Genomic DNA, 56879 nt, shown 5'->3' with positions numbered 1-56879 from the left:
CGACACCCCGCTGCCCTTCTGGAGCTGCAGGGTCGGGGCCACCCAGGTCGCGGCGACACTCTGCGCCTGGCTGCCGACCGCGTTGCCGAGGTGGAGCAGCAGGACCCGGGCACTCGCGACACCGGGCGACCGCGTGACCTGGAGCGAGCCCCGGTCGGCGAAGACGACACCCGTCGATGAGCCCTGCGCGAAGGCCAGGGGCGGCTTCGCCGGGTTGAACGCCACCGGGGTGGTCTCGTCCACGATCGACGAGCCGCTCGTGGCCGCAGCCGGCGCGTAGGCCGACTCGGTCAGGACCGAGTACGTGAACGTCGACGTCGCACCGATCAGCGCGGCATCCACCGTCAGCACCTTCACCGTGCTGTCGAAGGTGTTGACGTCCTGCCCGGGCGCACCGCCGTTGAGGGGCTGCGCGTCGACGGTCTTGCCGGTCGCGAGGTCGACCGTCGTGGCGAGGGTGGCGTCGATGGTGGCCGACTTCGCGTCGTAGACCAGGTAGTCCGGCTCACCGTCGCGGTCCGTGTCGATCAGCACCTCGACGTTGGTCACGGCGCCCGGGTTGGCGTCGGGTCCCGCGGTCTGGATGCCGAACGCCAGCGTGCCGGACGCCTTGTCGAAGCTCGCCCCGTAGGCCCGGACGTCCGCGGCTCGGAGCGACTGCGACGCCGAACCCTCCGCGAACGTCTCCTGGGGGTCCGTCCCGCCGAGCACGAACGGCGCGACCGCCGCGTGGTACCCCGTCGTCGCCGTCCCCTGGTCGACCACCCGGCCACGCAGCGGCAGGTCGGCGGTCTTCTGGGAGCCGGTGTACGTGATGCCCGCGCCGCGGACGGCACTCACGGGCTTCGGCGCGACGTACGTGCCGACCCGCAGCGGATCGGTCGTGGTGTCGGTCGGGGTGAAGGTGACGAGTCCGGTGGCCGCCGCGACGAACTCGCGCTGGTACCCCTTCTGGACCGACTCCTGGGTGGGGTCGATGACCCGGCGGAGGGCCGTCGGGTCGGCGATCGTGAACGTCAGGTCCACGACGGCACCCCGGCCCGGCTGGACCGTGACGCGCTTGGTGCTGAGCGAGAACGCCACACCCGGCTGGGACACCCGCGGCTGGTAGGCCACGTCGTAGGTGTGCGCGGTCGAGCTGGTGTTCTCGACGAGCAGGGACCGGGTCTCGGTGGTCTTCGCGGCGACCTCGACGACACCGAACGAGGCGGTGACGAGCTGGCCGTTCTCGACGCTGCGGACCGTGGTGTCCGCCGTGACGGCCTGCAGCGCGTCGACGCGGCCGGTGCCCTGACGGAGCAGGGTCGCGGTGCCGTCACCGTCCTCGACGTCGTGCGTCGCCGTGTTCATCAGCGCCGCCTTCACCTGCGGGGCGGACCAGGTCGGGTGCGACTGGAACGTCAGCGCCGCGATGCCCGCGACGTCCGGCGTGGCCATCGAGGTGCCGCTCATCGACATGCGGCCGTCACCGGTGCCGTTGGCCGCCGAGATCACGTTGACCCCGGGGCCGGCGATGTCCGGCTTGACGATGTCGGCGAACGACCCGTGCACGCCACGGCTGGTGAACGACGCGAGCGTGTTCACGGCGTCCGCCTCGAAGGCGACCTCGAAGCCCTTGAGCTCGTCCGCGAAGCGGACGTGCAGGGTCCCCGCCTTGGCGGTGGCCTGGAGGCTCGCCACGCTCTTCGCGGTCAGCTCGGCACCCGGGATGGTCGCGTTGCCACCGATGCCGGATTCGAACGTGTCGAGCGTGCCCGCCAGCAGGACGCCGACGCCGCCGGCGGCCTCGACGTTGTCGAAGCGGACAGCGGAACCGCACTCGAGCGCGGCGTCGGTCCACTTCAGCCAGACGACCTTGCCCGCGATCTCCGCGGCGTCCGCGGGGCTGAACGCTGCGCAGCCGTCGATGTTCGTGGTCGGGACGACGACGTCGCCCTCGACGGGCAGGGTGCCCGTGAAGTTGGACGAGTACTGCGAACGGTAGGTCTTCGCGACGTCGGCCGGCGCGGTGACCTGGACGCCGTCGTAGAGCGACTGGCCCGTGGCGCTCGCGGCGACGGTGAGCGCACCCTCGGCGTTGCCCGGCGAACCACCGATGTCGGTGAAGTCGTCGGCGTTGCCCGAGGCGATCACGGGGAGCACGCCGCGAGCGGTCAGTGCGTCGATCTTGGCGTTGTCGGGGTCGTCCGGCGCGCCGTAGTCGGAGCCGAGCGACAGGTTCAGGACGTTGATGTCCTTGCCCTCGGTGAGCGCCTGGCCCACCCAGTCGAGCGCGGCACCGGTGACGTCGGTCGAGCCGCCGTTGTCACCGAAGACCTTCAGGGCGTACAGGCCGGCCTCGGGCGCGGTGCCCGGACCGATCCACATGTCCTGCACCTGCTGCGTGGTGAGCTTGGTGTAGTCACCGTCGAACCGCTGCTTGTCGGCGGTCAGGCCGTAGCCGGCGATCGAGCCGGACACGTGCGTGCCGTGGTCGCCGCCCTTGCCGTCGATCGGGTTGTCGTCGGGAGCCGGCACCGGGTCGTAGGCGTCCGGGTCCGTCGGGTCGGCGTTGTAGGTCGCACCGGCGAAGTCGTACCCGCCGAGGAACTTCGACGCGTCGTACAGGCTCGGGTCCGGGGCGCCGCCGCTCGCGTTCGCCAGGGCCTGCTGGTACGCCTCGGTGGTGCCGGGGCCGCCGAAGTCGGCCTGCGTGTAGTCGAGCCCGGTGTCGAGGACGGCGACGTTGACGTCCTTGCCGGTGTGGCCGGTCTGCTGCCAGGCGTCGAGCGAACGCGTGTAGACGTCGCTCGCGGCGTTCTTCGGCGCGACGCCGTCGGCACCGGGCTGGACCAGGCCGGGGTCGACGCCCGAGGGAGCGGCGTCGGCGTCCTCGTTGACCGTCGGCTCGACGATCTTCTTCGGCGTGAGCGGGATGATGCTCTCGACGTCGGACCGCTCCGCGATCTGCCGGAACGCGTCGACGTCGGCGACGACCGCGACTCCGGGGACGGTGTACTCGGTCGAGTAGAGCTCGGTCGCCTCGGCGTCGGCTCGCTCGACGGCCGACCGCACCGCGGCGACGGTCGACTGGATCGCCTGGACGCGGTTCTTGGCTGCGGAGGACTGGGTCCGCGACTTCGTCAGGTCCCCGCCCTTCGCCTTGGCGTCCACTTCGAGGGCACCCTGGCCGGTCGTGCGCACGAACGCGGCGACGGTCTTCGTCGGCTTGGCGTCACGGAGCGGGGCGGAGAGCTTGAGGTCGGCCACCGAGATCCCGGCCGGAGCTGCGGAGGCCGCACCCCCGACTGCGAGACCGCCACACGCGAGGGCCGCGACGGCGATGCCGGCGGTCAGGACGCGGGTGAAGCGACGGGGTGTTGGGTTCGGGTCGGGAATCGGTGTTGCACGGTTCAAAGAGGGCACTCCAGGCTCAGTCCGTGGTTCGCATGAGATTCCTGTGAAGCTATGCGTTCGTTCTCAGGCAGGACAGTCCGCTCTTTGGGGGACCCCCCTCGTCCGGGGGACGGATCCTGTTAAGTTGCACACCTGTGTGCACGTTATTACGATGGGTCCGTGACCACCACCGAGCAGCCCTCCCGCGCGCCCCGCCGCGACGCCGCGGAGAACCGGGCAGCCCTCCTCGACGCGGCGAAGACCTGCCTGCAGCAGGACCCTGATGCCTCGATCGAGACGATCGCCGCGTCGGCCGGCCTGTCGCGCCGTGCGGTGTACGGACACTTCCCCTCGCGCGACGACCTGGTGCGCGAGGTCGTGACCGCCGGCGCCGCCCGGATCGCGGCCGCCATGCCCACCACCTCGGACCTGCAGGAGCTCCCGCCGGCCGCACGCCTCGCCGCCATCGCCGTGACGCTCTGGACCGAGGTGTCGCACGTCCGCTCGATGGCCCGGGTCGCCGTGCGCAGCCCCTTCGCGGAGCCCGTCGCCGAGGTGTTCGCCCCGCTGCGCTCACAGGTGCGCCAGGCGTGCGCGCTCGGGATCGCCGACGGCGCCATGCGGAACGACGTCGACCCCGAGACCCTCGGCCGTCTGGTCGAGGGCGCGTGCATCGCCGTCCTCGACGAGGCCACCCGTTCCGGCACGAGCGACGAGGACGGACGGCGCATGGTGGTGGTGTCGGCGCTGGGCACGGCCGGCATCGACTGGCGCACCGCGCTGCTCTCCGAACCCGCCGCTCCTGCTCCTGCTCCTGCTCCCGCTCCCGCTCTCGTCCGGAAGGACCACGCATGACGCTCGAACTCGACCACGTCGGCATCGGCGAGGAGCCCGGCGCGCCCCTGCCCGTCGTCTCCGCCGTCGCCGCCCCCGGACGCCCGGGGGTCCTCGCCGTCGAGACCGAGCAGGCACCCGTGCTCGCGTCACTCGTCGCCGGTGGCCGCATGCAGCCCGACACCGGGCGGCTGCTGCTCGACGGCCACGAGGACCCGGCAGCCGTCCGGCGCTCGTTCGCCCTCGTCGACACCCCCGGGGTCGCCGAGCCCTTCCCCGTCATGACCCTCAAGCAGATCGTGCGCGAGGAGCTCGCGTTCGCCGGGCAGCGCCCGAACCGCGAGCACGTCGACACCGTGCTCGACGAGCTCGGACTGCGGGACTACGTCGACACCGCCGTGCAGCGGGTGCCCACCGCCGTGCGTGTCCGGCTGCTCGTCGAACTCGCCCTGCTCCGCGACGGTGTGACCGGCATCGTGATCACCTCGCCCGAGCGGCACGGCGGCGCCGTCGAGGACTGGTTCCAGGTGGTCCGCGACGTCACACGACGGGGCGTGACCGTGGTCCTCGTGACCTCGAAGGCCGCCGCCGCGACCGTCGAGCACCTGCTCGACACGATCGACACGCACGACGACGTCGCGACGCTCGTGACGCCCCAGACCGAGGACCCCGAGGACGTGGCCCGAACCGACGGAACCGAGCCGGGCCTCCCGGCCGCTCCTTCCGTCACCGAAGCATCCGCAACCGTCCCGACGGAGGCACAGAAGTGACCACCACCTCGCTCGTCCGCGCAGAACTCGCGCGGCTCACCGCGACCCCGCTCGCACGCCTGGCGTTCATCGCGCTGATGATCGTGCCGCTGCTGTACGGCGGCGCCTACCTGTGGGCGAACCGCGACCCCTACGCGAAGCTCGACCAGATCCCCGCCGCGATCGTGAACCTCGACGCCGGCGCCACGCTGGACGGCGAGCACGTCGACTACGGCAAGGACGTCACGAAGGAGGCCATCGACGGCGCCGACTTCAAGTGGACGAAGACCAGCGCCGCCGATGCCCGCTCCGGCGTCCGGAACGGCACCTACGACTTCGTCGTCACCATCCCGCACGACTTCTCCGAGCACCTGGTGTCCGCGCAGTCCGACGACCCGACGCAGGCGAAGCTCGTCATGACGACGGCCGACACGAACTCGTACTTGGCCTCCACCATCGCCGAGCAGGCGGGCAAGACCATGCGCACCGCCGTCGCCGAGCGCGTCGGCAAGCAGGCGGCGAAGACCCTGCTCGTCGGGCTCGCCGACGTGCGGGACAGCCTCGGCGACGCCGTCGACGGGGCCGATGAACTCGCCTCCGGAACCGCCAAGGCGGACTCGGGTGCGCACGAGCTCGCCGACGGCACCGGCAAGCTGTCCTCCGGTGCGGCGGAGCTCGCGTCCGGCACGGCCGACCTGCCGTCGCAGACCCAGCAGCTGAACAGCGGGGCGCAGCAGGTGGCGTCGGGGGCGTCGACCCTGGCGTCCGGGCTGGCCAGCGCGCAGCAGCAGACGGCGGCGCTGCCGTCGCAGACGCAGCAGTTGAACGCGGGGGCGCAGCAGCTGCAGACCGGGCTGCACCAGCTCCGTGACCAGACGGCCTCGCTGCCGTCGGACTCGCAGAAGCTCGCCAGTGGAGCCTCGCAGGTCGCCACCGGGAACGCCACGCTGGCCAACGAGGCAACGCCGTTCATCGAGGGTGTCCAGCAGCTCTCGGCGCAGTCGCCGCAACTCGTCGCGTCGCTGAAGCCGGTCGTGCAGGCGTCCACGGTGCTCACCCCGGAGCAGAAGACCACGCTGCTCGCCGGACTCGACGACCTGCAGGCCGGCAGCGCCGACCTCGGCACCGGTGCCGGCGAACTGTCGGGCAACCTGCAGAAGCTCAAGACCGGCAGCGCGCAGGTGTCCGCCGGGGCATCGCAGCTCGCCGAGCAGGCTCCGGCGCTGACGAGTGGCATCCAGCAGCTCTCCGACGGCTCCGACACGCTCGCCGCCGGCACCGGCAAGCTCGCGGCGAAGGCTCCGGAGCTGTCGTCCGGCATCGCCACCGCGGCGACGGGCGCATCCACGCTCTCGTCCGGAGCGTCGAAGGTGGCCGACGGGACGTCGACGCTGGCCGCTGCGGCTCCGACCCTGTCGTCCGGTGCGTCGCAGCTCGCGTCCGGGGCGAAGACCGCGGACCAGGGCGCTTCGTCGCTCGCATCGGGGCTCGACGAGCTCAAGACGGGCTCGTCGAAGCTCGCGTCGTCGCTCGACGAGGGCCGCACGAAGATCCCGGCGTCGAACGCCTCGGAGCGTGAGTCGCAGGCCTCGGTCATCTCCGACCCGGTCAAGGTCGGGGACAACAACGTCGCCGCCGCGTCGAACTACGGCGCCGGCCTCGCGCCGTTCTTCATCTCGCTCGCAGCCTGGATCGGCATGTACGCGCTGTTCCTCATCCTCAAGCCGATCTCGAAGCGTGCGATCACGGCGGTGCGGAAGCCCCTCGCGGTGGTGTTCGGCGGCTGGCTGACCCCGGCGCTCCTCGGCCTGGTGCAGATGGTGGCGCTGTTCTTCATCGTGCGCTTCGCCCTCGACCTGAACGTGGTGCACGTCGGCGGCACGATCGGCATCATGGTGCTGGCCTCGGCGACCTTCGCGGCGATCATCATGGCGCTCAACGTGCTGCTCGGGTCCGTGGGGCAGTTCCTCGGCCTGGTGCTGATGCTCGTGCAGCTCGTCACCGCTGGTGGCACGTTCCCGTGGCAGACGCTGCCGGGACCGTTGGCGGCGCTGCACTTCGCGCTGCCGATGACGTACTCGGTCGACGCGATCCGGCAGACGATGTACGGCGGGAACCTCGGCGCCGCGTGGTCCGACGCGGGCGTGCTGCTCTGCTGGCTGCTCGGGGCGCTCCTGGTGTCCTTCGTGGTCACGGCGCGGCAGACCCGTTCCCGCACGCTGCGCGACCTGCGCCCGAGCCTGATCGGGTAGCGGAGCGCGCGGGGGCGCCGGGGCGCCGGGGCGCCGGGCGCGGGCGCGGCACGCTTCGTGAGCGGAAGAGGTCGGGTGACATCAGGTCACCCGACCTCTTCTGCTCACGAAGTGCGTTCGCCGAGCGGCTGGTGCACCATCCCGCCGCCGAGGGTGCTCAGGTCGTCCGTCGGCAGGGCTGCACGGGCGTCGGCGTCGAGCACGGCGGACGCGTCGTCGAGGGGGTGGAAACCGATGCGCTCCCCGGCGGACAGGTCAGCCGGCGACCCGGTGTTCCGCGACAGGGCCCAGACCACGTGGTGCCCGGGGTCGCGGAGCGCCACCGTCGCGAGCACCAGGCGTGTCAGGTCGTCGGGCGAGGTCCACATGAGCAGCCCCCGGGTCGTCGGCGGCAGCGCCCCGAACGCACCGATCCGCGCGGACACGATCGACATCTCGTACCGGTCGGCGAACAGGCTGCCGAGCAGTTCCATCGCCGCCTTCGTCACGCCGTAGTACGTGTCCGGACGGGGCAGTCGGTCGCCGGGCACACTCCCCGGCTGGTCGAGGGGTTCGGGCACCAGCCCCACTGCGTGGATCGAGCTCGCCTGCACCACCCGGAGCACCCCGGCGGCGGCCGCCCGTTCGAGCACGTTCTTCGTGCCGGTCAGGTTCGCCGCGATCAGGTCCTCCCAGGCGGCCTCGGTCGGGATGCCCGCCAGGTGCACCACGGTGTCGACCCCGGCGAGCGCATCGTCCACCGCCGCCGGGTCGTTCACCGAACCGGGCACGAACCGTTCCCCGGCGACGATCGGATCGTGGGGCCGCTGTTCGTCGAGCAGCACGAGGTCGTGTCCCGCGGACCGCAGTCGAGGACGCAGGGCGCTCCCGATCCGACCCGCGGCTCCGGTGATGAGCAGCGTCGCCATACAGCGGACGCTACCCCCGGCGCGCGAGCAGCGACCCCAGCTGCCCGCGCGGCGAACGCGACTTCTGTGCACAACGCGCCCCGGGCCTCCCGTGTGGAGGACCGGCCACGCGTCGATCGTGAGCAGAAGAGGTCGAGTCGCCGCTCCGCACCCGACCATTTCTGCTCACGAAGCGAACCGGCGCGCGCCCGCTACGATCGACGCACGAGCCAACGGAGGTCGAAGCGCATCATGGGAGACGGCAAGCCCGCGACCATCTACGACGTCGCTGCACGCGCCGGTGTCTCGAAGTCCCTCGTCTCCCTCGTGCTGCAGCGCTCCCCCCGGGTCAGCGACCAGCGCCGGGCCGCCGTGCTCAAAGCCATCCAGGAGCTCGACTACCGCCCCTCCACCGCGGCCGTCTCGCTCGCCGGCACGCGCAGCCGCACGATCGGCGTGGTGCTCGACGACTTCCGCAACCAGTGGTTCGTGGACCTGCTCACCGGCCTGCGCGAGAGCCTGCAGGACCAGGGACACCGGCTCGTGGTCGCCGACCGGTTCCTCAACACGGGGCTCGATGCCTCTCCGGTCGAGGGTTTCCTCTCGATGCGCGTCGAGGGCATCGTGATCGCCGGCGAGCCCACCACCGACCTCGCGATCCCCGCCTCGATGCCGCTCGTGATCGCCGGCGGCCGCGTCGCGATCCCCCGTGCCGACACCGTGGCGAACGACGACCACGCCGGAGGCGGCGTCGCGGCGCGGCACCTGCTCGACCTCGGCCACACCCGCCTCGGGTTCGTCGGTGCGAGCTCGGCAGCCTCGGCCGAACGCCAGACCGGGTTCGCGCAGGCCGCGGCGGCACGCGCGTCCGTCGTCACGACGGTGCTGCCGGGCGAACCCACCGAAGAGGCCGGTTCCCGCGCCCTCGGCATGCTCCTCGACGAGCACCCGGACGTCACCGCCGTCTTCGCGGCGAACGACGTGATGGCCCTCGGTGCCCTGTCCGAGCTCGCCGAACGCGGGTTGCGCGTCCCCGAGGACGTCTCCGTCATCGGTTACGACGACACCCCGGTGGCCGCGATGCGGTACGTCGGCCTGACGAGCATCGACGACCGCAGTGTCGAGATCGGCCGCGGCGCCGGCGAGCGCCTGCTGGCCCGCATCGCCGATCCGCGGATCGCCGCCACGGAACTCCTCGTCGAACCCCGCCTGGTCGCGCGCCGCACCACCGCCGCGCGCTGACTCGGCACCCCGGACCCCGGCCTGGAGGCCCGACCCGCCTCCGCCCCGCCCGCTCGGTGCGCGGGAACGGCCGGGTCCACGGCCCCCACCCGGCCGTTCCGGCTCAGGGAGCGTCCGGCAACCGGGCGTGCTGTACGACCCAGCTGTGCATGACGATCGCCGCGGCGGCCGAGGCGTTGATGCTCCGCGTCGACCCGAACTGCGTGATCTCCAGGTGTGCGTCGGCACCGGCGACCGCCTGCTCGGTCAGCCCGGGGCCCTCCTGCCCGAACAGGAACACGCAGCGCTCCGGGATCGTCGCGGTCTCGATGCGCTCGGCGCCGAGAGTGTTGTCGATGGCGACGACGGGACGCTGCTCCTCGGCCATCGCGGCGAGGAACGCCTCGACGTCGGGGTGGTAGCGGACGTGCTGGTACCGGTCGGTGACCATCGCCCCACGCTTGTTCCACCGACGTCGCCCGATGATGTGCACGGTGCCGGCCAGGAACGCGTTGGCGCTCCGTACGATCGAGCCGATGTTCAGGTCGTGCTGCCAGTTCTCGATCGCCACGTCGAACGCGTGCCGGCGGGTGTCGAGCTCGGCGACGATCGCGTCCATCGACCAGTAGCGGTAGCGGTCGAGCACGTTCCGGGAGTCCCCCGCGGTCAGCAGCTCCGGGTCGAGCCTCGGGTCGTCGGGCCAGGGTTCCGGGTGCGGTCCCACCCCGTTGGTCGTCAGCTCGTGCGACGGTTCGGGCGCAGTGGTCACCCGACCAGCGTACGGCCGGGCGCGGCGAACCAGGTTCCGGTCACAGCACCGCGGACCTGCGCGGTTCCGTGTCCGGAACCAGGTTCCGGTCACAGCACCGCCGGTTCAGGCGCCGGGGGCTCAGGCGGTACGGGTCCCGCGGTCGATGCGCGTCTCGATGCCGGCGATCAGGATGTCGAGGCCGAGTGCGAACCGGTCGTCGTAGGAGTGCTCGCCGAGGATCTCGCCCACCAGCCGGTGCCGCTCGGGGCGTCCGGCCTCGGAGTCCCCGCGTCCGACCTGCACCCCGGCGTGCCCGACCACGAAGTCGTAGACGATGAAGAAGGTGTACATCGCCTCGGCCGGCGGGAGTCCGGCGTCCTGCAGGGCACCGACGACCTTCGCCACGACGGCGTCGGACTCGGTCGAGGCGAGCGGGGCGCGCTGGCTGTGCGACTCGAGCACGAGCGGGTGGGTGCGCATCAGGTCGCGGAACGTCGTGGCGAAGGTGCGGACGACGGCGTGCCACTCGTCCGGCCAGACGAAGGTGGCGGTGAACTCGTCGACGGTGCGGCGGACGAGTTCGGCGTGCAGGTCGTCCAGGCCGCCGATGGTCCGGTGCACGGTCATCGGGGCGACCCCGAGCCGCACGCCCAGGGCCCGGAAGGACAGGCGGTCCAGGCCGTCCTCGTTCGCGATGGTCGTGGCGGCGTCGACCACCTGCTCGCGGGACAGCACGTTCGGGCGGCCTCGGCGTCGGCGCGGGGTCACCTCGAGCTCCGTCTCCGACACCGGGGTGGGTCGGGGCGCGGCGGACGGGGTTCCGGGTTCGACGAGCACGAGGGGGCCTCCTTGATTCGGTACGTGTCCCGAAAAGCGTAGGGCAAAAGCCGAGCGCAGTTCGGTGTCTCGACCATCTCGGGTCTGCCAGCAGCGCGCAAGAGCCGCTCCGGGCCTCCCGGCCCTTTCTGAGCGGACCGCCAGTGGGGCCGCGACGACCGCCTCGCCGCGGCCCCACGGTTCAGCGCTGGCTCGATCCGCGGGTGCGACGCCTGCGCGCGACGAGGAGGCCGCCCAGGGCCAGGAGCAGCACCGCCGTCACCGCCACCGGTCCGAGTCCGTCAGCTCCGGTGAACGCCAGTCCGCCGCGTGCCGGATCGCGGGATCCTTCGCCGGTACCCGCCGACGCCTCCGCGTCGGCGTGGGTGCCGGGTGTTCTCGAAGACCCGGTGCTCCCGGCGCTCCCGGCGTTCCCGGGATGTCCGGGCGTGCCGGGCGCTTCCAGACCACCGGGCGTCACCGGCGGTCCGGTCGGTGTCTCCGCTGCGGGCAGGAGCCCCGCGTCGACGGTGCGGTCCTGTTCGATGTGCTCGAGCTGGCCCTCGTCGGAACGGATCACGGCGAGTTCGACGGCGCCGGCCGCGCCGGAGGCGTCGGCGTCGGAGTCGATCGCGCGGTCGTCGCCGACGAGCTCCTTCGTGAACTCCCGACCGACCGGAGCCGTCCAGTGCACGGTGTAGCTGCCGGGGCGCAGGTCGTCGAAGGTGTACTCGCCGTCGCCGTTCGTGGTGGTGGTCCGGCGCACGGCGTCGCCGCGGTCGTCCGAGCCGGTGAGGCGGACCGAGACGTGCGCGATGCCGGCTTCGTCGTCGTCCTGCAGACCGTCGCCGTTCTCGTCGGACCACACGAAGTCCCCGATCGAACCGGAGACGACGGTGACCGTCGCCGGGTTGGACTGGACCGGGAGAGCGAGGTTCGAGGCGCGGAGGCCGAACCGGTTCGTGTACGTGTCACCGTCGCGCTGGCCCGCCGTCGCGACCACGACCCGGTGCGTGACGGTCTCGCCCACTGCCACGGGGGCGGTCCGCAGGATGCGCGCAGCCGTGACGTCCGCGAGCCCGGCCGGGCATCCCTCGGCGCCGAACGCCGACGCCGAGCACCAGGTGGTGGCGCCACCGCCCTGGTTCGACGGGTCAGCGGCGTCGAGCACGACGTCGCGCGGGTCGCGGTTCGTGTAGCGGACGCGCTCGCCGGCGGTGGCGGCGACCGCGATGGGCTCGGCGAGCCCGACCGTGCCGTGGAAGGTGGAATTGCGGGTGTCGCCCCGGTACGGAAGGACGTCGATGACGTCCAGGCCGTCGATCGGGGTGGTGTCGATGTTCGTGTACCCGAGGTCCCACTCCAGCTGGTCCCCCGAGACGACGACCGGTTCGACGGCGGTCTTCTCGATGCCGACCCCGCCGGTGGCGACGACCTGGACGGCGCGCTGGGCGTTGCGGAAGGCCTGCGGCGACCTGTCCGTCGGCGAGGCGATGTCCGTCACGTTGGTGATCGCGCCCGCCGGGGCGAGCTTCGAGACCGCGGCGGTGTACGTGATCGGATCGATCGCCTCGTTCGGACGGACCACTGTCGTCCAGGTGAGACGCTGGACGTCGTTGCCGTCGTCGTCCTTCGTGGTGTCGATCTCCGGCACCTCGGATGCACTGCCAGCGACGTAGGTCACGTGGTTCGGCAGCACGTCGCGCACCGTCACGGAGGCTTCCTTCCCCGTGGTGTTGCCGTTCGTGAGTGACGGGTACAGGGCGTAGTCGATGGTGTCGCCCGCGACGGTGAAGGTGGTCGCGTCGGGGGTGTCGTCCGCGTCGTGGCCGGGGTCGACGATCTTCTTCTGGATCCGGGCGAGGTTCTCGGTGAGGATGACGCTGTCGGACAGGGGACCGGCACCGAGGTCCGCGTCGGACCAGATGTCGTGCGCCCAGCGTTCTGAGCGGTCGCCGAACCACGCGTGACCGAAGTCGTGGGCCCGTGTGCCGTCGGCGGCGTCCTGGGTGGTGACGTAGCTGTAGAGCGTGCCGTCACTGCCACCGGGGACGTCACCGGTCGCGCGGACCGCTCCGACGGCATCGATGCCACCGGGGACGTCTTCCGGCCGGTCGTACCAGGGGCCGTCCTCGTCGTCACAGGTCGCCTTCTGCCCCGCGGACGGTGAGGTCATGTCGTACGCGGCGTACTGCACCTTCGCGCTGCGCATGCCGCTGGTCCACGCCGCGACCCTGCCGTCGCCGACGCGGGTGACGTGCTGCGTGTCGCGGTCGAAGGTGTCGCAGAGGACGGCGCCGTCGAACGACGTCAGCCCCTTGTTGGAGGCGCTGACGTCGCTCCGGAGCAGCGTGCCCGGGGTGGCCCACGGGTCGCCGTCGCGAGCAGAGCCCCGCTCGACGGCGCGACCGTCGCCGATGACCCGGAAGAGCCGCTTCTGCGCGGAGCCGTCTGCGTACTCGAGGACGTTGCGCTCGGCGGAGTTGTCACCCGTGGGTTCCGTGCCGCCGGGGAAGTTCGGCGCTCCGCTGACGGACGTGGTCTGCAGCGGCGTGAACGTGTTGACCGACTCCACCGAGGTCCCGGTCGGAGGGTTGGGCATCCAGAGGCTGATGTAGCCGCTCACGAAGTAGGGCTTGGCGCCGCCGGCGATCGGCCCGTTCGTGAGGCTCCTCGAGGGGACGTGGTCGGGGTCGGTGACCGTCCCGGTGATCGTGACGTCCACGCCCTGACCGGGGGCCGCCTGTTCGCACGAGAACTCCCCGGAGTCCGTGACCGCTTGCTCGCCGCCGCCGCTACCGCCGGGCAGGCCTCCCATCCGCCAGTCGCCCATGTCGTTGGGGCCGCAGACGGGGTTGCCACCGTTCCACAGGACCGCATCGGAGGGCACGGCACCGAGGATCTGGGAGAGGTCGTCCGTGAACGTCATCGGGCCGGTGCTCTTCTCGAACCCGAGGAGGCCCTGTCCGGGCACGAGCGGCTGCCAGTCCACGGCGATCGGGTAGATCAGCTGCAGCCCCTTCGTCGTTCCGTCCGGACCGGTGACGTCGGTCCGGAGCGATGACGCGTGGACGTTCTTGCTCAGGTTGTAGCGCGCGGCTGCGGACACCGTGACGGCGTCGGCGACCGCGGTGACGGTCCCGTTCTCGGCCTCGTCTGCGGTCGCGGTCACCGGGACGGCGAGCGTGTCGCCGTTCTGCAAGTCGCCCGAGACGTCGAGGACGATCGGCACGGAGACCGTCCGGCCTTCTCCGAGCGTGCCGATGTTGCAGGTCAGCACGGCCCCCGAGACCGCAGAGCCGGGGCCGGCGCAGATGGTCGGGACCCCTGCCCACGACGTGCCGGCAGGGGCGGTCGCGCTGAAGCGTTCGTTCGTGCTGGTGCCGTCGTTCGAGTTGAGGGAGACGCGGTACGTGACCGCGTCCATCGTGCGGACGATGCCGTTCTTCTCGCTCGCGTCACCACCAGCGCCGTCCGTCGGGGCGAAGGGGCCGTTGCCGTCCTTCGTGACGTCGATCGCGACGGCGACCGTGCTCTGCGGCGCGGCGGATGCGGTGCCGTCGGGCCCTTCCGGCTCGCTCGCCGCCACCGGGGCGGTCGGCAGGGCAAGACCGAGGACGACGCCAGCGGTGGCCAGCGTCGACACGGCGATGCGCGCTCTACTTCGAGATCGCATGGGTCTCCTTGTTCTCGCGAGGCTGATGTCCCGCAGATCGTGGGGACGAGGACCGCCCCGACAGGCAGCGTACGCACACATCGCATTCCACATCGATTATTCATGTTCTGAATATCGACGATGGTGATCACCGAACATCGGGACGGCAGGAGCGAGTCACCGCGCAGTAAGGTGAGGCCCATGGCGACCCGAGACGACGTCGAGTGCTGGCTGACCGACATGGACGGCGTGCTCGTCCACGAGAACCAGGCGCTCCCCGGCGCCCCGGAACTCATCCAGCAGTGGCTCGACGACGGCACCGAGTTCCTCGTGCTGACGAACAACTCGATCTTCACGCCGCGCGACCTCAGCGCCCGGCTCCGCGGCTCTGGCCTGCACGTGCCCGAGGAGCGGATCTGGACGAGTGCGCTCGCGACGGCCGACTTCTGCAAGTCACAGATGCCCGGCGGCTCGGCGTTCGTCATCGGCGAGGCCGGCATGACGACCGCCCTGCACGAGGCCGGGTTCATCATGACCGAGACCGCTCCCGACTACGTCGTCGTCGGTGAGACCCGCAACTACTCGTTCGAGGCGATCACCAAGGCCGTCCGGCTCATCCGCGCCGGCGCCCGGTTCATCGTGACGAACCCCGACGCCACCGGCCCGAGCGCCGAGGGGGTCCTGCCGGCAACCGGCGCCATCGCGGCGATGATCGAGAAGGCCACCGGCAAGCAGCCCTACGTGGTGGGCAAGCCGAACCCGATGATGTTCCGCTCCGCGATGAACCGGATCGGTGCGCACTCCGAGAACACCGGCATGATCGGCGACCGCATGGACACCGACGTGCAGGCCGGCATCGAAGCAGGGCTGCACACCGTGCTCGTGATGACGGGCATCAGCGACCAGGCGGAGATCGACCGGTACCCGTTCCGCCCGAGCGAGGTCATCTCCGGCGTGCACGAGCTCGTGCGCACCGAGCCGTTCGAAGTCGAGCTCTAGCCGGTCGCAGCCGGTTCGTGGGACGCCCCACGGGCCTCCAGGGCGAAGGCCGCCATCGGCGGCACCGTCCGCCACCGCTTCGCGAGCCGACGGGGCCGGTCGTCGTACCAGGCGATGATCCCGCCGGCCACGATGCCGAACGCGAGCACGCCGAACGAGAACAGCCCGATCAGACCGAGCAGGGTCAGCTTCCCGAAGTCGCCCGTGTCCGCGGTCGCCGAGAACCCGATCGACCCGAAGTCCCAGAAGGCGTGCAGCAGCACCGGAGCGAGCAGCGACCCGGTCAGCCGACGCGCGACGTACAGCGTCGACCCGAACGACGCGGCGAACACGACCTGGACCAGCGTCGGCCCGATGCCGGCGCCGGCGAGCGCGTTGAGCAGGTGCAGCAGTCCGAACAGCGCGCACGACAGGGCCCACACCCCCGTCTCCGGCAGGCGCCGCCGCAGTCCCACGAGCAGGGTGCCGCGGGCCATCAGCTCCTCGAAGACCCCGACGAACAGCACCCCGACGGCGAGCAGCAGGAAGTAGTGCGCGGGCAGCGCCGTCCAGTCGATCAGGGGCAGCCGGACGACGCACACCACCAGCACGAGGATCGGCGCGAGCATCGTCCACCGCAGCCGCGTCCGGACCGGGTCGACCGTGGCGATCCGCCACCAGCCGAGCGCCGTGACGAACAGGGCGAGTGCCGCGACGGCGATGCCCTCGGGGATCACGAGGGCGTGCACGACGCTGTCGACCGTCTGCCCGAGGGTCGCGTAGTCGTCGCTCGGCCGTGACCGCCAGGCGCTGATCGCCGCGAAGACCACGATCGGCGCGAGCCCGAGCAGCAGCGACGGCGGCACCGGCCAGCGACGGCGGGGGGCTCGGACGGGCGCGGCGGTGGTCATCTGCTGGTTGTACCAGGCGGGACGTACGATTGGCGGTATGCGCCTGCCCTCCCTGTCCACCATGGCAGAGGACTACGTCAAGCTCATCTGGAAGGCCAGCGAGCGCGGCGGACCCGGCTTGGCGACGCGGGACATCGCGGCGTCCCTGAAGGTGTCGGCGTCGACGGTGTCGGGCAACCTCAAGAAGCTCGACCGCGACGGCCTGATCGAGCACACCCCGTACTACGGCGTCGTGCTCACCCCGCTCGGGCAGCAGGTCGCGGTGGCGATGGTCCGGCGGCACCGGCTGATCGAGACGTTCCTGGTGGAGCGGCTCGGCTACTCGTGGGACGAGGTCCACACCGAGGCCGAGGCCCTGGAGCACGCCGTGTCGGAGCAGTTCCTCGACCGGGTCGACGCCGACCTCGGCCACCCGACGCACGACCCCCACGGCGACCCGATCCCCGGTGCGGACGGCATCGTGCCGGACTCCCCCGGCACCCTCCTCGGCGCGATCGAGCCTGGAGCCTGCGGCACCGTCGACCGCGTCTCGGACGACGACCCCTCGCTGCTGCGGTACTTCGACGAGCTCGGGGTGGGGCTGGGCACGCACCTTCGGGTCGAGCGGGTGCGGGACTACGCCGGCGTCATCGCGGTGTCGCGGCGGGCGACCGACGGCTCGGAGTCCCTCGTCGACCTGCCTGCCGCGGCGGCGTCGTCCATCTGGCTCGCGCCCGACGGCGACTGACCGCGCTGCGCGCGTGGCGGCGGACGGCACGCACGCGTTGGCCCGCCGGTCGAGACACCCCGCTCACGTCTGCCGAGCGGTCAAGAACTGTCGCCTGGGAGCCCCGCAGGCGACGGTTCGTGACCACTCGGCGCCCAGCGCACGGGGGGTCGTGACCGCACCGCGGCCCGCGAACGCGCGTGGCATCGGACGGGAGGCCCGGCGCACCGCCGCCACGCGCCTCCCGTCCGGCGCCCTCACCGGTCACGACACCACGCTCACCTCTGCCGACCGGTCACGCTCTGTCGCCCGGAAGCCCCGCAGCCGACGGTTCGCGCCCACTCGGCACCCAGCGCACGGGGTTTCGTGACCGCGCGACGCGGCCGCCCCACGACCGCGACGGTGACGCTTCGCGACCACCCGGCGCTCCCGGCCGGGCGCGCCCGCTGGCCCTAGCCCTTGACGGAGCGCGTCCGGCCGAGGGCGACCTCGCGCCGGGCCCGTTCGAGGGCGAGCGCTGATGCGGCGTCCGGGTCGTGCAGCAGTCGTTCGGTCTCGCGCACGTGCTCCCGGACGACGTCGGTCCCCCGGTCGGCGGCCGTGACGAGGAGGGGTCCGACGGTGTCCTCGCCGAGTCCCACCAGGGCACGCGACAGGCTGAGCCGACGCTCGCGGTCGCCGATGCCGAGCTGCACCGCGAGGATCCGCGCGAGCGACGCCCGCTCGTCGTCCGGGACCAGTGCGACGGCCGTCCGCCAGGCCGCGCGGAGCACCTCGTCGTCGTGGTCCTCGAGCAGTGGGCGCACCGCGGGCCACGCGTGCGGGTCACCGATCTTCGACAGGGTGTGGAGCGCCTGGCTGCGGGCCTGCGGCTCGGGGCGCTCGAGCTCGGGCAGCACGCGGGCCACGACGTCCTCGGCGGGGTGCCGGGTGAGTGCCCACGTCAGCATGTCGCGGACGAAGAAGTCCGGCTCGACGGCGCACTGCGCGACGAGCACCTCGAGGTCAGCGGGGTCCGGGGTGGTCCCCGCGGCCATCACGGCCTGCAGCCGGGCGGAGGATCGCGGGTCGGCGAGGGCATCGGTGAGCGTGGTCATCCCTCCATCGAACACCTGACGCCGCGCGCGCCCGAGCCATGCGCGTGCATGTTCCGACACACCACCCGTCGATCACGGGGTGGATCGTCGCAAGAAGGGTGCGGGCGCGCCTACGCCCCCGGCGCCAGCGACCCGGTCAGCGGCTGCCCCGACGACCGCGTCACGAAGCACGAGATGAACCGGTCACCCTGGTCCCACGTCGCCTGGTCCGGCGCGTAGGAACCCTGCACCTGCACGTCGCCCACGGCGGCGGCGGCCGAGGCGTTCAGCGCCGCGTCGGACTGGCACTGGTCGGCGGCCCGGGTCGCAAGGGCCTCGGTACCCGGGTAGGTGTCACCCTCGACCGCGAGTCGTGCGGTCAGCTGCCCGATGTGCGGCGTCGCGCAGTCCACCACCGTGAAGGTCTGCGACCACGCGTTCGTGAACGGCGACAGGCACTCCCCGCCGGCCAGGTCGGTCCACGGGTGCTCGCCGGGCAACGCCGGCGTCGTGGCGAACTGCAGGGTTGCGGCCGGTGCTGCGGGGCCACTCGGCTGCGAGGCAGACGCCGACGGCGCAGCGCTCGGTGTCGCCGGCGCCGACGAGGCAGCCACCGGCGACTTCGTCGGCACGGCCTGGTCGGCGATGTTGTTGCCGAGGATCCACTTCGACAGCAGGAACACCAGCACGATGAGCACGAGGATCAGCGCGATCGACCCGTAGATCAGCAGCTGCTTGCCGCGCTTGCCCTCGTTCCGCAGCCGCGCGAAACCCTCGTTGATGAAGTTGTCGCGTTCGCCGGACTGCCGGTCCGGACCGCCGGCAGGCCGTCCGGCAGCAGCGGACGCGGGGGCAGCAGCTGGAGCGGCAGCAGCCGCAGGCACGGCCGCCGCCGCCGGCATCATCCGCGTCCCGGTGTCCTCGGGGTCGTAGCCGGTGCCGCCGAGCTGCCCGACCGCCTCGGTGCCGAACAGGTCCTTGATGGCGCTCGTGTCGCTGGTCTCGCGGCCGTCCCACTCGGACTGGTCCAGGTCGTCCGGCGCCGCGGCGGGCAGGGACTCCGGCTGCGGACCGGTGTCGTTCCCACGCAACCCCAGAACGGCGTCGAGGTCCTGCCCCACCGACGGCGGCAGGTGCGCCGGGTACTCCTGTGCTCCGGTGGGTTCGACGAGCGGCGGTACGGCGGTCGGCGGCACGGTCGCGTCGGGCTCGGACCACCAGGGCGTCCCGGCAGCCGGCATCGCGGTGGTCGGGGCATCGGCCTGGAGGCCCTCGGTCGCGTCCGGCACGTCGTCCCCGGCGGGCTGACGGGGTGCGTCCACGGCCTCGGTCGCCTCCGACGGAGCACCAGCGGCAGCACCAGCGGCAGCGGCAGCACCAGCACCAGCGGCAGCCGCATCGGGGACGGCAGCCGGAGCAGCCGTGTCCGACACGGGCGCGGCCGGCACCACCAGGGGCACCGCCGGCGGCACGGGGACCGCCGGTGGCACCGGGTAGGTCCGCGGCGCCTGCGGCAGCCCGGAGGCCGGGGTGTCGACCTCGCCGGCGACGACCTCGTCCTCGTCGTCCAGCTCGTCGGCGAGCGACCAGGATCCGGCGGACAGCGCGGTGGTGTCGAACGAGCCGGTGGTCAGCGTCGCCGGGACCTCGCCGGGCTCGTCGTCACCGATCGCCCAGTCGAACGGCCGGTCGTGCGCGCCGGTCTGCGTGGGGACCGGCCCGGTGCTGGTGATGCGCAGCAGGTCGGTGAAGGTCGGCGGTTCCTCGGTCGGGGGCAGCACGTTCTCGACGCCGAGGGGCTGCGGTGCAGCGGGAGCCACGGGCTCCGGGTGGTTCCCGGTCGCGCGGCCGAGCCAGTCGACGTCGGCGCGACCCTCGCCGAACGGGTCGACGCGGCGACGCTCGTCCTCGATGGCCTTCGACGCGGCGGCACGTTCGTCCCGGTGGGTCTGCGCCGTCGGCAGCACGATCGACGACGGGTGCGGCGCGGTGGAGTCCGGCGGGGTGTCGGCGGCGGCGGGGATCCGGTCGTGCAGTGTGGAGCGTTCGTGCTCGACGACGGCGTCGGGGTTCTCGGAGGGTGCGAGCAGCTCGGGCGGCATCGAGATGGCCTGGGTCGCGCCGTCGTCGAGCGCCGGAGCAGCAGGCTCAGGCGCGGCAGGAGCAGCAGGAGCAGGAGTCTCAGCAGCCTCCGCCTCGCCATCGGCCACGAACGGCTCCGGCAGCGGCGCGCCCGTCTCGCGGGCGGTGCGCTCGGCCTCGCGGCGCTCCCGTCGCGACGGCCAGTCCTCCTCGCCGCGCGGAGCACCGAAGATGTCCGCAGCGCTGCGGAGACCGTGGAACGGAGCGTCCGAGCCGGACGCGCGCCGAGCCTCCAGGCCGTCGTCCCCGTCTGCCGGGCCGGCGGTGCCGTCGGGTTCGCGTGCGTCGTCCGGACGCTCCTCGGTCACGCGGTCAGCCCCAGATCAGCCAACCCGATGGCCGCGAAGTACGGGTAGCCGGCCGCCTCGATCGTCTCCTTGGCACCGGTGTCCCGGTCGACGACGACCGCGACGGCGGCGACGATCGCACCCTCGCGCTCGAGCGCCTCGGCCGCCTTGAGCGGCGAGCCGCCGGTGGTGGAGGTGTCCTCGAGCACGACGACACGCTTGCCCTTGAGGTCCGGTCCCTCGACCTGCTTGCCGCGGCCGTGGTCCTTCGGCTCCTTGCGGACGACGAAGGCGTCGTAGGTCAGGCCCCGGGCGGCGGCCTGGTGCAGGACGGCGCTGGCGATGGGGTCGGCGCCCATGGTGAGGCCACCGACGGCGGAGACGTCCGGCACCTGCTGCACGAGCTCGGTCATGACCTGGCCGATCAGCGGCGCGACGCGGTGGTCCAGGCTGACCTTCCGCAGGTCGATGTAGTACGTCGCCTTCTTCCCGCTGGTCAGGGTGAAGTCGCCGTGGAACACCGCTTCGGAGGAGATGTACTGGATCAACTGTTCGCGCGCGTCGGTCACAGCCCACAAGGGTAGTCGGTCGGGCCCGCAACGCGCTCCCCCAGCCTGTGGGCCGCGGGGTGCCGGCACCGAGGCGGCCTCGGTACGCTCCGGGGCATGTCCCGAGCACCGCGTCGCCCCGCCGTGGAGCCGGCTCCGTCCGGCGGCCGCCGGCCCGGCGAGGTGGCCGTCACGATCGGACGGGAGGCCCTGGGCGGCCTGGTCGCGCTGGCCCTGGCCGTCATCGCCCTGCGCCACGTCATCGCGACGGAGCGGGTGGCGTTGCTCTGGTACGACGGCGACTCGGTGTTGCTGCCGCTCGTCCAGCGCTCCCTGCAGGCCGGCCAGCCGTTCGAGTGGGCCATGTCGCCCGCGCTGTTCTTCTTCCCCGAGCTGCCCGTGTACCTGTCCTGCTCGCTGGTGACCGCCACACCGCAGCAGGCCCTGGCACTGAACGGGGTGCTCGTGCTCCTCGCCGTCTACGCCCTGGTGCGGGCGGCAGCGAACGAGCTGATGCCGTCCGCCGGGCGCCCCGCCCGGATCGCGGTGTCGGCCGGGGCGCTCGGTCTGGTCACGCTGCTCGTGCTCACCGAGTCGTCGCCGACGGCCACCTCGCTCGAGCTGGCATCCCTGCTGCTCACGACGACCTACTACTACGGCGCCGTGCTGGCGATGCTCGGCACCGCGGTGCTCGTGCTGCGGGCGGTGCGCCTCGGCCGGGCGTCGGTGCCCCTGCTCGTGGTGCTCGGACTCGTCGCGGCGTGCACGACCGCGTCGAACCCGCTGTACGTACCCTGGTCCGCCGCTCCCGTCGTCGTCACCCTCGGGCTCCTGGTGCTGGCGCGCCGGGTGCCGTGGCGTCCGGCCGCGCTGCTCGCCGGTGCCGTCACGGTCGGATCGGTCGTCGGGTACCTGGTGCGGATCCCGCTGCGGCCGTTCGTCTCCCTCGACCCGGCGACGTACGTGCAGCCGTCCCGGGCCGGGGAGACCCTGCGGTTCTTCGCGGCGCTGACCGACGACCGGGCGGGCACGGCTCCGGGCGACCTCGGGCTCCTGCTGCTGTTCGCCGGGGTGCTCGTCACCGTCGGGGGCACGGTCTGGGCCTGGCGGGTCCGCACCGCACGCACCGTGCTGGTCGCGACACTGCTGCCCCTGGTGACCGTCGTCGCTGTGTCCGTCGGGGTCGTCGTCGCCGGGTCCGAGACCCCGCGCTACCTGCAGCCGATCGTGACCGCACCGCTGCTCGCGCTCGTCGCCGTGGCCGAGCTCACCCGCACCGCGGTCCGCCGCACCCGCGTGCACCGCCCGCACCGCGGGGTCCGGGCGGGGGTGGCGGTCGCGATGGCCGCCGTGCTCGCGACCGGGATCGCCGTGGCCCCCGGGACCGCCCACGCCGTGGCGACCGCGCGGTACCCGGCGGCGGCGTGCCTGGACCGCTGGGCCGACGGCCGCCAGGTCACCGGCGTCGGGCAGTTCTGGACGGTCCGGCCCCTCGCCACCTACGCGTCGATGAACGTCGGGCTGCTGCAGGTCCGGGACACCTTCGAGACCTACCCCTGGCTCGTCGACCTCGGGGCCTACCGCGACGCCGACCCGAGCTTCGTGGTGGTCGGGTCGCACGACCTCTGGACCACCGCGGTCGAGGACTCCCTCGGGCCGCCGGCGACGATCACCCACTGCACCGGGTTCGACGTCTACGACTACGCCGGCACCGCCGGGCAGGCGATCCTGCGGCGCGACGTCGTCGGGAGCGCCGCCGTCATCCGACGCGACCGCGGCTTCTGATCCACTGCTGAAGTTGTCCACAGCGGCGCGTTGCCGTCCGATGCTCGCTGTACGGATGTATAGGCTCGTCCTCGATGTCTCGCCCCACCAGCCCCCGCGCCCACCGTGTCCCCGTGCGCCTGCGCCTCGCCGTCACCGGCCTGGCGCTCGCGGGCCTCGTCGGCACGGTCATCGCCGACGCTCCGGCTGCCCAGGCGGTGACCTACCCCACGTGGGACGAAGTGGAGTCCGCCCGTGGCAAGGAATCCGCGAAGCAGGGGCAGATCACCGAGATCAAGGGCATCATCAGCGACCTGAACGCCAAGGTCGCGGCGGCCGAGGCCAAGGCCAAGAAGCTCGGTCAGGTCTTCTTCGACGCCCAGGCCGACGCACAGGAAGCCGCCGAGAAGGAACAGCAGCTCCGCGCCGACGCCGAGGAACACGCGAAGGTCGCCGAGCAGAGCGCCGCGCAGGCCGGTCAGTTCGCCGCGCAGATGTCCCGCTCCGGCGGTGCGGACGTCACCACTTCCGTCCTCACGCAGGGCGCCGATGCCCGCGATCTCCTCTACGACCTCGGTGCCCTGAGCAAGCTCTCCGAGCAGGCCGAACGAGTGCAGGCCGCCGCGAGCATCGACGCGGGTGTCGCCCGCTCGCTCGAAGCCCAGGCCGACCGTGCCGCAGAAGAGCTCAAGGGTCTGGCAGCCAAGGCCGAGGCACGCATGCAGGAAGCCCAGGCGGCGTCCGACACCGTGCAGGCCGCCTACGACGAGCAGCAGTCCAACAAGGCCCGACTCGACGCCCAGCTGGCGACCCTGACCTCCGGCCGCGTCCGGACGGAGGCCGAGTTCGCGCAGGGCGAGAAGGTGCGGAAGGCCGCCGAGGCCAAGGCCGCGCGCGAAGCCCTGGCCCGGGCAGCGGCTGCCGCTCGTGCCGACTCCGCGAACTCCGGCGGCGGCGCTCCCGCCGGCGGGTCGACCGGCAGCAGTGGTTCGGGCGGCGGCGGCGCCGTCGGGTCCGGTTCCGGTACCGGCTGGGTCCGGCCCGCGAGCGGGTACGTCATCAGCCCGTACGGCTACCGCGTGCACCCGATCCACGGCACCGTCATCAAGCACGACGGCGTCGACCTGGCCAGCGGCTGCTCCACCCCGATCGTCGCCGCCTCCGCCGGCACCGTCGACTACGTCGGCTGGTACGGCGGGTACGGCAACTACGTCCGGATCAGCCACGGCAACGGCGTGCAGACCGCCTACGGGCACATCGTCAACGGTGGCTTCCGGGTCGCCCAGGGCCAGCGAGTCGCGGCGGGGCAGCTCATCGCACTCGTCGGGTCGACCGGCCAGTCCACCGGGTGCCACAGCCACATCGAGGTGCACCTCAACGGCGCCACCACCGACCCGGTGCCCTTCATGGGTGCACGCGGGGTCGCCTTCTAGCCAGCTCGTTCACCAGACCGCCGTCCACTCCCAGTGGGCGGCGGTTTGGTGTTCCCCACAGTCGTACGCCCGTCATTTCATACTGCACCGCTGAAATGCTACGTTGCTCCCATCGGCCAGTTCGGATGGTGGGGGGACGATGGGGATCGAGTTCGACGACGCAGCGGCGTCGCGGTTGGTCGACTGCGCGGCCGAGGCGGCACTCTCACTGCGTGCCAGCGCCGGGCCGCGGCGGAACAACGCCGAGGCCGCACTGCACGACTTCGACGGTGCGTACGCGCGGCTGTTCGAGACAGCTCGGGTGACGGAGTCGACCGACCGCATCCGGCTCGTGACGGCGCTCGAAGCGATGGCCGACCAGCTGCGGATCGCCCAGCGGCAGGCGGACGAGGAACGGCAGCGCCTGGCCGACCTCGCTGCGTGGCGGCAGCGCGAAGCTGATCGTGACCTGGTGCGCGCCGGTGGCGGGCTCCCGCTGCAACCCGTGCTCGACTGGAGCAGCTCGGTGTTCGACCCTGAACCATCGGGCACGCCGCAGCGACCTTCTCCGGTGGCCGCGGTGTTCAGCGCGTGCTCGCGGCAGCGCACCGGTGGCCGGTCCGGAGGACGGAGCGGGGCAGATCCCGCTCGGCTGCGGAAGTTCGCTGCCGTGGCCCGGGTGCAGGACTCCTCGACGGAGCAAGACCTCGTGCGGGTTCGCAACGCGTGGACCGTGTTCCGCAACCGTTGCAGCTGGGTCCCGGTCGACGGGGCGTCGTTGCCAGGTGGCTTCGCCGACTACCTTGCCGAGAACGCCGACGACGCGTCGTGGATCGATCGGATCGCGGGCGCGTTCAGCGCCGCGGGCGGCGGTTCCCTCGCGAACGCTGCGCTCGACGTCGCCGGTACCTCCAGACTGCTACCCGGGCTGCAGCGGCTGCTCGATCCGTCCCTGACCACGGCTGAGGTCGCAGCGGCCTGGGCCGCGCTCGGCTTCACCGACGCCGACATCCGGGCGTTGCCCCTGACCACGCAGCTGCAGTTCGCAGGACTCGACGGCGTCCCGGCAGCGCAGCGCGACATCGCGTCCAGGGCCGTCCTCTCGGCCGCGGTACGAGACCCAGCGCGGCTGTACCGGCTGATGGGGCTGCCGTACACCTACGGTGCGGTCAGTCTCGACGAGTTCCGGAAGCAGGTCTTCGGCCTCCGCGACGGGCTCAAGCGTGCCGATCGCTTGGCGGCAGATGTCCGAGCCCCTTCGAGCGCCGTCGCACAGCTCGTCGGGTTCGGCGTTTCGAGCGGGTCTCTCGTCGCCGCCGTCGCGCTCGGCGATCTGGACACGGCGTCCAACGTGACGGTCAACGTGCCCGGCGCGATGACCACCCCCGACAGCATGGATGAGAAGGTCCGCGCCGCCAACGGTCTTCTGGGCACCGCGTGGAAGCATCGACGAGCAGAGTCGTTCGCGGTCGTGTCGTGGATCGGCTACCGCGCCCCGGGTGTCATCGAGGTCCCGGGTCAGGACCGCGCGCACGCGGGTGGGGCGAACCTCGCCTCGTTCCTCGACGGCATCCACGACAGCCGGGGCAGCGCGCCACAGTCCCTGACCGTCCTCGGGCACTCCTACGGGTCCACCACGGCGGCCGAAGCGCTCGCGCAGACTCGGTACCGGGTCGACGCGCTCGTCACGTACGGCTCCGTCGGGTTCACCGACACCACGACTCCCGAGCACCTCAACGTGGACCATGTGTACGCGACCGAGGGTTCCGCTGACCACACAGCGATCCTCGGCCGGATGGGACGCACCGATCCACGCGACCTTCCGGACGTCGACACGTTCGGCGCTGACGAGTCCCCTGGCGGCAGCGCGGTCACCGGGCACGACATGTTCCCGGACAGCGGCGTCGGCTACCTGTCCCGAGCTGCCACCGCACAACAGACCATCGCGAAGATCATCGCGACGGGGAAGCCATGATGAAGACCATGCGACCGATGCTCCGTGCCATCACGACTGCTGCCCTGACGCTCGGGCTGCTGTCGGGGTGCGCGGGAGGAGGAACCCAGATGCCCACCGATGCAGCAGGCGTCACCCAGCACGACGTCGCCGAGATGTCCCTGCACCAAGAGTTCGACGCCTACCGCGACCACTACGAACACATGCAGCGGCTCCTGAAAGCCGCGCAACTCCAGGTCCACGACGGCGAATGGGAGTGGGGTGGCGGCGACCGTGTTCCATTGATCGGCGGTGACGGCGTCGCAGCTCTGCCCGGGTCCGACACGAAGAACAGCTACGACATGAGCACCACCCGGCTCTGGTCCCCGCCCGGCACCCTTGACCAGGAACGCGACCTGCAGCCGATGATCGACTGGTTCACCGACCAGGGCTGGACCATCGAACGCCGCACCATCACCGGCGACCAGGAGGTCTGGGCCACCACCGGCGACGGCTGGCAGATCCAGTACGCCGCGCAGGAGAACGGCGACAACCCCATCACCGTCTACAGCGAACTCTTCTGGACCAACGACGCCAGCGCCCTCTCGGAAGCAGTCGGAGGACGGAACGATGCGGCCTACCCCGATCATTCGCTCCCGGGCGTCTTCCCGCCGTTCCCCGCATGGGACGACCCCATCGTCAGCCCACCCAAGATCTGACCCGACCCGACCCGACCCGAACCGGCAGAGGGAGACCGAGCCCCATCAGCTCGGAACACTCCCGACGTCGTCCACGTCGATGTTCCACAGCGCCCGGTACCAGGCGGTGCGCTCCAGGTCGTCCGGCAGCCCGTACGCCCGGTGGAACAGCGGCTCCCACCCGGGTCCGTAGTTCCAGCCGAGGGCCATCGTCGCCACCGCGATGTCGGCCCAGCGGTCCGCGACGCCCATCGCGTCCAGGTCGACGTGCCCGCTCCACCGCCGGTCCGCACCGATCAACGTGTTCGGCGTGCACGGGTCACCGTGACAGACGACGATGCGGTCGGCCGGCGGCTCCGGACCGAGCGCGCTCGGTCCGCGGTCGGCGTCGGCGACGGCTGCACGCGCGCGATCGAGCCGGTCCGCGGTCGCCCACGTGAACGGGCAGTCGTCGACGGGCAACGTGTCGTGCAGCGCGCGCAGGCCCTCGCCCACCGCGACCACAGCGGTCCGGGGTTCGTCGTGCCAGCGCGGGTCGACAGCGCTCCACCCGGGCACGGCACGGGTGTGCAGCCAGACGCCGTCGTCGTCGGTGCCGTGGCCGAGCACCTCCGGCACCCGGGCGTACCGGGATGCCCAGGTCAGCCGTTCCGCCTCACCGCTGATCCACGTCGCGTACGCGTGCGGCAGCACCTTCACGAACTCCTCGGCGTGCGCGTCCGGTCCGATGCGGAACGTCGTCCCACCGATCTGGTTGCGCCAGACGAGCGCGACCTCACGCCCTCGCGCGACGTCGGTGACGATGCGCGGCACCGGGACCGTCTCGCCCGGCCGGGGCAGTCCACCGATCGAGCGCACCACGGCGACGCTCAGTGCACGCGGTCCGGGCGGGAGGACCCCGACCCACCACGGGCGATCTCGAGCAGCACGGGCAGGCGTTCGCCGAGCAGGGCGTCCAGGTCGGCGACGACGGCCTCGACCCGTTCGGTGATCTCGCGCGGCGCGGCACCCCGGCGCGGACGGACCCGCACCCGGATCGCCCGACCGCCACGGACCCGGTAGACGTCGACGGCGAGCGAACCGACCTGCGGCATCTCGCCGATGGCCGAGGACAGCGCGTGCTGCACGGCAGTGGACTCGATGCGCACCGCCCCGGCGACGCCGTCCGCCGAACCGTCGCTGTCCACGACGGTGCCCTCGCGGCCACCGCCGAGGGTCGTCAGCACGACGAGGGCGAGCACGCCGAGCACGACGCCACCGCCGAGCACGCAGGTCCAGGCGAACACCGAGTCGTCACGCGACGCCCCGTTGCCGAGTCCGGCGAGGGCATCGCCGACGACGCGCCACCCCGAGGCGACGAGGGGCAGCCCCTGTGCGGTCTGCACCAGGATCGCCGCCACCCCGGCGACGAGCAGGACGAGCCCGAGCACGACGAGCGCCGTCCGGCCGAGCCCACGGTTCGTGGCGTTCATCCGTCCACCCGCCCCGTCGGCTGCACCCGGACCCGCGCGGCCAGCGGCGGCTGCGCGTCGATCGCGGCGAACTCCCGCTCGACGGCCTCGGTCGCGGCGACCGCGGGGACGTCCACCCCGGCTGCGGGCCGGAGCACGACGTCGACCGTGCGGCGGCCGACGGTACCCACGGCTGCATCGGCACCGAGACGGGTCGCGGAACGGGCGGCGCGGGCCGCAGCGGAGGCCAGGACCTCGTCGTCGACGACGACCGCGAGCCGATCAGACGCCATCACGTGCCGCGGACGGCGCTGGGGCAGGATCCCCTGCAGCAGCAGCACGAGCCCGATCAGGGCCACGATGGCGCCGATGCCGATCACGATGGTGGTCTCGAGACCGTCCGGGGCCGCGAGCGCGGCGTCGGCCACGGCACGCGGGTCGACACCCAGGACGTTCTGGTCGAGCAGGACGAGCGCACCGGCGAAGACCGCGGCGGCGGCGAGCACCAGGGCGATGAGCATCGCGACGACGACGGCGGCGGAGCGGGAGACGTGGGTCTCGCGGCGCAGCAGGCGGCGGTAGGTGGCGTGGTGGTCGTCGTGCGAGGGGCCGGCGGGGACGACCGGATCGGTGCGCCCGACGGCGGGGGCGGCAGTCACCGGACCCTCCGTGGGGTGTCCACGACCGACGAGGCGAAGGTCACGGTCACGCGGGCGACCTGTCGGCCGGTGATGGTCCGGAAACGTTCGGCGATCGTGCCGCGAGCCCGGTGCGCCGTGGCGACGACCGGTTCGTCGGGGAGTGCGTGCGAGCCCAGCACCGGCAGGGCGAGCGGGGCGGTGATCTCGACCGCCAGTGCGCCGCGACCGTCGTCGGCGACCCGGGCACGGACCTCCCGGAAGGCCACGCGCAGTGCTTCGGCGGCGACCGCCTGGGCGGTGTGCACCAGCGCCGACGTGCCGATGCGGTCGGAGCCGCGGAGCCGGACGCCGCTGTCGCCGGTCGTGGCGACGGCGGCGTCGCTCACGACGAGCTCCGGCGTCCGCGCAGCACGTCGAGCAGGCGGCGGAAGTCGACGTCACCCGTGACGATGCGGGCGACCAGAGCGCCGAGCGCCATGCAGACGGCGACGACGACGAACGCCCAGAACCCGAGCGTCACGGCGACGATCGCGAGCAGGGCGCCGGTGCCCATCCCGACGACGGTGGCGTTCACCGGACTCGACCGTCCCGGGTGTCGAGCTCGTCCGCGACGCCGTTGAGCGCCGGGATGTTCACGTCGTTGATGGCGATGTTGACCTCGGTGACCTCGAGGCCGACGAGTTCGGTGACGGCGTTCGTGACGGCGGCGCGCACCGCGGAGGCGACCTCCATCATCGGCGTCGGGTAGTCGACGACGATGGTCAGGTCGACGGCGACCTGGGTCTCGCCGACCTCGACGCGGACGCCCTGACCGAGCGCACTCGAGCCGATGGCGTCGCGGATGGCGCCGAACGCCCGCGAGGCGTTGCCGCCGAGCGCGAAGACGCCGGGGACGTCGCGGGCGGCGATGCCCGCGACCTTCGCGACGACCGTGTCGTCGATGATGGTCCTGCCCTTGGCGGTGACCTGCGTCGTGGTGGTGCCGGCGGGCTGGGTGCTCCCGGCCCCGGTGCCGAGCGTGGCCCCGGTCGTGGTCCCGTCGACGCGGTTCGTCGTCGATGCCATTGCTGCCTCCGTGCGATCGATTGCTGGTCTCCAGCGAACACCATCGTGCCGTACGCCGCACAGGCGGCGCACCTGCCGGACGCCGCACAGGCGGCGCACGTGCCGCCCGGTCGCGCCGCTGGTCTCGCCGACCTCGTCGTCAGTCGGCACCGGTAGGTTCTTGTTCCATGCGCGTCGCGACCTGGAACGTGAACTCCGTCCGCACCCGAGTGGGTCGGATCGTCGACTGGCTGGTGCGTGAGGACATCGACGTCCTCGGCATGCAGGAGATCAAGTGCAAGCCGGAGCAGTTCCCGGTCGAGCAGTTCGAGGCCGCGGGGTACCACGTCGAGGCGCACGGCCTGAACCAGTGGAACGGCGTCGCGTTCGCCAGCCGGCTGCCGATGGAGGACGTCACCCGCGACTTCCCCGGCCAGCCCGGGTTCCTGAAGGGCCACGAGGGGCCGGACCTGCCGGTCGAGGCCCGCGCGATCGGCGTCACGGTCGACGGCGTGCGGCTCTGGAGCCTCTACGTGCCGAACGGCCGCGAGCTCGGCGACCCGCACTACACGTACAAGCTCGACTGGCTCGCCCAGCTGGCCGACCGCACCTCGGAGTGGATCGAGGCCTCGCCGGAGACCCCGCTCGCGCTGATGGGCGACTGGAACGTCGCACCGCTCGACCAGGACGTCTGGGACATGCGGGTCTTCGAGGGGTCGACCCACGTCAGCGAGCCCGAGCGGGCAGCGTTCCGCGAGTTCGAGGCGCGGGGCCTGCAGGACGTCGTCCGCCCGATCGTGGCCGACGGCTACACCTACTGGGACTACAAGCAGCTGCGGTTCCCGCGCAACGAGGGCATGCGCATCGACTTCGTGCTCGGCTCGCAGGCCTTCGCCGACGTCGTCACGGACGCCTCGATCCACCGGAACGAGCGCAAGGGCGACGCCCCGAGCGACCACGTGCCCGTGGTGGTCGACCTCGACCTGGACACGTCGCTCGACGACGACCGCCCGATGATCTTCTGATCGGAGTCGGGTCACCGGCCCGGAGCGACGACGCACGACCGGTTCTGTTACGCCCGGCGTCCGCCGTGATTGAGCCGTCCGTCACGCCGACGTAGGTTTCCTGCACCGAACCCCTCCGAGAGCAGGTGAAGCCATGTCCCGCACGACGATCCTTCCCATCCAGCGCCTCATGGCGACCGCGGCCCCCGGTGCGTGGCGCGACGGCATCGTCGTCGAGACCCGCGCAGCCGACGCCGTGGTGCTGTTCCTCGACGGGAGCATCACGCAGCTGCGGGTGGCGGACGCCGACGGCGTCCTGTCGGTCGGCGAGCCGGTCGCCCACCACCCGGTCGCGGAGATCCTCAGCGTCGGCGGTCGGCAGACCACCGCACGCGTCGCGTAGGCGGAGCGGTTCAGGCGGAGCGGCTCAGGCCGCCATCGAGTCGAGCATCGCCTGGCACTTCGACACCATCTCGTCGCAGGCCATGGCGCAGTACCGGCACGACTCGTCCATGTCCTGGTGCTGGCGGCACTCGGCGGCACACGCGGTGGCCATCGCGACGACGGCCATGAGCATCGCCTGCATCGCGGCGGTGTCCATCCCCATCGGACGCATCATCATCCGCATGCCGGTGTCGGCCAGCATCGCGGTGTTCGAGCACATCGCGGCGCAGGTGGCCATCTCGCCGCCCATGCGCATGTCGGCCGCGGAGCACATCGTCGCCGCCATCGACGCGGCGTTCATCGCCATCATCGTGTCCTGCATCACGTCCATGTCCATCTCCATGGGCATGTCCGTCATCGACATGTTCTTCATCATCACCATCGTGTCCATCGCCGGTCTCCTCGTCGTGGTCATCGGTCACGGAGCGGTCCGCCCCGCGTGCCCGCCAGGGTACGCGCGTGCCGTCCGTGCTTCGTGAGCAGAACGGGTCGGGTCAACGGACGCGACCCGACCGCATCTGCTCACCATCCGCGGTGGTCGCCACCACCGCCGGACGGGAGGCCCGGTGCGGCCCCGCCACGGGCCTCCCGTCCGTCCGGGCGCACGTCCAGGGCGCGGAAGACGCCGGCGTCTTCGCTGGACGCCGGCAAGTGCGCGAGACGCCGCCGAATCCGGCGGCGTCTCGGCGACATCAAGGCGTCTCGACAACACGACGGCGTCGTCCGGACGCCCACACGCCGGCGTCTCGACGACCGCTACGGGTGCAGCAGGGCGGCGATCGCGACGAGCACGGGCACCGAGCCGAGCGTCGAGATGAGCACGACGTCGCGCGCCACCGGGACCGCTGCCCCGTACCGCTGCGCGTAGTTGAAGACGTTCTGCGCCGCCGGCAGGGCACCGAGGGTGGTGAGCACGAAGACCTCCTGGTCGCCGAGCCCGAACACGAAGCGTGCGAACACGAACGCCACGGCCGGCATCACCACGAGCTTGATCGACGATGCGACGATGACGTCGGTGCGGATCGCCGGGTCCCGCAGGGGGGTCGCACCGTGCAGGCTCATCCCGAAGGACAGCAGCACGACGGGGACCGCGGCCGCGCCGACGAGCGAGAACGGCTCGAGCACCGGGTCGGGCAGCGTGATCCCCGTCGCCGAGCACACGAGCCCGACGAGCGAGGCGATGATGATCGGGTTCCGGAACGGGCCCGCGATCCGTCGTCCCCATCCGCCGCCACCCGCGGTCGCCGCGTCGAGGATCGTCAGCGCGATCGGGGCCATCACGACGAGCTGCAGCAGGATCACGGGCACGACCGCGGTCGCCTGGCCGAGCACGTACACGGCCACCGGAAGCCCGATGTTGTTCGCGTTGACGTAGCTGGAAGCCAAGGCGCCGACGGTGGTCGTGGTGACGGGGCGGCGCAGCACGAGGCGGAACACGGCGGCGGCACCGAGTGCGACCACGGCGGCACTCAGCAGCGAGACCCAGAGCATCGACGACAGCAGCGACGCGATGTCGGCGGTCGCGATGGTGTGGAACAGCAGGCACGGCATCAGCACGAAGAACGCGAGCCGACTCATCACGAACTGCGCGTGCGGGCCCAGCAGGCCGATGCGTCCGACGACGTACCCACCGGCGATGATCGCGCCGATGATCGCGAAGCCGGTCAACACGCCACCCATCCCGTCCATCCTGGCACCTGCCGGCGGTGATGTGACGTCACTCAGGTCGGAAATGCGTACGCATCGAATACCGTTGAGCGCATCATGACCTCGACGAACGCCGACACCCTCACCCGGTCCACCGACTCCAGTCAGCCGCTCGTGCCGCTGCTCGAGGAGCGCTGGAGCCCCCGCTCCTACGACGAGACCGCGACGATCTCGGACGACCAGCTCGACGCCGTCCTCGAGGCCGCTCGCTGGGCACCGTCTGCCATGAACTTCCAGCCCCGCCGCTTCATCGCCGGCCGCCGCGGCACCGAGACGTTCCGGAAGATCAACGAGAACCTGCTCGGCTTCAACGCCGCCTGGGCGTTCCGTGCCAGCGCCCTCGTCGTCGGCGTGCTCGAGACGGTGACCGCCGACGGCGAGGAGCGCCCCTTCGCGCAGTACGACCTCGGCCAGTCGCTCGCCGCCCTGACCGTGCAGGCGCACGCCGCGGGGCTGCACGTGCACCAGATGGCGGGCATCGACGCCGCCGGGCTCCGTGCCGCGTTCGACCTGCCCGAGCGGTTCCTGCCGTACACGGTCACGGCCGTCGGCACCGTCGCGCACCCGTCGCAGCTCGACGACAAGGCCGCGGAGCGCGAGGTCGCCCCGCGCACCCGCATCCCCCTCGACGAGGTCGTCCTCGTCAAGGAGTGAGCACCGGCGGCCCCGCCGCCCGTGATCGCCACGACGGCCGCGTCCCTGCGGGGGCGCGGCCGTCGGCGTACCATGACGTGACATGGATCAGCACCAGGACGACGCCCCGCCGGAGATGAACTTCTACACCCGGAAGTGGGTGCGACCGGAGGACCTCAACGCCAACGGCACCCTGTTCGGCGGCAGCCTGCTCCGCTGGATCGACGAGGAAGCCGCGGTCTACGCGATCATCCAGCTCGGCAACGGCAAGGTCGTCACGAAGTACATGTCGGAGATCAACTTCCTGTCCTCGGCGAAGGAGGGCGACATCGTCGAGATCGGCCTCGTCGCCACCCGGTTCGGCCGGACGTCGCTGACCATGCGGGCCGAGGCGCGCAACCTCTTCACACACCGCAGCATCCTGACGATCGACGAGGTCGTCTTCGTGAACCTCGACGAGGACGGCAACCCCGCCCCGCACGGCTACACGGACATCACCTACGCCCGCGACCGGGTCCCCGCCACGCACCGCGCGTGACCCCGCAGACATCGCGCAGCACCCGGGCACCCGGGTGCTCGCACCCTGCGGGTGGTCGGCGGGCTCTGGCAGGATCGGGGACATGACCACGCCCCGCCTCGTCGCCTTCGACCTGGACGACACGCTCGCCCCGTCGAAGTCCTCCCTCGACCCCCGCATGCTCGAGACCTTCGCGTCCCTGCTCGAGGTCGTGCCGGTCGCGGTCATCTCCGGCGGCAACTTCACCCAGTTCGAGCAGCAGCTGGTCACCCCGCTCCGGCAGCGCGACGGCCTGACGCTCGACGCCCTGCACCTCCTGCCGACCTGCGGCACCCGGTACTACCGCTGGGAGGACCAGGACTGGGCGCTGCAGTACGCCGAGGACCTCACCGACGAGCAGAAGGACCGCGCCCTCGCCGCGGTCGAGGCCCGTGCGAAGGAAGCCGGGTACTGGGAGTCCGAGACGTGGGGCGCCATCCTCGAGGACCGCGGGTCGCAGATCACGTTCTCCGCCCTCGGCCAGTCCGCCCCGGTGGACGTCAAGAAGCAGTGGGACCCGACCGGCGAGAAGAAGGACCACCTGCGACGCCTGGTGCAGCAGGACCTACCCGACCTCGAGGTCCGCTCGGGCGGGTCCACGAGCATCGACATCACCCGCAAGGGCATCGACAAGGCCTACGGCATGCAGCGTCTCGCCGAGATCACCGGCATCGCGCTCGACGACATGCTCTTCGTCGGCGACCGGCTCGACCCCGAGGGCAACGACTACCCGGTGAAGGCGCTCGGGGTCCCCTGCCACGCGGTGCAGGGCTGGGAGGACACCGACGCGTTCCTGACGGAGCTCATCCCCACCCTGCGCTGACCGCCGACGGCCCCGGCGCCGTCCGCAGCCCCGCGCTCAGCCCAGGCTTCGGACGGCCTCGACGAACGCACGGATCTTCGCGGGGTCCTTGACGCCGCGCTCGGACTCGACGCCGCTCGACACGTCGACGCCGTCGGGATCGAGCGCCTCGACCGCGGCGACCACGTTGGCCGGGGTCAGCCCGCCGGCGAGGATCCACGCCTCGTCCACGCCGTCGATCGTGGCCGGGTCGACGAGCCGACCGCTGCCGGGCACGGCGGCGTCGAGCAGCAGCAGGTCGTGGTCGAACGCGGCGCGCTGTTCGGGCGTCTCGCGCAGGTAGTCCTCGGCCGCGATGGCCCGGATGGTGAAGAAGCCGGCGTCGCGCGCGCGGGCGAAGTCGGAGGCCGACTCGCCACCGTGGAGCTGCAGCGTGGTGAGCCCGACCTCGGAGGCGATGCCGACGATCTCGTCGATCTTCTGGTCGCGGAAGACCCCGACGGCGTCGATGCCGTCCGGCACCCGCTCGACCAGCTCCTTCGCCAGGTCGGCGGTGACGGTCCGGGGGCTGCCCGCCGCGAAGACGAACCCGACGGCGTCGGCACCCGCGTCGATGGCGGCGTCCACGGTGTCGGGCGTCGACAGGCCACAGATCTTGATCCAGCGCTGGTCGGTCATGCTGTCCATCCTGCCAGGGTGGCGCTGCCCGGAGAACACCGGTGTTCGCAGGTCACGTCCCCGGATGCCGGTGTTCGACGCGGGAGCACCGGTGTTCCGCCGTGCCCGGCGTCCGGAACCCGCACGAGGATCAGTGCAGAGCGCCCGCGACGTAGGCGGCCACGCAGGCCGCGGTCATGCCGAAGGCCGCGAAGGATCCGACCAGGACGTTCCGCCGGCGCCAGCGACGCACCGCCGAGAACGTGCCGCGCTTGGCGTGCCGGTGGGCGGCGCGGTGCATGCGGTGATCGCGCTGGTGCTTCACGCGCTCCGGGCCGAGCGGCACCGGGCCGGTGATCTGGGTGGACCCGCCGCGCAGCGCGTTGGCGATGGCGACCGCCGTGGGCCGGCGCTCCGGGTCGCGGGCGGTCATCCGGCTGAGCAGCTCGCGCCACTCGTCGGCGACGTCGTCCGGGATCTCGGGGTCGCGGCGGAGCCGGGCGAGTGCGGCCTCGATCAGGGTGCCCGAGTACTCCTGCTTGCCGGTCAGCGCCTCGAGCAGGACGAGCCCGAGCGAGTACACGTCGGTGGCGAAGCTGATCGGTTCGCCGGCGACCTGCTCGGGGCTGAGGTAGGCGGCGGTGCCGATGACCGTGCCGTCGTTCGTCAGGCGGGAGCCGTCGACGAAGTGGGCGACACCGAAGTCGGTGAGCTTGACCGTGCGGGCGAACCCGGACGAGCCCTCGTCGCTGATCAGGATGTTGGCGGGCTTGACGTCGCGGTGCACGATGCCGCGCGAGTGCACGTAGGCCAGGGCGTCGGCGAGCTGCGCACCGAGGTCGGCCACCTCGTAGTTGTGCAGGGCGCCCTCGGACAGGCGGCGGAGCAGCGTCGTGTCGGCGATGAGCTCCATCACGATGAACCGGTGCGGGCCGTCCTCGAACTCGTGGGTGCCGGCGTCGTACAGCGGGATGAGCCCAGGGTGGGAGAGCATGCTGAGCAGCCGGATCTCGCGCTCCTGGCGCACACGGTCGGCGGTGGTCATCTTGTCCGGGGTCGCGAAGAGCTTCACGGCCACGGCCCGGTACGTGTGCTCGTCACGGGCTTCGTAGACGGATCCCATGCCGCCGGTGCCGATGAGCTTCACGAGCCGGTACCGCGCAGAGAGGACGGTGTCCGCCCGCGCGCTGTCCAGCAGGGTCATGGTGTCCGTCGTCCCGTCCGGAGCCCGTGGTTCCGCGGCCGCTGCCGGCGTGTGGGCTCATGGGAAACGGTACGCGTCCGACTCTCGATCCGCATGGCCGTTACGACATCGTGATCGCCCTACTCCCCCGGTTTTCCGGGGATCGACGGGGTACAGTCCGACCTCCACCAGGACGAGGAATCGCGCAAGGAGGACAGCATGGCATTGTCGAAGGGTGACGAGGTGCACTGGAACACCTCGCAGGGCAGGACGACCGGCACGCTCGTGCGGAAGCGGACGAGCGACTTCGAGTTCGACGGGCAGCACTTCAAGCCGACCGATGACGACCCGTACTGGATCGTCGAGTCGGAGAAGAGCGGCAAGCAGGCCGCCCACAAGGAGTCGGCGCTGACGAAGGCCTGAGGCTCAGTCGCGGGCGGGCTCGGCGCGACGGCGACCCCGGGCACCGCCCACGGCAGGGTTGCCGGCGTCGTCGTCGTGGTCATCACGTCCGCCCGCACGCCGCTCGGCGCGCACACGGCGGACCCGGCGCACGACGAAGCTCACCACGACCACGGCGATCGCGACGTAGAGCACGCGGTCGATCCACTCGGTGTAGGCCTCGACCTGGTCGTACTGCGACCCGAACGCGGCACCGAGCAGCACGAGCGCGCTGTTCCAGATGCCGCTCGCGATGATCGTGAACACCGAGAACGTGCCGAGGTGCATGCGGTCGGCGCCGGCCGGCAGCGAGATGAGGCTGCGGACGATCGGGACGAACCGGCCGAAGAAGACCGCGCTCTTGCCGTGCCGGTGGAACCAGCCGGCCGCCTTGCGGAAGTCGTCCTCGTCGACGAGGGGCAGCTTGCCGAACCACCGCGTGGTGCGTTCGAACCCGATCACCGCGCCGAGCCAGTACAGCACCAGTGCCCCGAGGTACGAGCCGATCGTCGCCAGCACCAGGACCAGCACGAGGTTCATCTGGCCGGCGCCCGCGAGGAACCCGGCCAGCGGCAGGATGACCTCGGACGGGATGGGCGGGAACACCGTCTCGACGAAGAGCATCAGCCCGACGCCCCACTCCCCCAGGGCGTCGATCAGCTGGAGCACCAGGCCGGAGAGCCCGCCGAGGTCGGACGGAGCGGTGGAGTCGCCACTGGCGACGGTCATGGCACGGGCGGTCACGGCAGTCGTCATGCCCCCAGCATCCCTGAACGCCCTGTCAGGACCCGGCGCGCTCCCTGGGTGTCAGCCGAGTCCCATGTGGGCTGAGCGGACGTGCGAGAGCGATCGGGCGAGTGCACCCCGCGCGACGGCGTCACGACCGACGGTCGACGGGCTGAACGCCACGGGGTGCCGGAGCTGCGGCGTGACGATCTCGTCGAGCGCGGCGCAGAACACCTCCGCAGCCGGCAGGACCTCGCCACCGACGACGACGACCTCGGGGTCGATCGTCGTCACCAGCTGCACGACGCCGGGCGCCACGTCAGCCGCGAACGCGCGGACGGTCTCGACGGCCGACACCGAGCCCTGGGCGGCCGCGGCGAAGACGGACTCGAGGTCCGTGTCGGACGGGATCCGGGCCTCCAGGCGGGCGGGTGCGGCGGGCCAGCCGGTCGACGCGATGCCGCCCATCTCACCGGCAGCACCGCGCGCACCGCGCGCCAACGAGCCGTCGACCACCAGGGCGGCACCGATCTGCCGACCCATCACCAGGTACAGACCGTCCCGGACGCCGTGGAACCGCCCCCACCGGGCCTCGGCCGTGGCGGCCAGCTTGGCGTCGTTGTCGAAGAAGGTGGCGACCCCGGGGAAGAGGTCCTGGATCCGGCCGGGCACCCGTCGCTCGACCCACTCCGGCACCGCGACCGTGTAGTCGATCGCGCCGTCACGGTCGACGACCGCCGGGACGCCGAACGTGGCACCGAGCACCGGCGCACTGCCGACGGCGCCACCGACCGCGGCGCCACCGACCACGCCGACGACGGACGACGTCAGCCGACGGACCACGTCCTGCACGCTCGACCAGGCCTGTTCCGCGTCGGCGAGGTCGGCGTAGCGCTCCTCGACGCGGGCGAGCGTGACGCCGCGCAGGTCCGCACGCACCCCGACGATGCCGTGCAGGCCGAGGTCCACGCCGAGCACGGAGCCGGCCGACGCGTCCGCCGCGAAGCGTTTGGCCCGACGACCGGCCTTGTTCGGGGTCGCGATCGCCTCGGCCTCGGTCACCCAACCCTGGTCGACCAGGTCGGCGAGCGCGGCCTCGACCGTGGGGCGGGAGAGTCCGACCGTGCGGCCGAGCTCGGTGACCGTGCGGGAGACGTCGTCGCGCAGGAGCTCGTCGAGGATCGCCCGCGAGTTCATCTGCCGCAGGACGCCGGGGGTCGTCCCCACGACACCGGGGGTCGCCATTACGACGCCGGGGGTCGTCCCCACGACACCGGGGGTCGCCACCACGACGCCGGGGGTCGAGCCCGCGACGCCCGGGGTCGTTGACACGGTCTGCTCCACGGTCATAGCCTCCACATTACGAAAGATCATTGAGGAATGGTGGCTCCGACATGCTCGTCCCACGACCGCGCCGCACCGCTCCCGGTGTCGGGGCCTTCGAGATCACCTCGTCGACCCGGATCGCCGCCGACCCGGCGAGCGAGTCCGTCCGACTGTACCTGCAGCAGACCCTGCGGGGATCGACCGGGCTGCCGGTGCGGGACGCCCTCGACGACACGGCACCGGGGGCCGGCACGATCGCGCTGCGCGTCGGCGACGACCCGTCCCTGCCCGCGGGCCCGACGACGCCGGAGGGCGACCGGGCGGAGTCGTTCCGCCTCACGGTGACGCCGGACGGCATCGACGTCGTCGGCGGCTCGCCCGCCGGGGTCTTCTACGGCGTGCAGGCCCTGCTGCAGCTGCTGCCCCCGGACGTGTACCGCCGCGCCCGGGTCGCGACCGGCCCGTGGTCCGTCGCCGCCGTGGTCGTCGAGGACGCCCCCGCCTTCGCCTGGCGCGGCGTGATGCTCGACGTCGCCCGGCACTTCCGCACGAAGCACGAGGTCATGCGGGTCGTCGACCAGCTCGCCGCGCACCGGATCAACCGCCTGCACTTCCACCTCACCGAGGACCAGGGGTGGCGCATCGAGATCCGGAAGTACCCGCGCCTGACCGAGGTCGGCTCCTGGCGTCGGGAGTCCCAGGTCGGCGCGCACGTCCCCGGTCCGGACGGCACACTCGTCGTCGCCGGGTTCGACGGCCGCCCGCACGGCGGGTACTACACGCAGGACGACATCCGCGAGATCGTGGCCTACGCGGCCGACCGGTTCGTCACCGTCGTCCCGGAGATCGAGACCCCCGGGCACGTCCGTGCGGCGCTGGCGGCCTACCCGTCGCTCGGCGTCACGGGCGACCCGGTCGAGGTCTGGACGGAGTGGGGCATCGCCGACGACGTCCTGAACGCCGAGGACGCCACGATCGACTTCTTCAAGGACGTCCTCGACGAGGTCATCGCGCTCTTCCCCTCCGGCTACATCGGCATCGGCGGCGACGAGTGCCCGAAGGTGCAGTGGGAGACCGACCCGCGCACCCAGGAGCGCATCCGCGAGCTCGGGCTGCAGGACGAGGAACAGCTGCAGGCCTGGATCATCGGGCAGCTCGCCGCACACGTCGAGTCGCACGGCCGGCGGGCGTTCGGGTGGGACGAGATCCTCGAGGGCGGCACGCTCGACCCCTCGGCGACCGTGGTCTCCTGGCGCGGCCTGACCGGCGCACGGACCGCCGCCCGCCGCGGGCACGACGTCATCTCGTCGCCGGACGACCAGGTGTACCTCGACTACCGCCAGAGCGACCTGCCGACCGAGCCGATCCCGGTCTCGATCGTGCTCACCGTCGACGACGTCTTCGCCTTCGACCCGGTGCCGTCCGGGCTGACCGACGCCGAGCGCGCCCACGTCATCGGCGGCCAGGGCAACATGTGGACGGAGCACGTCGACACCGCCCGTCGGCTCGACTACCAGCTCTTCCCCCGCGTCGCCGCTCTCGCCGAGGCACTGTGGTCGGCTGACGTCACCGGGCCGCGCGACCTCGCCGAGTTCCGCGGACGCCTGGCCGAGCACACCGCCCGACTCGAGGCCATGGGCATCGAGTACCGGCACGAGGCTGGGCCGTTCCCGTGGGAGCAGCGACCGGGCGTGCCGGGGCGACCGCACTCGCGCGAGGAGCGTGCGGCGTACATCGACGCGGTCACGGCGAACATCGCCGAGTAGCGCGCGTCGAGCGGTCGCGACACCCCGCTCAGTTCCGCCGAGCGGTCGGGTTCCGACGTGTGGGCGCCACGCCAGCGACGTGACGTGACCGCTCGACGCGCGGCCGGCGGTGCGTGGCGACTACCAACGGACGGGAGGCCCGGTGCCAGCTGGCACCGGGCCTCCCGTCCGTCGTGTGCTGCGGTCGACTACGCGGCGACCGGAGCGCGCTGGCCCACCGTCTCGCCGGCCACGGCAGCCTCGCTGCCCGCAGCGGCCTCGTCGACGGGGCGACGACGGACCCACTTCTTCAGGGCGACGAGCACCAGCGCGGACACCACGGTCCCCGCCAGGATCGCGACGACGAACATCAGGACGTCACCGATCGCGAAGAAGACGAAGATCCCGCCGTGCGGCGCTCGCGAGGTCACGCCGGCAGCCATCGAGATCGCACCCGTGATCGCGGCACCGACCATCGACGCCGGGATGACGCGCAGCGGGTCGGCGGCGGCGAACGGGATCGCACCCTCGGAGATGAAGGACGCACCGAGGAGCCACGCGGCCTTGCCGTTCTCGCGTTCCGGCTTCGTGAAGCCCTTGCGGTAGAGCACGGTCGAGGCGAGCGCGAGTGCGAGCGGCGGCACCATGCCGGCCGCCATGACGGCGGCCATGATCTCGAACGGCACCACGTTCGTGGCGGTCCCGGCACCGAGCCCGGCGACGGCGAACGCGTACGCCACCTTGTTCACCGGGCCACCGAGGTCGAACGCCATCATCAGACCGAGGATGATCCCGAGCAGCACCGCGGAGGCGCCGGACAGCGAGTTGAGGAACCCGGTGAGCTGGACCATCAGCCAGGCAATCGGACCGCCGAGCACGAGCAGCATGAGGCCCGAGGCGATGATCGACGCGAACAGCGGGATGATCACGACCGGCATCAGGCCACGCAGCCAGCGCCAGGTCGGGATGCGCCCGATCCAGTACGCGGCGGCACCGGCGATGAGGCCACCGACCAGACCACCGAGGAACCCGGCGTTCATGAACACGGCGATGGACCCGGCCACGAAGCCCGGTGCGATGCCCGGACGGTCGGCGATGGCGTAGGCGATGTACCCGGCGAGTGCTGCGACCAGGAACCCGAGCGACACGGAGCCGATCTGGAACGCGGCCGCGCCGAGGTAGTAGCCGAGTCCCTCCGGCGGCAGGTTCAGCAGGGTGTAGTTGGTGAGCGTGAAGACGGCGTTGTTCTGGCCCGAGTCACCGTGGGTCAGCGCGATGCCGTACCCGGACAGCAGGAAGCCGAGCGCGATGAGGAGCCCGCCGCCGGCGACGAACGGGATCATGTAGCTGACGCCCGTGAGCAGCCAGCGCTTGAGCGCCTGCCCGAAGTGCTCGTTCGACTTGTTCGTCCCGCCCTCGACGGCGGCACCGCCCTGCACGCGTGCGGCGTGCGGGTCCTCCGAGGCGCGGATGGCCTCGGCGATCATCTCGTCGGGCTCGTCGACACCGCGCTTGACGGGTCCGGACACCAGCGGCTTGCCGGCGAACCGACCGCGGTCGCGGACGTCGACGTCGACCGCGAACACGACGGCGTCGGCCCGGGCGATGAGCGCCGGGTCGAGGGGTTCGACCTGCGACGACCCCTGCGTCTCGATGTGCATCTCGGCACCGGCACGCTGGGCCGCGGCGACGAGGGCGTCGGCCGCCATGTAGGTGTGCGCGATGCCGGTCGGGCAGGCGGTGACGCCGACGAAGACCTTGCGGTCGGCGGCGGGGGCGCCGGCGGTCGCGCCGGCTGCGGCGGTCGTCGCACCGGAGGCCCGTCCTGCGTTCCCGACGCCGGCTTCGGCCACTTCGCCACTCACCTCGTTGTCGACCAACTGGACGATCTCGTCGGCCGTGGTCGCGGCGCGCAGCGCGGCCGTGAAGTCGTCACGGATCAGCGCCCGGGCCAGGGTCGAGAGGACCGTCAGGTGGTCCTTGTCGGCCCCCTCGGGCACGGCGATCATGAACACGATGTCGGCGTCGCCGTCCGGAGCGCCGAACGGCACCTTCCGAGCCAGGCGCGAGAACGCCAGCGTCGGCTCGGACACCGACGCCGACCGGGCGTGCGGGATGGCGATGCCACCGGGGACGCCCGTTCCGACGCTCGCCTCGCGCTTGACGGCGTCGTCGGCGAGCGTGGCACCGTCGGCGGCGCGGCCGGTCGCGGCGACGCGGTCGGCGAGCACCCGGATGACGTCGGTCGAGGTGGCGCCGAGGTCCTCGTCGAGGCCGACGAGCTGTGCGCTGATGAGGCGCGGACTCGAGTCTGCGGACATGTGCTTGCTCCTTCGCAATGGCGCTGATCGCGCGGTGGTGCAGGTGTTCGTGGGGTGGTCGGGCGGGATGGGGAGGGGATCAGGCGGGTTCGGGTGCCGGGTGCGTGTCGAGCACCCGGACGGAGACCGCCGTCGGGTCGGTGTGGTCGAGTGCCGGCACGTCGCTGCCGGGCAGGGCCGCGGCCGCGGCACCGGTGGCGACGGCCTGTGCGAGACGCTGCTCGGGCGACGCGCCGGCGACCTCGGCGAGCAGGTAGCCGGCGAGCGAGGAGTCCCCCGCGCCGACCGTCGACCGGGCGACGATCTTCGGTGCGGCGGCGGCGAACGCTCCCTCGTCGGAGACGAGCACGGCGCCGGCGCTGCCCAGTGTGAGCAGGACCGTGCCGACGTTCCTCCGCCGCAGCCGCTGGGCCCCGGCCACCGCGGCGTCGAGGTCGCGCTCGTACTCCTCGGGGTCGCCGCCGACGACCTCGGCGAGTTCCTCGGCGTTCGGCTTCACCAGGTCGATCCGTTCGCCCGACTGCAGCAGCGCGGTGAACGGCACCCCGGACGAGTCGACGGCGATCCGGACGTCCGCACCGTGGCGGGCACGGACGGCCCGGACGAGCACGGCGAGCGCGTCGTCGGGCAGACCGGGCGGCAGCGACCCGGCGACCACGACCCAGCGGGCGGCGGGGCTGGTGGCGGTCGCAGCGGCGGTGTCGGCGACCAGGGCGGCGAGGTCGTCGAGGCGACCGGCGAGCGAGGGGCCGGGTTCGTTGAGCTTCGTCGTGGTGCCGGTCGGCTCCGTCACGGTGACGTTCGACCGGAGCGGCGCCCCGATCGGCAGCGCGGCCGTCGGGATCCCGCGTGTGACCAGGCCGAGCAGGACCGGGTCGAGCTCGTCGCCGGGCAGGACGGCGACGGTGTCCCCTCCGCTCGCGACGACGACGCGGGAGACGTTGACGCCCTTGCCGCCGGGTTCCGCGGTGGACCGGGTGGCACGCTGGACGGCGCCGCGCTGCAGTTCGCCGGCGAGCTCGATCGTGCGGTCGAGGGACGGGTTCGGGGTGACCGTGACGATGCGGACGTTCATGCGACGACCACCTCGACGTCGGCGTCGGCGAGCGCACCGGCGAGGTCGGCCGGGGGCTGTTCGTCGGTGACGAGCGTGTCGATCTCGTCCAGGCGCGCGAACCGCATCAGGGCCTCCACGCCGTGCTTGGCAGCGTCGGCGAGCACCACGGCCCGTCGGGCGGCGAGCACGTAGGCGCCCTTCACGGCGGCCTCGTACTCGTCCGGGGTGCTCAGACCGAAGCCGGCGGACAGGCCGTTCGTGCCGATGAACGCCACGTCGGGCCGGAGGGCGCCGATCTGCTCGACGGTGGCCGTGCCGACCGCGGCGCTCGTGACGCCACGCACGCGGCCGCCGAGCAGGTGCAGTTCGAGGTGCTCGCTGTGCTGCAGGGTGGCGGCGATCGGCACCGAGTTCGTGATGACGGTGATGGTCGAACCGGCGACCTCGGGCTCCCAGCGGGCGAGTTCGGAGGCCACGGCGGCGCAGGTGGTGCCGGCGTCGAGGGCGATCGAGCCGGTGAAGGTCGGCGGCACCAGTCGCATCGCGGCGCGGGCGATCGCGGACTTCGCGGTGCCGTGCTGCCCCTCGCGCTCGGCGACGCTGAGTTCGACGACGCTCGAGCGGCCGACGGGGACCGCTCCCCCGTGGACCCGGCGCAGGACCCCGGCGGACTCGAGGGCGTCGAGGTCACGGCGCACGGTCTCGGTGGTGACGTCGAAGTGCTCGGCAAGACCGGCGACCGACACGCGACCGGCGGACTGCAGCTCGGCGGCGATGGCGGTATGCCGCTCGGTTGCGTACATGCCCGAACTCCTTCGTTCCGTTGGGTTTCGAGCACTGTACGTCTGAAACCCACAAGAACGCAACCGTTCCGTCGTGCAACCAACACGTCCGCAGGTGTCAGCCGTGCGCTACAGCGGTCATAACACATCGCAAGCCGGAGGTCGAGGGGGCACGAAGTGTCGGCTGCGACCGCGCCAGCCGACGCTCTGTGACCGCTCGCAGGCAACCATGCGGGCTGTTGCGACGGCTACCCCTTCACGGCGCCCGCCGTCATCCCACTGACCAGTCGACGCTGCACGACGAGGAAGAACACCACGACGGGGATCGAGAACAGCACGCTCGCCGCCATCAGCCCGCCGAAGTCCGTACCCTTGTTCGTCGAGAACCCGGCGAGCCAGACCGGCAGCGTGTACATCCCCTGGTCCTTGAGCATCACGTACGCGATCAGGTAGTCGTTCCACGCCGCGATGAACGCGAACACGCTCGTGGCGATGACCCCGGGCATGACGAGCGGGAACAGCACGCTCCACAGGATCCGGAAGGTGCCGGCACCGTCCACCTTCGCCGCCTCCTCGATCTCGACGGGGACGGCCACGAAGAAGCCACGCATCACCCAGATCGAGAACGGCAGCACGCTCGCCACGTACGCCAGGATCAGCCCGACGTAGCTGTTCAGCAGCCCGAAGGTCTGGAACGACAGGAACAGCGGGATGAGCAGTGCGCCCGACGGGATCATCTGCACGAACAGGATCGCGACCAGGATCGCCCGCCGCCCCCGGAACCGGAACCGCGACAGTGCCGCCGACGCCAGGAACCCGACGACGATCGACAGCAGCACGGCCGCCACCACGACGATCGTGGAGTTCCGCAGGTAGACCAGGAAGCCCTCCTGCGTGAGCGCACGCGTGAAGTTGTCGAGCGTCGGGTGCAGCGGCGCCCAGATCGGGGTCATCGTGGTGACCTCGTCGGCGGGCTTGAAGGCGGTGTTCACCATCCAGTAGATCGGGAACACCCAGACCAGGCAGAACAGCACGGCGATGGTGTTCGCGACGACGCGCGGCTTGCGCTTGCGCACCCGCACGGGGCCCGGCGCGGACGCGCCGACCGCACGGGGCGCCGTTCTCGAGACGGTCACAGGTCCTCCTCACCGCTGCGGACGAGCCGGCGGATGTAGTAGCTGGTGAGCACCCCGAGGATCAGGGTCGAGATCACGGCGATCGCCGCGCCCTGCCCGTAGGCGTTGGACACGAACGACTGCACGAAGGTCCAGATGCCGAGGGTCAGCGTGGCCTCCTCCGGTCCGCCGCGGGTGAGCAGCCAGATCTGGTTGAAGACGTTGAAGTCCCAGATCACCGACAGGATCGACACGAGCAGCAGCGTCGGCGCGAGTGCCGGCAGCGTGATCGCGCGGTACATGGTCCACACCGAGGCCCCGTCGAGCGCACCGGCCTCGTAGTACTCCGGCGCGATCTGGGACTGCGCGGCGTACAGTGTCAGCGCCACGAACGGCACGGCCTGCCAGATGACGAGCGTCAGCACGATCGTGTACGCCTGCCCCGGGTGCGACGCCCAGTTGTCCTGCGTGTGGTCGCCGAACACCCGCAGCTGCGTGATGAGCCAGTTGAGCACGCCGTAGAACGGCTGGAAGAGCCACTGCCAGACCAGGCTCGAGGCCACGTTCGGCATCGCCCAGGCCAGCACGAGCACGACGCTGACGATGGTGCGCATCGCGACCCCGAGGCGGGTGAGCAGCTGCGCCACCCCCATGCCGATGACGATCGTGCCCAGGACCATCGCGCCCGTCACGAGCACGGTGCGCAGGATGACCGGCCAGAACGACGCGTCGGTCAGGACGTCCGTGTAGTTCGTCAGCCCGGTGAACCCGGCCTGCCCGGTGAAGATCGCCCGCAGCCCGTAGTCCTGGAACGAGATGACGACGAGCCGGACGAGCGGGTAGACCACGAGGGCCAGGAGCAGCAGCGCCGCCGGGGCCAGCAGGACGAGCGGCGCCCGCGACCCGACCGGCGACCGACGACCCGCGCCGCGCCCACCCCGACGGGACCCCCGCGACGGCCCCTGAACCGGTCCGCCGGCCCGCCGGCCGTCGGCCCCCCGGCCGCCGGCTCGCCGGCCCCCCGCACCCCGCCCGCCGGTGACCGGCGCGGACTGCTCCGCGTCGGTCACCGGCTCCGCAGTGGACGTCATCGCCTACGGCTGCGCGTTCAGCGCGGTCGTGAGGTGCTTCGAGAAGCCCTCGGCGGCCTGCTCCGGCGACTTCCGGCCGGTGGCGACGTCGGCGAACATCGACTGGAACGAGGCGTCGCCCTCGATGGTGGCCCAGCCCGGGGCGGCCGGGGTCGGTCGGCTCGTGCCGGCCGCCTCGAAGTACGGCTTGTGCAGCTCGTCGACGTCGCCGGCGACCGCGTCGAGCAGCTCGGTGGAGTTCGGCTCCCAGCCGTCGACCCCGAACACCTGGTCCTGCTGGAACTCCTTCGAGGTCAGGATCTTCAGGTAGTACAGCGCGAGCTCCTGGTTCTGCGCCTTCGCCGGGATCCCCAGGTCGGAGCCGCCGAGGAACACCGGCTGCGTCTTCCCCGCCGTGGACGACGGCATCGGGAACGTGCCGATGCGGTCCGCGAGCTCCGGCTTCGCCGTGGTGATCGAGCCGATCTCCCAGGCGGACCCGAGGAACGCCGAGGTGTTCCCCTGCGCGAAGACGTCGCTCTGCGAGGGCTTGTCGGTGTTGATGTCCTGGGTGGACTTCGCCGAGTACGCGTTCTGGAAGTCCTTCCAGGCGGTCAGCCCCTCGACCGCGTCCGCGGAGTCGAGCGTGCCGGTCCACTTGCCGCCCTTGTCCGTCGCGATCTCGCCGCCGGCGTCCCAGACCCACTGCAGCCCGCCGTACCAGTACTGCCCGGGCATGTAGAAGGCGGAGAAGTCGCTGGCCAGGTTGGCGGCCTTGACCTTGTCGAGGTCGGCGGTGAGCTCGTCGTAGGTGGTCGGCACGTCGGTCACGCCGGCGTCCTTCCAGACCTGCTTGTCGTAGACCACGGCCCGGTTGCCGGCGAACAGCGGCGCCCCGTAGAGCTTGCCGTCGACGGTGGCGGGGCCCTCGAGCCCGGTGAGCCAGGTCTGGCCGTCCTTGAGCTCGTCGCGGTACGGCGTCAGGTCGGTCAACCCGCCGGCGGCCGCGTAGACCGGCACCTGCGTGTTGCCGAGGTCGACGACGTCGGGGGCGTCGCTCTGCGCGAGCGCCGTGGTGAGCTTGGTGGTGATCCCGTCCCACTGCTGGGTCTGGATCTTCACCTTCGCCCCGGTGTCGGCGGTGAACTGCTTGCCGGCGGCGTCGAGCACCTTGTCGCTCAGGTCGCCGTTCATCATCCAGACGGTGATGGTCTTGCCCTTGCCATCGGGCGTGCCGATGGACTTCGTGCCGCCGTCGGAAGCGGCGTTGCTCCCGGCGGAGCACCCGGTGAGGGCGAGCGCGCCTGCGAGGGCGAGCGCACCGAGTGCGGCGAAACGCGTTCGTGTCACGATGACTCCCTTGGTCCGACCTTTATGAAAGGACGTTGCGTATTCGCAATAGAAGACCCTGCACGGCCCCTTGTCAACCGTTGGATCGGTCCCTGTGACCTCTTTCGATCCGCGTGTTTCCGGGGCATCACGGATGTCGAACAGATCGACGCAGATGCTTGACCAGGTGGTCATGACCAGGCATGATCTGCGTCTCGCGTCCGGCGTGTGGAAGCGACCGCCTGGAGGCCCGGTGCCGGTCCACCGGACCGGCACCGGGCCTCCTGTGCGCGCGTCCACGGCACGCGTCAGACGGCCGCCAGGGCGGACGTCGGCGGGATCCGCGCTGCGCGTGCCGCCGGGTAGAGCCCGGAGACCCCGCCGATGACGACCGTGGCACCGAGCCCGGCGACGACGGCCCACACCGGCAGTGCGACCGGCCACCCCTGCGTGACGGCGAAGACGACCGTCACCGCGACGCCGAGCACGACACCGGCCAGCCCGCCGAGGAACGACAGCAGCAACGACTCGACCAGGAACTGGTCGCGGATGCTGCGACGACGGGCCCCCAGCGCACGACGGACGCCCACCTCGGCCCGCCGTTCCAGGACGGTGATCACCATCGTGTTCGCCACCCCGATGCCACCGACGAGCAGCGCCACCCCGCCGATGCCGACCAGCAGCCCGGTGAAGGAGTCGTCCGTGGCGTCCTTCGCGGCCAACGCGTCCGACGGCCGTGTCACGCCGACGTCCTGCGGTGCCCCGGGTCGGACCGCACCGGCGAGCAGGTCCCTCGACCGCTCGACGTGCGCCGGGTCGACGCGCGTGTAGACCGCGGTCGGGGCCCCGTCGAAGCCCAGCTGCCCGGCGGACCCGCGGGGCACGAACACCCGCGAGTCGAGGTCCTCGGCGAGCGCGACGGGTTCGAGCACCCCGACCACCTGCACCCACCGACCGCCGATCCACACCCGGCTGTCCGGATGCAGGTCGTCGAAGCCGAGGACCGCGGCCGCCCGTGCCCCCAGCACCACCTGCGGCGGCGCCCCGGCTGCGTCGTCGATCCACCGCCCGGCTGCGAGCTGCCCGCCGAGGACCCGCGGCACGTCGCCCCACGCGGCGAGCACCCCGAGGCCCTTCGTCTCGGGCGCCGGGACGTGGTCGTTCCGGTACACACCGGTGTCCGGCACGGTGCCGACGGCCGCGGCCGACTCGACGTCGTCCTGCCGCAGCACCGACTCGAGTGCGGTGGACGGCAACGGGACCGGTTCGCCGAGGCCCTGCGCCTGGGTGAGGGTGAGCACGTTCGTGCCGAGCGTGTCGAGCACCTGGTCGACCTCCGCCTTGCTCGACGACGAGATCCCGACGACCGCGAGCATCGCCGCGATGCCGATCGCGATGCCCAGCGCCGACAGCACGACGCGACCCGGACGGGTCCGCAACCCGAAGACGCCGAGGCGGAGCAGGTCGACCGCGCCCACGGACCGACGCCGGCTCATCGGGCGACCTCGTCGACGACCGGCGTGACCTCGTGCTCGATCCGGCCGTCGCGCATCCGGACCTGCCGGGGCAGCGACGCCGCCAGGTCGAGGTCGTGCGTGATGACCACGACCGTCGTGCCCGCCGCGTTGAGCTCGCGCAGGAGCTCGACCACCGCGGCACCGGACGCAGTGTCGAGTGCACCCGTCGGTTCGTCGGCGAGCAGGATCGTCGGGTCGCCCACGACGGCCCGCGCGATGGCGACGCGCTGGCGCTCACCGCCGGAGAGCTGGTGCGGTCGGTGGTCCACCCGGTGCGCCAGGCCCACTCGGCCCAGGGCCTCGACCGCCAGTCGGTGCCGCTCGCGCCGGGGCACGCCCTGGTAGAGCAGGCCGTCGGCGACGTTCTCGGTGGCGGTCGCGCCGGCCTGCAGGTGGAAGTGCTGGAAGACGAACCCGATGTGGTCGGCACGGAGTCCGGACAGGGCGTCGTCGGACATCGTCGCGACGTCGTTGCCGGCGATCGTCACCGTGCCGGACGTGGGACGGTCGAGGGTCCCGACGACGTTGAGCATCGTCGACTTGCCCGACCCCGACGGGCCGACGACCGCGACGAGTTCGCCCGCGGTGACCTCGAGCGACACCCCGCGCAGGGCTCCGACGTCGCCGTACGTCTTCGTGACGTCCCGGAGCGACAGGACGGAGTCGGGTCGCAGCACGGAGTCGGGTGGCAGCACGGCGGCGGGTGGCAGCACGGCGGCGCTCATCCGGGCACCACCACGCGGTCGCCGGCGGTCAGGGCCCCGGTGACCGCGATCCGTCCGTCCGCGCTGAAGCCGGGCTCGACCCGGACCCGCTCCGTCGTGCCGTCCCGCTGCACGACGTCGACGGCGTACCGGCCACCGGCGCGCGCGACGAGTGCGGCGACCGGCACCGACAGGACGTCGTGCTCGGTGGTGCCCTTCGCGTCGACCTGCGCGGACGCTGCCGCGGGCAGTGTGCGCTTCCCCGGGTCGAACGACACCGAGACGTCGACGGCCGTGCCGCCGTCCTCGCTCGTCGTCGGCTGCACGTCGACGACCGAACCGGGCATGGCCGCCCCGGCGCCGTTGACCCGGACCTGGACGTCGGTGCCGACCGCGAGCCGCTCGGCGTCGCGCTGGGGCACGGTCGCCGCGACCACGCGCCGGGTACTCGTGACCTGCAGGACGTCACCCGCCGCACCAGCACCAGCACCAGCACCAGCACCAGCACCAGCACCAGCCGTACCCGCCCCCGCACCCGCTCCGCCGGCGAGCCGCTCCCCGAGCCGACCGTCGACCGAGGCGACCCGGACCGCGCCGTCCACGAAGGCGACGTCGTCCATGGTCAGCACCGCGGTCACCTCGTGTCCGCGGTCCTGCTGCCACTGCCGGACGGCTCGCTCGGTCCGTGGACCGAACCGGTCGTCCACGGACACGTCGTACCCGAGCGCGGCCAGGTTCTCGTTGAGCTGCCGCACGTCGGCGCCCTGCAGCCCCCGCTCCAGGTCACGCCACAGCGGTACGGTGCCGTACATCGACCGGACGTCCCGCTCGTCGACGGCGTATAGGGCCCCGTCGCGTTCGATGACGTCGCCGGCGCGGGGCAGCCAGGTGATCGTGCCGGCGGCGGCCCCGGGGACCCCCGTCGCCGCGCCGTACCCGAGCGTCCCGGCGAACACCTTCGAGTCGGTCAGGTCGCCGCGAGTGACCGTGGCGGTGGCTCCGGTCGACGCGGTCCCGCCGCGCGAGCCACTGCTGGCCGAGGCTCCTGGACCACTCGGCACCGTTGCGAGGGCCCACGTCCCGACCCCCGCGGCCACCGCCGCGACGAGGCACACCGACACGATCGTCCGGCGTCGGGTGCGCCGGTGGTTCACGATCCGGCTCCGCCCCGGACGGCCTCGAAGGCCGCGTCCGTGCACGTGCCGGCAGCCTCGTCGAACGCCTCTCGGTCGTCGGGCTGGAACCGGTTCTGCGCCTCCTGGTCGTCCGGGAAGTCCGGGAACCCCTGCTCCCGCAGGCACTCCGCCGTCTTCCTCGCGATCTCCTCGCTGCCCGGCATCGGCTGCGCGGCTTGCGCGTCGCCGGCCGCTGCGGAGTCGTCGAGGCAGCCCTTGAGGTCCTCCTGGTACTGCTCGGGATCGGCGCCGTCGGGTGCACTGAGCTGCATCGACCCGCCACCCGTGCCGGGGTCGGGCATGTCGTAGCCGCGGTCGCGCATGCACTCGGCCAGGGCGACGCCGGGCGCCGCACCCCCGGCCGCCGTCGTCGTGTCGTCGTCCGGTGCCGTGTCCGAGCAGCCCACCAGCAGCAGCGGCAGCAGGACGACGGCAGCGGCCGCGCTCATCAGGGACCGGGTGCGACGAGTGGTCGTCATCGTGGTGTGGTTCATGTCCCCAGCACACCGGAACGGCTGTTTCGCCCCGCGTGCACGTCGGGTTGCACCGGCGAAACACGGACCCGGACGAGCAGCCCGCCGGCCGGCCGTGCGGCGATCGACATTCGCCACCCGTGGGCGCGCACGATCGCGGCCACGATCGACAGCCCGAGACCGCTGTGCTGCCCGCGTGCGTCGTCCGTCCCGCCGCGGCGGAACGGTTCGACGAGCAGTCCCGCCTCGTCCGCCGGGACCACCGGCCCGCCGTTCTCGACGACGAACCCGTCGGGCTCCGTGGTCACCAGGACGGCACCGCCGGGTTCGTTGTACTCGACGGCGTTGCCGACCAGGTTGCCGAGCAGCTGTCGCAGCAGCGTCGGCTCCCCCGGGACGACCAGGCCAGGAGGCCCGGTGCGGCGCTCGTGGGTCAGCGTCACCCCCGCCTCGGCCGCGCCTCGGGCCGCCCCCGCGACGACCTCGCCGGTCACCTCGTCGAGGTCGACCGCGCGCGTCGCACCCGCCAGGCCGCGATCGGCCTCGGCGAGCACGAGCAACGACTCGACCAACCGCTCGGTCCGGCGGTTCTGCTCGAGCAGCTCCGCCCGGACCGCTCGGACGTCTGCGGGGTCGGCGTCGTCGTGCAGCCCGATCTGCACCGCCGCGCGCTGCACCGCAAGGGGCGTCCGGAGTTCGTGGGACGCCTGGGCGACGAACCGACGCTGGCCCTCGAACGCGGTCTCGAGCCGCTCCAGCAGGTCGTCGACGGTGCGCGAGAGCCGCCGGAGCTCGTCGTCGGGACCGTCCAGCGCGATGCGCTCGTGCAGGTTCGACGCCGAGATGCGGTTCGTGGTCGCGGTGATCCGGTCGATGGGCCGGAGGACCCGGCGGCTGACGAGCCAGCCGATGCCCCCGGCCGCGACCCCGGCGCCCGCGATCCCGATCGCGGACCACTGCCACTGCTGCACGGCCACGAGCCGGATCACCGCCACCGCACCGTCGTCGTCGGCGCCGTCCACCTCGATCGGGGCCGGAGCGGTCGTGGCGCCATTCGATCCGGACGGGGCGCGCTGCACGGCCGCGGTGTCGAGGCCGGCACCGACACCGGCCAGCGACATCGTGTTCGTGAAGAGGACGACCCCGGTCGCCAGCGCCATGGCCGCGAGCGCGAACGTCAGGGCCGTCCGGGTCCGGATGCTCCACAGCCCGGGCCGTCGCCTCACAACGCGTAGCCCTGGCCGGGCACCGTCCGGATCGGGTCCGGGTCCCCGAGCTTCCGGCGGAGTTTCGACATCGTGACCCGTACCGCGGCGGTGAAGGGGTCGGTGTTCACGTCCCAGACCTTCTCGAGCAGGTGTTCAGCGGAGACGATCCGGCCGTGCGCGCGGAGCAGCGTCTCGAGCACCCCGAGTTCCTTCGAGGTCAGGTCGAGCGGGCGACCGTCACGTGTCGCCATCCGCCGGTTCGTGTCGACGACGAACCCTGCACGCTCGAGCACCGGGGCGACGGGTGCGACGCTCCGCCGACCGAGCGCGCGCACCCGGGCGACGAGTTCCGGGTACTCGAACGGCTTGGTCAGGTAGTCGTCGGCACCGAGCTCGAGCCCGTGCACACGGTCGCTCAACGTCGTCGCGGCGGTGAGCAGGAGGATCCGCGTGAGTGCACCGCGGGCGGCCAGACGCCGTGCGACCTCGTCGCCGTGCAGCCCGGGGACGTCACGGTCCAGCACGACGACGTCGTAGTCGTGCACCGCCAGCAGCTCGTCGGCGTCGTCGCCGCGGTAGGCGACGTCCACCGCCATGTCCTGCCGGGTCAGGCCCGTCGCGACCAGGTCGGCGAGGGCCCGTTCGTCGTCCACCACGAGTACGCGCATGGATACATCACACGTGACGTACCTCTGCCGGACCTGGGAAGTGGATCAGGCGTCGAACGGCACCTCGCCGTGATCGCTCACGCCGGCACGCTGTCGGTAGGACAGGTGTCCGCCGAGGTACCCGCCGACGCTGACGACGGCGAGACCCGCGAAGCCGAGCAGCTTGCCGGCGCCGTGGTTGCCGCGCTTCCGCTGCAGCCACGACAGGCCGTACAACGACAGACCGGTCCAGTTCACGGCCTGGTGCACCCATCCAGTGCGGAGCTGCTCGCGGTTCAGCTCGGACCAGTCGACGTAGCCGGCGACCGAGGCGCTGCTCGCCGAGACGACCCCGACGCCGACCAGGGTCTTGGCGGCCTTCGCGTTGCCCTTCCCGCCGACCAGGTCGAGTACCGCGGCGGAGATCCAGGCGCCCAGGGGCACCTGCACCATGAGCGGGTGGATCGGGTGGCCGAACGGCACGCCGTGCAGCAGCTGGCGCAGGGCCTTCGGCTTGGCGAGGGCGTTCACGACGGCACGGTCGATGTCGACGGCCTTGTCGAGCACGCTCGCGTGCTCGACGGCGTCGGTGAGGCGACGGATCGCGCGGATCTCAGGCATGCCGTGGACGGTAGACGAACGGCCCGTCACCGGTCCCAGGAACCGGTGACGGGCCTCCCATCCGTCTTGGTGGGCTACTCCTCGACGATCTCGGCCAGCTCGAAGGGCTCGACCGTCAGACCGTCCCCGTCCGCCGCGACGTCCACCCGCACCGTGTCGCCGTCGCGGACGTCACCCGACAGGATGGCGCGTGCCAACCGGTCGTCGATCTGCCGCTGCATCAGGCGACGCAGGGGCCGCGCGCCGTACAGCGGGTCGTACCCACGCTCCGCCAGCCAGCCGCGTGCCTCGGGGGTGACGGCGAGCTCGAGCCGGCGGTCGGTCAGACGGCGGGCCAGCCGGTCGACGTAGAGCGACACGATCTGTCCGAGGTCGTCGGCCGTCAGGGCCTGGAACACCACGATGTCGTCGAGACGGTTGATGAACTCCGGCCGGAACGCCTGCTGCACGAGCTCACGGACGGCCTCTTCCCGCTGCGCGTCGCTCAGGGACAGGTCGGTCATGAACTGCGACCCCAGGTTCGACGTCAGCACGAGGATCGTGTTCCGGAAGTCGACCGTGCGCCCCTGGCCGTCGGTCAGTCGCCCGTCGTCGAGCACCTGGAGCAGCACGTCGAACACCTCGGGGTGCGCCTTCTCGATCTCGTCGAGCAGGATCACCGAGTACGGACGGCGGCGGACCGCCTCGGTCAGCTGCCCACCGGCCTCGTACCCGACGTACCCGGGCGGGGCACCGATCAGGCGGGCCACGGAGTGCTTCTCGCCGTACTCGCTCATGTCGATGCGGACGAGGGCCTTCTCGTCGTCGAACAGGAACTCGGCGAGCGCCTTGGCCAGCTCGGTCTTGCCGACGCCCGTCGGCCCGAGGAACAGGAACGAACCGGTCGGGCGGTCCGGGTCGGAGATGCCGGCGCGGGTGCGACGGACGGCCTCGGACACGGTGGTCACGGCGGTGCGCTGCCCGATGATCCGGCGGCCGAGCTCGCTCTCGAGGTGCAGGAGCTTCTCGGTCTCACCCTGCAGCAGCCGACCGAGCGGGATGCCCGTCCACTGCGCGATGACCGCCGCGATGTCCTCGTCGGTGACGCTGTCGTTCACCATCCGGTCGGCACTCTCGGCCTGTTCGGCGGCGGCGAGCTCGGCCTCGATGCGGGGCTTCTCGCCGTACTCCAGCCGGGAGACGAGTTCGTAGTCGGCCTCGCGCTGGGCTCGCTGCGACCGCATGTTCAGGTCGTCGAGCTGCTGCTTGAGCTCACCGATGCGGTTCAGGCTCGCGCGCTCGGCCTGCCAGCGCTGCTCGAGCTCGGCCAGCCGTTCCTCGCGCGTGTGCAGCTCGTTGCGCAGGGTTTCGAGGCGGGCCTTGGAGGCGTCGTCCTTCTCCTGCTTGAGCGCGAACTCCTCGACACGCAGACGGTCGACGTTCCGCTTCAGCTCGTCGATCTCGACCGGGCTGGAGTCGATCTCCATGCGGAGTCGGCTCGCGGCCTCGTCGATCAGGTCGATGGC

Annotated in this window: 52 protein-coding genes (2 of these 52 only partly in view); 17 read left to right on the top strand and 35 right to left on the bottom strand. The window is 72.0% G+C overall.

Annotated features, from left to right (window positions below):
* Positions 1 to 3396 carry the 5' portion of a S8 family serine peptidase gene (locus DEJ30_RS01880; protein WP_146238468.1) on the bottom strand. The gene continues 246 nt to the left of window position 1, outside the view, so only the first 3396 of its 3642 coding nucleotides appear in the window; the start codon lies at positions 3394 to 3396; its stop codon lies beyond the left edge, outside the window.
* Between the two features lie 159 nt (positions 3397 to 3555).
* Here DEJ30_RS01880 and DEJ30_RS01875 point away from each other — a divergent pair, with 159 nt between their 5' ends.
* From DEJ30_RS01875 to DEJ30_RS01865, 3 genes are read left to right on the top strand one after another with little or no spacing between them, the layout of a single operon-like run.
* Positions 3556 to 4230, top strand: a complete 675-nt coding sequence (locus DEJ30_RS01875) for a TetR/AcrR family transcriptional regulator (protein ID WP_110858786.1) — start codon at positions 3556 to 3558, stop codon at positions 4228 to 4230.
* Positions 4227 to 4979 carry a hypothetical protein gene (locus tag DEJ30_RS01870; RefSeq protein ID WP_110858785.1) on the top strand — a complete coding sequence of 251 codons (753 nt, stop codon included), beginning with the start codon at positions 4227 to 4229 and terminating at the stop codon, positions 4977 to 4979. Before DEJ30_RS01875 ends, DEJ30_RS01870 begins: the two co-directional genes overlap by 4 nt.
* Complete coding sequence (locus DEJ30_RS01865; RefSeq protein ID WP_110858784.1) at positions 4976 to 7210, top strand: YhgE/Pip domain-containing protein; 2235 nt, start codon at positions 4976 to 4978, stop codon at positions 7208 to 7210. The genes DEJ30_RS01870 and DEJ30_RS01865 overlap by 4 nt, the downstream gene beginning before the upstream one ends.
* 104 nt (positions 7211 to 7314) lie before the next feature.
* On the opposite strand, the gene DEJ30_RS01860 is transcribed toward DEJ30_RS01865, so the two are convergent.
* The gene (locus DEJ30_RS01860) at positions 7315 to 8118 is read right to left on the bottom strand and encodes an NAD(P)-dependent oxidoreductase (RefSeq protein WP_181419952.1); all 804 of its coding nucleotides are present in this window, start codon (positions 8116 to 8118) and stop codon (positions 7315 to 7317) included.
* Between the two features lie 231 nt (positions 8119 to 8349).
* Here DEJ30_RS01860 and DEJ30_RS01855 point away from each other — a divergent pair, with 231 nt between their 5' ends.
* Positions 8350 to 9339, top strand: a complete 990-nt coding sequence (locus tag DEJ30_RS01855) for a LacI family DNA-binding transcriptional regulator (protein ID WP_110858782.1) — start codon at positions 8350 to 8352, stop codon at positions 9337 to 9339.
* A gap of 103 nt (positions 9340 to 9442) precedes the next feature.
* Here DEJ30_RS01855 and DEJ30_RS01850 read toward each other — a convergent pair whose 3' ends face one another.
* The 3 genes from DEJ30_RS01850 to DEJ30_RS01840 all read right to left on the bottom strand — a co-directional run bounded on the left by DEJ30_RS01850 (position 9443) and on the right by DEJ30_RS01840 (position 14561).
* The gene (locus tag DEJ30_RS01850; protein WP_110858781.1) at positions 9443 to 10087 is read right to left on the bottom strand and encodes a TrmH family RNA methyltransferase; all 645 of its coding nucleotides are present in this window, start codon (positions 10085 to 10087) and stop codon (positions 9443 to 9445) included.
* 120 nt (positions 10088 to 10207) lie between these two features.
* The gene (locus tag DEJ30_RS01845; RefSeq protein ID WP_110858780.1) at positions 10208 to 10906 is read right to left on the bottom strand and encodes a TetR/AcrR family transcriptional regulator; all 699 of its coding nucleotides are present in this window, start codon (positions 10904 to 10906) and stop codon (positions 10208 to 10210) included.
* Positions 10907 to 11087: 181 nt separating this feature from the next.
* Positions 11088 to 14561, bottom strand: coding sequence for an SdrD B-like domain-containing protein (locus DEJ30_RS01840; RefSeq protein WP_146238467.1), 3474 nt, complete (start codon positions 14559 to 14561; stop codon positions 11088 to 11090).
* A 180-nt stretch (positions 14562 to 14741) separates the two neighbouring features.
* On the opposite strand from DEJ30_RS01840, the gene DEJ30_RS01835 reads away from it, so the two are divergent.
* Complete coding sequence (locus DEJ30_RS01835) at positions 14742 to 15539, top strand: HAD-IIA family hydrolase (protein ID WP_027464991.1); 798 nt, start codon at positions 14742 to 14744, stop codon at positions 15537 to 15539.
* On the opposite strand, the gene DEJ30_RS01830 is transcribed toward DEJ30_RS01835, so the two are convergent.
* Positions 15536 to 16429, bottom strand: coding sequence for a CPBP family intramembrane glutamic endopeptidase (locus tag DEJ30_RS01830; RefSeq protein WP_181419951.1), 894 nt, complete (start codon positions 16427 to 16429; stop codon positions 15536 to 15538). The two genes, DEJ30_RS01835 and DEJ30_RS01830, sit on opposite strands and share 4 nt — an antisense overlap.
* Before the next feature lie 37 nt (positions 16430 to 16466).
* Here DEJ30_RS01830 and DEJ30_RS01825 point away from each other — a divergent pair, with 37 nt between their 5' ends.
* A complete protein-coding gene (locus tag DEJ30_RS01825) occupies positions 16467 to 17156 on the top strand; it encodes a metal-dependent transcriptional regulator (RefSeq protein ID WP_027464846.1) in 690 nt (229 codons plus the stop codon).
* Positions 17157 to 17587: 431 nt separating this feature from the next.
* On the opposite strand, the gene DEJ30_RS01820 is transcribed toward DEJ30_RS01825, so the two are convergent.
* The 3 genes from DEJ30_RS01820 to pyrE form a co-directional block, all read right to left on the bottom strand.
* Positions 17588 to 18232, bottom strand: coding sequence for a HEAT repeat domain-containing protein (locus DEJ30_RS01820; protein WP_110858777.1), 645 nt, complete (start codon positions 18230 to 18232; stop codon positions 17588 to 17590).
* 110 nt (positions 18233 to 18342) lie between these two features.
* Positions 18343 to 20661, bottom strand: coding sequence for a septum formation family protein (locus tag DEJ30_RS01810; RefSeq protein ID WP_110858776.1), 2319 nt, complete (start codon positions 20659 to 20661; stop codon positions 18343 to 18345).
* Complete coding sequence (gene pyrE / locus DEJ30_RS01805; protein ID WP_110858775.1) at positions 20658 to 21209, bottom strand: orotate phosphoribosyltransferase; 552 nt, start codon at positions 21207 to 21209, stop codon at positions 20658 to 20660. The genes DEJ30_RS01810 and pyrE overlap by 4 nt, the downstream gene beginning before the upstream one ends.
* Before the next feature lie 96 nt (positions 21210 to 21305).
* On the opposite strand from pyrE, the gene DEJ30_RS01800 reads away from it, so the two are divergent.
* The 4 genes from DEJ30_RS01800 (at position 21306) to DEJ30_RS01785 (ending at position 27016) form a co-directional block, all read left to right on the top strand.
* Positions 21306 to 22973: a hypothetical protein gene (locus tag DEJ30_RS01800; protein ID WP_146238466.1), complete on the top strand. Its 1668-nt coding sequence runs from the start codon at positions 21306 to 21308 to the stop codon at positions 22971 to 22973.
* A 74-nt stretch (positions 22974 to 23047) separates the two neighbouring features.
* Complete coding sequence (locus tag DEJ30_RS01795; protein WP_110858773.1) at positions 23048 to 24385, top strand: peptidoglycan DD-metalloendopeptidase family protein; 1338 nt, start codon at positions 23048 to 23050, stop codon at positions 24383 to 24385.
* 139 nt (positions 24386 to 24524) lie between these two features.
* Entirely contained in the window at positions 24525 to 26339 is a 1815-nt protein-coding gene (locus DEJ30_RS01790; protein WP_110858772.1) for an alpha/beta hydrolase, read from the top strand.
* Positions 26336 to 27016 (top strand): hypothetical protein, encoded by a 681-nt coding sequence (locus DEJ30_RS01785; protein ID WP_111090183.1) that lies wholly within the window; start codon positions 26336 to 26338, stop codon positions 27014 to 27016. The genes DEJ30_RS01790 and DEJ30_RS01785 overlap by 4 nt, the downstream gene beginning before the upstream one ends.
* A gap of 45 nt (positions 27017 to 27061) precedes the next feature.
* Here DEJ30_RS01785 and DEJ30_RS01780 read toward each other — a convergent pair whose 3' ends face one another.
* The 6 genes from DEJ30_RS01780 to DEJ30_RS01755 are packed head-to-tail and all read right to left on the bottom strand — an operon-like array spanning position 27062 to position 30152.
* Entirely contained in the window at positions 27062 to 27856 is a 795-nt protein-coding gene (locus tag DEJ30_RS01780) for an aminoglycoside 3'-phosphotransferase (RefSeq protein ID WP_220032912.1), read from the bottom strand.
* An 8-nt stretch (positions 27857 to 27864) separates the two neighbouring features.
* Positions 27865 to 28467, bottom strand: a complete 603-nt coding sequence (locus DEJ30_RS01775; RefSeq protein WP_110858770.1) for a hypothetical protein — start codon at positions 28465 to 28467, stop codon at positions 27865 to 27867.
* Positions 28464 to 29105: a hypothetical protein gene (locus DEJ30_RS01770; protein ID WP_110858769.1), complete on the bottom strand. Its 642-nt coding sequence runs from the start codon at positions 29103 to 29105 to the stop codon at positions 28464 to 28466. Before DEJ30_RS01770 ends, DEJ30_RS01775 begins: the two co-directional genes overlap by 4 nt.
* Positions 29102 to 29473, bottom strand: a complete 372-nt coding sequence (locus DEJ30_RS01765) for a hypothetical protein (RefSeq protein WP_110858768.1) — start codon at positions 29471 to 29473, stop codon at positions 29102 to 29104. Before DEJ30_RS01765 ends, DEJ30_RS01770 begins: the two co-directional genes overlap by 4 nt.
* Positions 29470 to 29661, bottom strand: coding sequence for a DUF2273 domain-containing protein (locus DEJ30_RS01760; RefSeq protein WP_110858767.1), 192 nt, complete (start codon positions 29659 to 29661; stop codon positions 29470 to 29472). The genes DEJ30_RS01765 and DEJ30_RS01760 overlap by 4 nt, the downstream gene beginning before the upstream one ends.
* Complete coding sequence (locus DEJ30_RS01755; protein ID WP_110858766.1) at positions 29658 to 30152, bottom strand: Asp23/Gls24 family envelope stress response protein; 495 nt, start codon at positions 30150 to 30152, stop codon at positions 29658 to 29660. Before DEJ30_RS01755 ends, DEJ30_RS01760 begins: the two co-directional genes overlap by 4 nt.
* Before the next feature lie 167 nt (positions 30153 to 30319).
* Between DEJ30_RS01755 and DEJ30_RS01750 the strand changes: the two genes are divergently transcribed.
* Positions 30320 to 31156, top strand: coding sequence for an exodeoxyribonuclease III (locus DEJ30_RS01750; RefSeq protein ID WP_110858765.1), 837 nt, complete (start codon positions 30320 to 30322; stop codon positions 31154 to 31156).
* 133 nt (positions 31157 to 31289) lie between these two features.
* Complete coding sequence (locus DEJ30_RS01745) at positions 31290 to 31538, top strand: nuclease (protein WP_110858764.1); 249 nt, start codon at positions 31290 to 31292, stop codon at positions 31536 to 31538.
* A 24-nt stretch (positions 31539 to 31562) separates the two neighbouring features.
* Here the strand turns inward: DEJ30_RS01745 and DEJ30_RS01740 are convergent, their stop codons facing one another.
* Positions 31563 to 31970 (bottom strand): aldehyde dehydrogenase, encoded by a 408-nt coding sequence (locus tag DEJ30_RS01740; RefSeq protein ID WP_110858763.1) that lies wholly within the window; start codon positions 31968 to 31970, stop codon positions 31563 to 31565.
* A 365-nt stretch (positions 31971 to 32335) separates the two neighbouring features.
* Entirely contained in the window at positions 32336 to 33259 is a 924-nt protein-coding gene (locus tag DEJ30_RS01735; RefSeq protein ID WP_071246473.1) for an AEC family transporter, read from the bottom strand.
* Between the two features lie 84 nt (positions 33260 to 33343).
* Here DEJ30_RS01735 and DEJ30_RS01730 point away from each other — a divergent pair, with 84 nt between their 5' ends.
* The 3 genes from DEJ30_RS01730 (at position 33344) to DEJ30_RS01720 (ending at position 35298) form a co-directional block, all read left to right on the top strand.
* Positions 33344 to 33940 carry a nitroreductase family protein gene (locus DEJ30_RS01730; RefSeq protein WP_110858762.1) on the top strand — a complete coding sequence of 199 codons (597 nt, stop codon included), beginning with the start codon at positions 33344 to 33346 and terminating at the stop codon, positions 33938 to 33940.
* A gap of 82 nt (positions 33941 to 34022) precedes the next feature.
* A complete protein-coding gene (locus DEJ30_RS01725) occupies positions 34023 to 34457 on the top strand; it encodes an acyl-CoA thioesterase (protein ID WP_017886352.1) in 435 nt (144 codons plus the stop codon).
* Positions 34458 to 34539: 82 nt separating this feature from the next.
* Complete coding sequence (locus tag DEJ30_RS01720) at positions 34540 to 35298, top strand: HAD-IIB family hydrolase (protein ID WP_071404337.1); 759 nt, start codon at positions 34540 to 34542, stop codon at positions 35296 to 35298.
* Between the two features lie 36 nt (positions 35299 to 35334).
* Here DEJ30_RS01720 and DEJ30_RS01715 read toward each other — a convergent pair whose 3' ends face one another.
* Positions 35335 to 35955: a phosphoribosylanthranilate isomerase gene (locus DEJ30_RS01715; protein ID WP_027464868.1), complete on the bottom strand. Its 621-nt coding sequence runs from the start codon at positions 35953 to 35955 to the stop codon at positions 35335 to 35337.
* Positions 35956 to 36085: 130 nt separating this feature from the next.
* A complete protein-coding gene (locus DEJ30_RS01710; protein ID WP_110858761.1) occupies positions 36086 to 37138 on the bottom strand; it encodes a serine/threonine-protein kinase in 1053 nt (350 codons plus the stop codon).
* A gap of 198 nt (positions 37139 to 37336) precedes the next feature.
* Here DEJ30_RS01710 and DEJ30_RS01705 point away from each other — a divergent pair, with 198 nt between their 5' ends.
* Complete coding sequence (locus DEJ30_RS01705) at positions 37337 to 37540, top strand: DUF2945 domain-containing protein (protein WP_110858760.1); 204 nt, start codon at positions 37337 to 37339, stop codon at positions 37538 to 37540.
* 3 nt (positions 37541 to 37543) lie between these two features.
* On the opposite strand, the gene DEJ30_RS01700 is transcribed toward DEJ30_RS01705, so the two are convergent.
* Together DEJ30_RS01700 and DEJ30_RS01695 are read right to left on the bottom strand one after the other, a co-directional pair.
* Entirely contained in the window at positions 37544 to 38314 is a 771-nt protein-coding gene (locus DEJ30_RS01700; protein WP_258369770.1) for a DedA family protein, read from the bottom strand.
* Positions 38315 to 38365: 51 nt separating this feature from the next.
* Positions 38366 to 39628 carry an ROK family transcriptional regulator gene (locus tag DEJ30_RS01695; RefSeq protein ID WP_181419950.1) on the bottom strand — a complete coding sequence of 421 codons (1263 nt, stop codon included), beginning with the start codon at positions 39626 to 39628 and terminating at the stop codon, positions 38366 to 38368.
* 50 nt (positions 39629 to 39678) lie between these two features.
* Here DEJ30_RS01695 and DEJ30_RS01690 point away from each other — a divergent pair, with 50 nt between their 5' ends.
* On the top strand, positions 39679 to 41376 hold the full coding sequence (locus DEJ30_RS01690; protein WP_110858758.1) for a beta-N-acetylhexosaminidase: 1698 nt from the start codon (positions 39679 to 39681) through the stop codon (positions 41374 to 41376).
* Positions 41377 to 41564: 188 nt separating this feature from the next.
* On the opposite strand, the gene DEJ30_RS01685 is transcribed toward DEJ30_RS01690, so the two are convergent.
* The 14 genes from DEJ30_RS01685 to DEJ30_RS01620 all read right to left on the bottom strand — a co-directional run.
* A complete protein-coding gene (locus DEJ30_RS01685; RefSeq protein WP_110858757.1) occupies positions 41565 to 43676 on the bottom strand; it encodes a fructose-specific PTS transporter subunit EIIC in 2112 nt (703 codons plus the stop codon).
* Between the two features lie 79 nt (positions 43677 to 43755).
* Positions 43756 to 44751 (bottom strand): 1-phosphofructokinase family hexose kinase, encoded by a 996-nt coding sequence (locus DEJ30_RS01680; RefSeq protein ID WP_110858756.1) that lies wholly within the window; start codon positions 44749 to 44751, stop codon positions 43756 to 43758.
* Positions 44748 to 45536, bottom strand: a complete 789-nt coding sequence (locus DEJ30_RS01675; protein ID WP_071404329.1) for a DeoR/GlpR family DNA-binding transcription regulator — start codon at positions 45534 to 45536, stop codon at positions 44748 to 44750. The genes DEJ30_RS01680 and DEJ30_RS01675 overlap by 4 nt, the downstream gene beginning before the upstream one ends.
* Positions 45537 to 45763: 227 nt before the next feature.
* Positions 45764 to 46651: a carbohydrate ABC transporter permease gene (locus DEJ30_RS01670; RefSeq protein WP_258369769.1), complete on the bottom strand. Its 888-nt coding sequence runs from the start codon at positions 46649 to 46651 to the stop codon at positions 45764 to 45766.
* Positions 46648 to 47721 carry a carbohydrate ABC transporter permease gene (locus DEJ30_RS01665; RefSeq protein WP_110858755.1) on the bottom strand — a complete coding sequence of 358 codons (1074 nt, stop codon included), beginning with the start codon at positions 47719 to 47721 and terminating at the stop codon, positions 46648 to 46650. The genes DEJ30_RS01670 and DEJ30_RS01665 overlap by 4 nt, the downstream gene beginning before the upstream one ends.
* 3 nt (positions 47722 to 47724) lie before the next feature.
* Entirely contained in the window at positions 47725 to 49050 is a 1326-nt protein-coding gene (locus DEJ30_RS01660) for a sugar ABC transporter substrate-binding protein (protein ID WP_220032911.1), read from the bottom strand.
* A 287-nt stretch (positions 49051 to 49337) separates the two neighbouring features.
* A complete protein-coding gene (locus DEJ30_RS01655) occupies positions 49338 to 50525 on the bottom strand; it encodes an ABC transporter permease (protein WP_181419949.1) in 1188 nt (395 codons plus the stop codon).
* The gene (locus DEJ30_RS01650; RefSeq protein WP_258369768.1) at positions 50522 to 51271 is read right to left on the bottom strand and encodes an ABC transporter ATP-binding protein; all 750 of its coding nucleotides are present in this window, start codon (positions 51269 to 51271) and stop codon (positions 50522 to 50524) included. The genes DEJ30_RS01655 and DEJ30_RS01650 overlap by 4 nt, the downstream gene beginning before the upstream one ends.
* Positions 51268 to 52404 (bottom strand): peptidoglycan-binding protein, encoded by a 1137-nt coding sequence (locus tag DEJ30_RS01645; protein WP_110858753.1) that lies wholly within the window; start codon positions 52402 to 52404, stop codon positions 51268 to 51270. The genes DEJ30_RS01650 and DEJ30_RS01645 overlap by 4 nt, the downstream gene beginning before the upstream one ends.
* Positions 52401 to 52919 carry a hypothetical protein gene (locus tag DEJ30_RS01640; protein ID WP_110858752.1) on the bottom strand — a complete coding sequence of 173 codons (519 nt, stop codon included), beginning with the start codon at positions 52917 to 52919 and terminating at the stop codon, positions 52401 to 52403. Before DEJ30_RS01640 ends, DEJ30_RS01645 begins: the two co-directional genes overlap by 4 nt.
* A complete protein-coding gene (locus tag DEJ30_RS01635; RefSeq protein ID WP_220032910.1) occupies positions 52916 to 54124 on the bottom strand; it encodes a HAMP domain-containing sensor histidine kinase in 1209 nt (402 codons plus the stop codon). The genes DEJ30_RS01640 and DEJ30_RS01635 overlap by 4 nt, the downstream gene beginning before the upstream one ends.
* Positions 54121 to 54774 carry a response regulator transcription factor gene (locus DEJ30_RS01630; protein WP_110858751.1) on the bottom strand — a complete coding sequence of 218 codons (654 nt, stop codon included), beginning with the start codon at positions 54772 to 54774 and terminating at the stop codon, positions 54121 to 54123. Before DEJ30_RS01630 ends, DEJ30_RS01635 begins: the two co-directional genes overlap by 4 nt.
* 45 nt (positions 54775 to 54819) lie before the next feature.
* Complete coding sequence (locus DEJ30_RS01625; RefSeq protein WP_071404319.1) at positions 54820 to 55374, bottom strand: DUF2231 domain-containing protein; 555 nt, start codon at positions 55372 to 55374, stop codon at positions 54820 to 54822.
* 74 nt (positions 55375 to 55448) lie between these two features.
* Positions 55449 to 56879, bottom strand: partial view of an ATP-dependent Clp protease ATP-binding subunit gene (locus tag DEJ30_RS01620; RefSeq protein ID WP_110858750.1) — the 3' portion only. The gene runs 738 nt beyond the window's last position; the window shows 1431 of its 2169 coding nt (coding positions 739–2169); its start codon lies beyond the right edge, outside the window — the gene reads right to left on this strand; it ends in the stop codon at positions 55449 to 55451.

Origin of the sequence: Curtobacterium sp. MCPF17_003 (genome assembly GCF_003224385.1) — a bacterium.
In the GTDB taxonomy this organism is placed as follows: Bacteria; Actinomycetota; Actinomycetes; order Actinomycetales; family Microbacteriaceae; genus Curtobacterium; species Curtobacterium flaccumfaciens.
The sequence above is the reverse complement of the archived record's forward strand: the minus strand, read 5'-3'. Positions and strand labels throughout refer to the sequence as shown.

Coding starts and splice junctions, on each gene's coding strand:
- DEJ30_RS01790 (WP_110858772.1), top strand. CDS start 24,525: ATGGGGATCGAGTTCGACGACGCAGCGGCGTCGCGGTTGGTCGACTGC.
- DEJ30_RS01825 (WP_027464846.1), top strand. CDS start 16,467: ATGCGCCTGCCCTCCCTGTCCACCATGGCAGAGGACTACGTCAAGCTC.
- DEJ30_RS01705 (WP_110858760.1), top strand. CDS start 37,337: ATGGCATTGTCGAAGGGTGACGAGGTGCACTGGAACACCTCGCAGGGC.
- DEJ30_RS01630 (WP_110858751.1), bottom strand. CDS start 54,774: ATGCGCGTACTCGTGGTGGACGACGAACGGGCCCTCGCCGACCTGGTC.
- DEJ30_RS01715 (WP_027464868.1), bottom strand. CDS start 35,955: ATGACCGACCAGCGCTGGATCAAGATCTGTGGCCTGTCGACGCCCGAC.
- DEJ30_RS01840 (WP_146238467.1), bottom strand. CDS start 14,561: ATGCGATCTCGAAGTAGAGCGCGCATCGCCGTGTCGACGCTGGCCACC.
- DEJ30_RS01640 (WP_110858752.1), bottom strand. CDS start 52,919: ATGAACCACACCACGATGACGACCACTCGTCGCACCCGGTCCCTGATG.
- DEJ30_RS01690 (WP_110858758.1), top strand. CDS start 39,679: ATGCTCGTCCCACGACCGCGCCGCACCGCTCCCGGTGTCGGGGCCTTC.
- DEJ30_RS01650 (WP_258369768.1), bottom strand. CDS start 51,271: ATGAGCGCCGCCGTGCTGCCACCCGCCGCCGTGCTGCCACCCGACTCC.
- DEJ30_RS01680 (WP_110858756.1), bottom strand. CDS start 44,751: ATGAACGTCCGCATCGTCACGGTCACCCCGAACCCGTCCCTCGACCGC.
- DEJ30_RS01665 (WP_110858755.1), bottom strand. CDS start 47,721: ATGACGTCCACTGCGGAGCCGGTGACCGACGCGGAGCAGTCCGCGCCG.
- DEJ30_RS01740 (WP_110858763.1), bottom strand. CDS start 31,970: ATGGACACGATGGTGATGATGAAGAACATGTCGATGACGGACATGCCC.
- DEJ30_RS01775 (WP_110858770.1), bottom strand. CDS start 28,467: ATGAACGCCACGAACCGTGGGCTCGGCCGGACGGCGCTCGTCGTGCTC.
- DEJ30_RS01710 (WP_110858761.1), bottom strand. CDS start 37,138: ATGACCCTGCTGGACAGCGCGCGGGCGGACACCGTCCTCTCTGCGCGG.
- DEJ30_RS01735 (WP_071246473.1), bottom strand. CDS start 33,259: ATGGGTGGCGTGTTGACCGGCTTCGCGATCATCGGCGCGATCATCGCC.
- DEJ30_RS01700 (WP_258369770.1), bottom strand. CDS start 38,314: ATGACGACTGCCGTGACCGCCCGTGCCATGACCGTCGCCAGTGGCGAC.
- DEJ30_RS01820 (WP_110858777.1), bottom strand. CDS start 18,232: ATGACCACGCTCACCGATGCCCTCGCCGACCCGCGATCCTCCGCCCGG.
- DEJ30_RS01795 (WP_110858773.1), top strand. CDS start 23,048: ATGTCTCGCCCCACCAGCCCCCGCGCCCACCGTGTCCCCGTGCGCCTG.
- DEJ30_RS01785 (WP_111090183.1), top strand. CDS start 26,336: ATGATGAAGACCATGCGACCGATGCTCCGTGCCATCACGACTGCTGCC.
- DEJ30_RS01685 (WP_110858757.1), bottom strand. CDS start 43,676: ATGTCCGCAGACTCGAGTCCGCGCCTCATCAGCGCACAGCTCGTCGGC.
- DEJ30_RS01655 (WP_181419949.1), bottom strand. CDS start 50,525: ATGAGCCGGCGTCGGTCCGTGGGCGCGGTCGACCTGCTCCGCCTCGGC.
- DEJ30_RS01745 (WP_110858764.1), top strand. CDS start 31,290: ATGTCCCGCACGACGATCCTTCCCATCCAGCGCCTCATGGCGACCGCG.
- DEJ30_RS01835 (WP_027464991.1), top strand. CDS start 14,742: ATGGCGACCCGAGACGACGTCGAGTGCTGGCTGACCGACATGGACGGC.
- DEJ30_RS01725 (WP_017886352.1), top strand. CDS start 34,023: ATGGATCAGCACCAGGACGACGCCCCGCCGGAGATGAACTTCTACACC.
- DEJ30_RS01800 (WP_146238466.1), top strand. CDS start 21,306: ATGTCCCGAGCACCGCGTCGCCCCGCCGTGGAGCCGGCTCCGTCCGGC.
- DEJ30_RS01830 (WP_181419951.1), bottom strand. CDS start 16,429: ATGACCACCGCCGCGCCCGTCCGAGCCCCCCGCCGTCGCTGGCCGGTG.
- DEJ30_RS01730 (WP_110858762.1), top strand. CDS start 33,344: ATGACCTCGACGAACGCCGACACCCTCACCCGGTCCACCGACTCCAGT.
- DEJ30_RS01720 (WP_071404337.1), top strand. CDS start 34,540: ATGACCACGCCCCGCCTCGTCGCCTTCGACCTGGACGACACGCTCGCC.
- DEJ30_RS01750 (WP_110858765.1), top strand. CDS start 30,320: ATGCGCGTCGCGACCTGGAACGTGAACTCCGTCCGCACCCGAGTGGGT.
- DEJ30_RS01625 (WP_071404319.1), bottom strand. CDS start 55,374: ATGCCTGAGATCCGCGCGATCCGTCGCCTCACCGACGCCGTCGAGCAC.
- DEJ30_RS01675 (WP_071404329.1), bottom strand. CDS start 45,536: ATGTACGCAACCGAGCGGCATACCGCCATCGCCGCCGAGCTGCAGTCC.
- DEJ30_RS01855 (WP_110858782.1), top strand. CDS start 8,350: ATGGGAGACGGCAAGCCCGCGACCATCTACGACGTCGCTGCACGCGCC.
- DEJ30_RS01870 (WP_110858785.1), top strand. CDS start 4,227: ATGACGCTCGAACTCGACCACGTCGGCATCGGCGAGGAGCCCGGCGCG.
- DEJ30_RS01860 (WP_181419952.1), bottom strand. CDS start 8,118: ATGGCGACGCTGCTCATCACCGGAGCCGCGGGTCGGATCGGGAGCGCC.
- DEJ30_RS01755 (WP_110858766.1), bottom strand. CDS start 30,152: ATGGCATCGACGACGAACCGCGTCGACGGGACCACGACCGGGGCCACG.